The organism is Paenibacillus foliorum, from assembly GCF_013141765.1.
Lineage (GTDB): Bacteria > Bacillota > Bacilli > Paenibacillales > NBRC-103111 > Paenibacillus_S > Paenibacillus_S foliorum.
This window is the reverse complement of sequence record NZ_WHOD01000027.1, coordinates 115,343-170,398: the sequence shown is the minus strand read 5'-3', so window position 1 is coordinate 170,398 and position 55,056 is coordinate 115,343. Positions and strand designations below refer to the sequence as shown.

Below are 55,056 nucleotides of genomic sequence, written 5' to 3'. Positions count from 1 at the left end.
ATCCCTCTAGCTGCAGTATAGCAGACCAGAGGGATTTTTTAAAATATGATAAGGAATGTTTAAAATTCGGAATTCGGCTTATTGAGCAACTAAGTGCTTGTCGCCTTTTTTCCAGTTCATTGGGCACAATCCACCGGATTGCAAAGCTTCCAAAACGCGGAAAGTTTCTTCTACGCTGCGGCCTACATCGTTGTGGTTGACCACTTGATATTTTAATTCGCCTTCAGGGCTGATGATGAACAAGCCGCGAAGAGCGATACCGTCTTCTTCAATCAATACGCCGTAATCGCGTGCAACTTGTTTAGTCAAGTCAGCGCCCAATGGGAAGTTCAATTTACCAAGACCATTGCTGTCAACAGGAGTGTTGATCCACGCACGGTGAGTATGTACACTGTCAACTGATACGCCAAGTACTTCAGCGTCCAATTTCTTGAACTCATCATAGCTTTCGCTCAATGCTGTAATTTCTGTAGGGCAAACAAAGGTGAAGTCAAGCGGATAGAAGAACAATACCAACCATTTACCTTTATAATCGGATAAAGAAACTTTGCCGAAACCTACACCGTCTCCATTAGCTGTTTCCAATGTAAAATCCGGAGCTTGCTTAGCTACCAAACGTTCTGCCATCTGCTTATTTCCTCCTTTTAATACTATTGATTGTTCGACTAAAATCGTAACATTCGACCTCTCGAAAGTCAAGATTATAATGATTATTAATTTATAATGATTATAATCTAACTGACTTATGTTAGGACATGAATGATTTATATCCTACAAAGTAAAGACCCTTAAGCATTCTTGACTGAATGGACCTAAGAGTCTTCACTAAGCTGCAATTCTTATTTTCTAATAGCGTTCACGATCAGTTCACCCATAGCTACTGTTCCAATTGCTTTGCTCTTGTCTACAGCGATATCACCAGTACGATGACCAGCATCCAAAACTTCTTTTACTGCACGTTCAATAGCTTCGGCTGCATCGTGGTAACCGAATGTAAGACGGAACATCAAGGCTACGGAAAGAACGGTTGCGATAGGATTGGAGATACCTTGTCCCGCAATATCCGGCGCTGAACCGTGTACCGGCTCGTACAAACCAAATGCGCCTTCGCCCAAGGAAGCGGACGATAGCATCCCGATGGAACCTGTCAGCATAGCAGCTTCGTCACTTAGAATGTCACCGAACATGTTCTCAGTAACGATAACATCGAAGCTCGAAGGGCGGCGAAGCAATTGCATCGCGCAGTTATCAACCAAGATGTGCTCCAGCTCTACATCTGGGTAGTCAGCAGAGATACGAATTACTGTTTCTCTCCACAAGCGGGATGTTTCAAGAACATTAGCTTTATCAACGGAAGCCAATCTCTTGCTGCGCGTACGGGCAATCTCGAATGCTTGGCGAGCAATGCGTTCAATTTCTTGTACATTATATACGCAAGTGTCAACCGCTTCTTCCCCATGTGCACCCTCACGGCGGAACTTCTCACCGAAATAAATGCCTCCAGTCAATTCACGAACAACGATCAAGTCCGTACCTTCCAATACTTCAGGCTTTAATGTAGAAGCATCCTTCAAGCAGTCAAAAATAACGGCAGGACGAATGTTGGAGAACAGGCCCAGCTCTTTACGAATGCCCAGAAGCCCTGTTTCAGGACGAAGCTCCTTCGGATTGCTGTCCCATTTTGGACCGCCTACAGCGCCCAGAAGAACTGCATCCGCTTTTTTACAAAGCTCCAATGTTTCTTGTGGCAATGGTGTGCCTTTCTCGTCGATCGCGATTCCGCCAAACAAACCGTGCTCAGTTTCAAAACGGTAGCCAAATACCTCTTCCGTTTTTTTCAATACTTTTTCCGCTTCAGCGATAACTTCAGGACCGATACCGTCTCCTGCAATAACTGCGATTTTTTTTACCTCTGCCATTTATATCACTCCTATTTCATAAGTTGTAGATTATATCCTTTGTACCATAATTAGCAGTTCATTACAAAGATATAAAATCTATGATCTTAATAGGAAAAAGCAATAAGCATTCAGACACTCCTTTACAATACCTCTGTTTCTTAACACTCCACTTCCTTTATGGTAAAATTAGGTTATCAAATAAGGTGGTGACCCCGATGGATTTGCTTCGACTAAGAAAGCTTAGAATCAGACAATTAATTATAGTAAACTCATTTGTTTTGATCGCGACGATCTTATTTACTTTTATCATCCATGTTTATTCCCTGTCCATTTTTCAGCGTACCCTAGGCGTTATCATTCTTATCCTGGCCATAATGAATATGTTTTCAAAAACAATGTACTATAATTTGTTTGGATTATTCCCTGCGATGAGAGAACTCATAGCTTACGAGGCGCAAAAGCTAGGAAAGGAATTTACTAAGGTTAGATGGACACAAGCCTCCGCACAGCTCTTTGTGGCATTGATGCTGCTCGCTCAATCCTTTTATCTGAAGATTCCACCTACACTTATATCTCTTCAGGATACTATGCTCTTCACTATTCCTGTCCTTCTTCTCACCATCATTAGTATCAATATCGGTCTAGTCTATCATGTAAAAAAAATAGATAAAGGTACAACAGATTCGTTAAAGGGGTATAATGCCAAATCCATCCTAATAGGACTGTTAATAGGGATACCTACAGGGATTTTAGCAATCATTGTTAGTTTTCTAATTGTTACACTAAAGTAAGCCCTTTGGGCAACAATAGGTAAAGGAGAGATATAGAGCATGTTCAATAACCAATGGACTGCAAGTGCAATTATCGGCATTTCCCTCCTCTTTGTTATCTTAATTATCTTTATTTTTATGAAGATTCGTAAGCGAAATCAAGGCCACTCATTTGCGAAAAGACGTGCTTTGAAACTTAATCGACCGGCATCAGCTTCATCTGGCAAATTACCTCCTTCTAAACAGCAGCAAAGCTGTTCCTACTGCAAACGCAAGGTTAATCCGAAGGAATTGACTTTCTATTCCGGCGTCGAAAAGGTGGTCGGTGTCTGTCGGTCCTGCAGGCCGCAGGCGGAGCGGCAGTCCTTACACAGACTTTAATAGTAAGCACTTGCTAAGTACTTTCACTTTATCAACTATATTCCATGTTGTTTTATCGCTATTAAAGGATTAAAATGATAGTTATATTGTTTAATCAGGAATATTATTTTGTCTAAAGGAGCATCTATATGGATTACCGTTTCTCCGATACTATTGATAGCTTTAAATCTTCTGCTGTGCGAGAAATTTTAAAACTCACTCAAGGAAAGTCCATTATTTCATTAGCTGGCGGACTGCCGAATGAGCAGTATTTTCCAATTGAGGCTGTTCGTGACGCTTTTTTGCGCGTCTTCGAAGAAGGCAAGCAGGTGCTGCAGTATGGCTTAACAGAAGGCTACACCCCACTGCGTCAAAGCATCGCCAAGCACATGGAACGTAAGAACATCCATGTCGGCGTAGATGATATGCTGATAACGACCGGTTCCCAGCAAGCGATTGATTTGCTTACGCGCGTCTACATTGATCCCGGTGATGTCATTCTGGTGGAGCGCCCAACTTACTTAGCTGCCATTCAAATCTTCCAGTCCCACAAAGCGCGCATTGTCTCTGTAGACGGTGATGAGGACGGAATGAATTTAACGGATTTGGAACAGAAAATTAAAGAATATAACGCTAAAATGATCTATGTAGTTCCAACCTTTTCAAACCCTGCAGGCAAAGCCTGGAGCTTGGAGCGACGTCAAGGAACATTAGATATTTGCAAACGCAATAGCGTGCTCATTCTCGAAGATGATCCTTACGGAGAGCTCCGTTTTGGCGGCGGTGAAGCACTGCCGTCGATCTTTTCGTTAGATAAGCATCCACAAGGCAGCGCTGTTCTGTATACGAGTACTTTTTCCAAAATCGTAGCACCGGCTTTACGCACAGGCTGGGCAATAGGCGACCCTGACGTCATTCGTCAAATGACCCGCGCCAAGCAGGCTGCCGATCTGCATTCCAGTACGATGGATCAGCAAGCCTTACACCAATTATTTGAACATTTTGATCTATATTCGCATATCGACCTAGTGCGCAGCGAATACGAAACTCGGATGCACCAGATGGCGGATCTGCTGAATCAACAAAACTGGCCTGGTCTTCACTGGAATGAGCCAAAAGGCGGTATGTTTATCTGGCTGGAGCTTTCAGAGGAGATCGATACGGAGAAGCTAATGAAGCTAGCTGTAGAAGAAGGCGTTGCATTCGTACCAGGCGCGAGCTTCTTTGCAGATGAGCCCAAAAGAAATGCAATGAGACTCAACTTCACTCATACCGATTATGAGCAAATGAAAGAGGGCTTTGCCCGATTAGATCGCGCTATCCAAAAAATGCTGCAAACCGTGTAAGCAGCCTTATACTTTCAAAGACCCTGCTCGTCCGAAACAACGGATAAGCAGGGTTCTTTTGTCTTACATTTACAATTGATAACCCCCGGATGCCCGGGGGTTTATCTCATGCTCTATGGTTTATTCCTATTCCGGAAATGTACCGTTTCCTTAGATATCATAAGTTCATTCTTAGATCCAAGCACGCGAAACGATAACCAACAGAATGAATAAAACCAAGATCACACCCGTGCTTGTGTGCCAACCGCCTAATCCGCAACTTGCGCAACTTGCACCTACTCCAGCTGCCAAACCCATAGATCTCATCCTCCCTTCATAAGGAACTTCTTTATGGTATGTGTCCCTATTGGGTTAGGTTTGGGCTTTTAGCAGAATGGGTATTTGCACTATAAATACAGGCTCATGGTTAACAAAGTGTAAAAATGGCTGTTATTGTTGTATCTACGTTACCGATCCTTATCGTATATCCATTTCTGCAAAAATATTTCGCCAAAGGGGCTTTGGTCGGCTCAGTCAAAGGCTAAAACCAGTATTAAAGATGGCTCACTCCTTGGGGAGGAGCTCGTTTGCCAAGTTTAAGCTCAGCTTCAACAATAAAACTTGTACGAGCTTATTCACAGTATACAAAAACACCCCGGTACTTCGCCTGAGTTCAGGCTTAGTATCGGGGTGTTTCTGTTAACGCTGTTTTTAGATCAAGGTTACATTATCACGGCTATTGCGGGCAGGCGATTTGCGTTTCTCAATCAAACGATTGATCGCGTCAATATACGCCTTCGCGCTTGCTTCCAAAATATCCGTGCTTACGCCGCGGCCTTGAACGGAGTAATCGCCTTGGCGCAGTACAACGTGCACCTCGCCTAGCGCGTCCTTGCCTTGGGTAACGGATTTGATCGAGTAATCTTCCAGCTCGACATCTTCCTGCGTTACCTTATCGATTGCTTTATAGATTGCGTCCACGGAACCATTGCCGACAGCCGCTTCTTCTGCCGTACCGCCCTCAATCGTCGTAACGCGGATAGTCGCTGTAGGAACCGATTGATTGCCATAGGACAGCTGCATTGTATCCAACACAAACACTTCCGGCGTTTCGATCAATTTCTCTTCGATCAAGGCACGAATGTCCTCGTCGGTTACATTCTTCTTCTTATCCGCCAAGTCTTTAAACTTAGCGAATGTTGCATTCAACAGCTCATCGTTCATATCGTAGCCCATGTCAACCAGCTTCTCACGGAACGCGTGGCGTCCGGAATGCTTGCCCAGTACGAGCTTGCTATCCTTCAAGCCAATCGTTTCAGGCGACATGATTTCGTATGTCGTCTTCTCCTTGAGCATACCATCCTGGTGAATTCCGGACTCATGTGCGAACGCATTAGCGCCTACAATCGCTTTATTGCCAGGAACGACCATACCTGTCAGCTTGCTCACCAAACGGCTTGTACGGGCAATCTCACCCAATACGAGTGAGGATTTCGCTTGGAAGAAATCTTGACGCGTTTCCAACGCCATAACCACTTCTTCCAGTGAAGTATTCCCTGCACGTTCACCGATACCATTGATCGTACCCTCGATTTGATCAGCACCGTTTAACACAGCAGCCAACGCATTAGCCGTAGCCATTCCTAAGTCGTCATGACAGTGGGCGCTTAGCTGAATTTTTTCGATCCCAACTACATTTTCCTTCAACGTCTTGAAAATGTTACCGAATTCGCTCGGGTTCAAATAACCGACCGTATCCGGAATATTAACAACCGTCGCACCCGCACGAATAGCCATAGCCGTTACTTCACATAAAAAGTCCAGCTCGGTACGGCCGGCATCCTCAGGCGAAAATTCGATTTTGTCAAAATACTTCTTCGCATAACGAATCGCGGCTTCAGCCGTTGCCAGCACCTGCTCCTTCTCCATACGCAGCTTATGCTTGCGGTGAATAGGGGAGGTAGCCAGAAATAGGTGAATACAAGGGTCTTGAGCTCCCTTCAGCGCTTCGTGCACGGCATCAATATCCTGCTCGCGCGAACGCGCTAAGCCGATAATAGAAGCGTTCTTGACGGCACGAGCTACCGCATTCACACCTGCCAAATCACCAGGAGATGCAGCCGGGAACCCGGCTTCGATACGATCGACCCCCAGCTTTTCCAGCTGCAGCGCGATCTCCACCTTCTCTTGCATGTTTAGATTCACACCCGGCGATTGCTCCCCGTCTCTCAACGTGGTGTCGAATATGTAAATTTTTCTCATGGGTTGGGTCACCTCCTAAGAGTTTCGTAACATTAGCTACATTCTTCTAAAGTCCTTCGCAACGAGGGTATTTATTCACCGTACCTTTAAGCAGAAAAAGGTACGGCTCGAAGGTGAGAAAAAGAACATTCCCCATTATCTTCAAGCCGACCTCATTCAATACTATATTACCACAAACGGTCCAACCTTATTTTTTGATCCAGTGCATCATTTCACGAAGTTGGGAACCTACTTGCTCAAGCGGATGCTCGGATTCTAAACGGCGAGTAGCTGTAAGGAATGCACGGCCGGATTGATTTTCCAAGATGAAGTCGCGTGCAAATTTACCTTGTTGGATATCGGTAAGCACGTCTTTCATTGCTTTCTTCACTTCGTCAGTGATGATGCGAGGTCCAGTTACATAGTCACCGTACTCAGCTGTATTGGAGATGGAATGTCTCATTGTAGCAAGACCACCTTCATACATCAAGTCAACGATCAACTTCAATTCGTGCAAGCACTCAAAGTATGCCATTTCAGGAGCATAGCCTGCTTCCACCAATGTTTCGAAACCTGCTTTAACCAATGCAGAAGCACCGCCACAAAGAACTGCTTGCTCACCGAACAAATCAGTTTCTGTTTCTTCACGGAACGAAGTTTCGATAACGCCCGCGCGTGTGCAACCGATACCTTTAGCATAAGCAAGACCGATTTCTTTTGCTTTACCGCTTGCATCTTGCTCGATAGCGATAAGTCCAGGGACACCAAAGCCTTCTACGTATACACGACGAACCATGTGGCCCGGGGATTTAGGTGCTACCAAGAATACGTCTTTGTCTGCGGATGGAGCAATTTGGCCGAAGTGAACGTTAAAGCCATGGGAGAACATGATTGCTGCGCCATGCTTCAGGTTCGGCTCGATTTCATTCTTATATACGCTAGCTTGAGTTTCGTCAGGCATCAAAAGCTGTACGATATCAGCAACTTTAGTTGCTTCTGCTACGGAGTATACATCAAATCCGTCGTTTTTAGCTTGCTCGAAGGATTTACCTTGACGAAGACCGATGATCACTTTCAAGCCGCTGTCGCGAAGATTTTGTGCTTGAGCGTGGCCTTGGCTTCCGTAACCAATAATAGCGATTGTTTTACCTTGTAATACGTTAAGATCTGCATCTTTTTCATAATAAGTTGTAACTGCCATGGATAATAGTTCCTCCTTTAATTTAAAAACCCTGTGAGTGGGCGATATAACGGACAACCCTTATCGGGAAAGCTGAAGGATTGTGCTACGCTGCATAACCGTTAAATAATTTTACCGTGCAACCAGCAGCAGTCGATACTTTCGCTATCGTAATCATACACGAAGGTTACCCGCTGTATCCCCCACTCCAAGGTACATTTTACTCTAAAACTGCGTTCTAGAAAACCTTATGAGTACTTTTTTATTTAACCGCTCCACGAATCATCGCTGTAACGCCAGTTCTTGAAATCTCACGGATACCGTATGGCTTCAATAATTCGATCATCGCATCGATTTTTAGTGAATCTCCTACTACCTGTACAATTAATGAACTTGGACCGATATCAACAACAGACGCACGGAACGTTTCAACTACACCCAGTACTTCCGGACGAGCACTTGGCTCCGCATTGACCTTAATCAACGCTAGCTCGCGTGCTACCATTGGGTTAGAGCTCAGGTCTATAACCTTAATGACATCAATTAGTTTGTACAGCTGCTTGGAAACCTGCTCCAACGTTTTTTCATCGCCTGTAGTTACGATTACCATGCGGGACAAGCCCGATTCCTCGGACTCGCCTACGGTAATGCTCTCAATGTTAAAGCCTCTGCGGCCGAATAAACCGGAAACCCGCTGAAGCACGCCAGGCTGATTGTTTACTAATACGGAAATGGTATGTCTGTGGCTCATTCCGAATCCCCCATTATCATTTGATCTATCGTCGAGCCTTGTGTAACCATCGGATACACATTTTCGCCTTTACGGACGAAAAATTCGACGAGTACCGGACCTGGGGTGTCCAGCGCTTCCTGCCAAACACGGCGGGCTTCTTCTTTATTCGTTGCTCTCAAGCCCTTAACGCCGTAGGCTTCAGCCAGCTTAACAAAGTCCGGACTGCCGGCCAGGTCGATGTGGCTGTAGCGGTTGTCGTAAATGATCTCCTGCCACTGACGAACCATTCCCAGCACCTGATTGTTGATAACCACAATTTTCACGGGAATTTTGTTAATAGCACAAATCGCCAGCTCCTGAGAACACATCTGCATACCGCCGTCACCATTAATGGAAACAACCAATCTATCAGGATGCGCTACTTGAGCACCGATGGCTGAAGGGAAGCCGAAGCCCATTGTTCCCAAGCCTCCGGATGTAATCCAAGAACGAGGATGATTGAACTTGTAGTATTGTGCAGCCCACATCTGATGCTGCCCAACATCTGTCGTTACAATAGCATCACCTTTGGTTGTTTCGTGAATCATTTCAATTACATATTGAGGCTTCAGCTCCGTATCGGAATCAATATACCGCAGCGGACGGTTGCGCTTGTTCTCCGAAACTTCCTTAATCCACGCTTCCGATTTGGAAGGCTTCACTTTTGGCAGTGCCAATTGAAGCACAGCTTTTACATCACCCACAACCGGAATGGTTGCTTCTACAATTTTACCGATTTCGGCTGGATCTACATCGATATGAACGATCTTCTTCGCCTTCGGTGCAAAACCGTCCACCTTCATGGTCACACGGTCATCAAAGCGTGCGCCGATAGCAATCAACAGATCGCAATCCTGCAGAGCATGGTTCGCTGTATAGGTTCCATGCATTCCCGGCATTCCAAGCCAGAGCTCATGAGCGCTCGGGAAGCCTCCCAGACCCAACAGAGTAGTTGTTACAGGAATCCTTGTTTTATCTACGAACTCCAAAAGCTCCTTGGAAGCATCTGCATATACTACACCGCCACCGGCCAGAATGATCGGACGTTCTGCCTCTGCAATTGCCTCCAGCATTTTGTCCACTTGAAGCTTATTCGGCTGAACCGTCGGGTTGTAGCCGCGAATTTCAACCTTCTCCGGATAATAGTAAGGCGCCTGTGCATTGGATACGTCCTTAGGGATATCGATAAGAACCGGTCCTCTGCGACCTGTGGAAGCAATATGGAAGGCTTCTTTAATAACACGCGGCAAATCCTTAACATCACGTACCAAGTAGCTGTGTTTCGTAATCGGCATCGTAATTCCAGTAATATCCGCTTCCTGAAAAGCATCCGTTCCAATCACACTTGTTGCAACATTACCTGTGATGACAACAAGCGGCACCGAGTCCATGTAAGCTGTAGCAATACCAGTGACAAGGTTCGTAGCACCAGGACCAGAGGTCGCTATACATACGCCCACCTTACCTGTGGAGCGTGCATAACCGTCTGCGGCGTGAATAGCTCCCTGCTCGTGGCGGGTTAGCAAATGATTGAAATTCGGATTACCGTGCATAGCATCGTAAATATATAAAACGGCTCCACCTGGATAACCAAAGACGCAATCCACGTCCTCTAACAGCAAGCTGCGAAGCAGCATTTCCGACCCCGTAACGACATCCGGCTGAAGCAGTTCCTTGTGCAGCTGTTCTTTTGACTTTTGTGTGGTTTGAACGATCATTGATTTTGTCCTCCTCCCGTAAACTCAAAACGCGAAAAACCCCTCTCATCCCAAAACGCCATAAATAGCGTCTGAAGGGACGAAAGGGGTTCTAATCTTCCGTGGTACCACCCAGAGTTTGTTAAATGCCTCACAGCAAATAACCTTAGCAGGTACGCGACTTAATAAATAATAGTCGTTATACCTTCAGCACGGTAACGTGTGCTATTCCGATTTTCCCTAATAGCTATGCCAATAAGACATACTTTTCAGGAAAACAGCTCCGAGGTGAGCTCGTACATAAGGGATTAATGGCATAGGTTTCAGCAAATCCTCTGCTCTCTGAACATAAGTGCCCTTATAACTTCGTCCTCATCATAGCCGATTGAATCTGTGTGCTTTTTCAATATTATAGTCCGAATTGGATCAAGAGTCAAGCAGAATTCCAAATCTGTTACATGGTGTCTGCGAGCCTGTCAATTCCCTTTTCTCAAATGAGAATCCTTCCACAAGCTCTTCCCTTTATATTTACTTTTTAATTGTTAACTGCTCTCCGTCCTCTGCCTTTATGCGGTATAAACGCCATTCTCCCTGGAAATCTTTCACAAGCTCGGTCCATGCCGTCCCTTGTTTGAACAGATCGGGATACTTTTCATGAATAACTTGAAGTACGGATCCTTTTTGCTTGGACACGAGGATATAATCGACTTTAAAGCTTCGTGGATCATCCAATGCCTGAGTAAAGTTCCTGTCATTGGTTATGATCCATTGCCGGGGATAAGTGCTGTTGAGCAAAACCGAATATGCGCTGTATGAGTCCGTTAGTATTATTGGCTTCTTGTCTAATTCGCTCGAGCTTATAAGCTCATCTGTGTACCGGGAGACTTCCTTGGCGATACGCAAATCTTTCAACGTACCGCTCTCCTCGATGTGAAACGTTTCGTATTCGTCCGGAGATAGCTTCTGATTGTTCATATCGCGAATAACGAAAGACGACATTAACATCGAGATCAGCAGCAAGGCTCCCAGCGTATACACGAATCTTGCTCTGCGCAGCAGCGATAGCTCATAGGGCAACCATGCCGCAGCAATAACGAAGGGGTATACGAAGAAACGAAGCCAGCCAAAGGACGAGCCTTTCATAAGCATAACCGCTTGCATAGCCGGTATGCTGGCAACCAGCACAATCAGAACGAGAGTGTCCCATCGTCTCCAATACCCAGCCAATAAACGCGTAAACAAGATACACAAAAACGGGAGTGAAAACCAGGCCGACTTGCGCAGGACAAGCGAGACAACGCCCACTTTGCTGCTGATAAGTTCCTTGAACTCATTCGTAATATTACCCGAAAACGCCATATTCGAGTAACCCGAACGAAAAAAGAATAACGCGTCGCCCATCATCGAATAGTTGAGCTGCATCCAGACTAGCCCAGAAAAAACAGCTGGGCAAAGCGCCACCAGCAGCGTCGCTTCCACACGGGTCAAGCTCTTCATTCCGAACAACCTCGTTCGATTGGCGGCAATCCGATTGCGATAGTTATAGTCCATCACTAGGATGATCAGCGATACGGCCAAAGCAGCCCCTAGCGCAACAGATTCGTAGCGGATCCAGAAGCCGAAAGCGAGCATAAATCCCATGGTAATGACATGCGACGGGGTTCCCTCCTGCATCCACCTTGTCAACGAGATAACCATCCCTATGATGAAAAATGAAAACATCGCCTCACTCATTCCGTTAGCTCCATAAATAAACACGAACGGGTTAAATGCATAGCTGAGGGAAATAAAGAGCGATAACATAATAGAGTTAGTGCAGTGACGAGCGTACTTATACAACAGTACAGCGCACCCTGCGGAGAAAACCGCCGTTACGAAGTTGGAGGCCAGTCCCGAACTGGCAACTTCCGGCAAGACAGGCCAAAGTAACAGCGGGATTAGTTCCAAAATACTTGGAAGCGGATTCCACACAAATCCGATTGCGCCTAAATGAGGGTCGCGGCTATAGAGTACATAAAAGGCGTTAGCGACACGACTTATGGCATCATAATATACAAATTGTCGAATATGAGCGAAATAGACGCCCAGCCCCATTTCTAGACTGAACACGATCAAAAATAGGAGCCCCATTCCTAATACGTTGACTGACGTTTTTTTATGCAAGACCTGCTCACACTTCCTTTATAAGATAACCTTTATCGAAGCCACTCAAAGACGAGCGACCGCGATTGATCGAATTCTTTCGTTGAGATAACTTTCGTGTCTTAAATTTAATGGAGAGTTAGCCTATCCTTGTAGTAAATTTTTTCAGATGGCAGCTTGTCTAATGTAATGACATAGGGATGATTGTATGCATACTGAATATGATCAACACTATTCTCATTGCCGTCCATGATATGGTTTAAGTGCCATGTAGTAAAGTACGACCAGCCTACACGCAAATTTTGCAGCTGCTGTGGATCTGGAATCGGTCCATTCTCCGTGAGCGCCACAAGCTTGCTGCCATTCACCAGTTTGACCGAATTATCGTAATGGATCATAAGAGTTCCATAGTTACCTGCTTGAGCATATTTATCAATCCCTACAATATCGACATAATCATCGCCGGGATACCAGTCCCCAGAATTGGCGGCATCGATGGAGGTCCATACCCATATGAGATTGTCCAACCCATGGTAATTAACCAATCGGTCGAATAAAAGCCGGTACAATATTTTTGCCGGTCCCGGACCCTGCTCCCCCCACCAGAACCATTTACCCTCAGCCTCATGAAGCGGCCGCCACAATACCGGTATACCCGCATCCTTCAGCTTGCCGAGTGAAGCCGCGATTCGGTCAATATCCTCCAATACAAGCTCATGCTCCACAGTACCGGGAATTATCGCCTGAGCGATATCGAAGGTCGTAGAATCGGATAAATAATGATAGCCCCCCGCCGGTGCCATCCAATGCCATTCGGAAGTCAGTAAACCTCCCCTCTCTGCCCATTCGAGTGCCAGCTCATCAAGTCGGGTTACTTCTATGCCGATCATCGCAGGCAGCTTGCCTGAGGCAGACAAGATATAGTCCAGTTCTTCCCGCGAATTCGTCTGTTGGCCGGCTATAACTGCTTTGCCATATTGCTCGGTCAAGTAATTCATTAAACCTTGCGCTTCTTTCGATGGATACCGTGTTGCAAGCTGAGGCTTCACATGAGCAGCTTCCTGACGGATTTCCAGCTTGCCAACCTTTATGTAATCAACATCGATATAGCCCCAATCTTTGCGCAGCTCCACCCTGTTGAAACCCGTTTGCAGCACGAGACAGCCAAAATTAAGTTCAGTGAACCGGTCGGTTTGAGGAAATTCCTTCTCTCCTGCGAGTTGTTCATTGAGGAAAAGTTTGTTCGTTTTATTTCCGAATGGTGATGAATAAGAGATGGTTAACGGATAGCACCCTGTTTCATCTGCCCTAATGTTGAATACAACCGAATCACCAGCTTCGTCGAATCCTGACACATACCCGGTACCAGAGTATCCGTTTGTAACCTTGACATTGGTGAAATAGGTGCCACTGAGAAAGGCATCCTCAGCCTCATAAATAATAGCTTCGCCAACCTGCTTTCCCTTTGTAGGCGACGCTTCTGTAAACCCTAGCATCAGCACGCTTACTGCAAGTGCAGCGGCATGCAATAAGCGGCCTTTTCGACCACTCCAGCTTTTCTTGGCCACCAATCCTATCAACTCCTCTTACCAAAGCTGACTTTTTGAACTTACACAATTACTACTCCCCGCTCCAGCCATACACTTCAAATTCATAAATCCGCGCTGCTTTATCATCATTCTGGGTCGGATTCGTGATGACAAGTCTGACATATTTGGCTGAAACTTCGGCTATCGAACGGTCGGTAATCGCCTCCGTATTTCCCGTTACGTAGTCGGCATCCATCCATTGGATCCCGTCCATACTTACCTGAAGACCAAAATCTTTCGTATTATACATCGGCCATTCGGCGACTCCGGCATGCTTCACCACCCAGCGGCTTATTGTATGCGCGCCGCCCAAATCGACCTGCAGCGTCTTGTCTTCGTTAGAAGCATAACACCATTTCGTCCAATCGTTTCCATCCGCTGCCAACCCCGAAGTCTCCGTAGTTTGGCAGCTGCCCTCAGCCTTCATCAGTTTGCCGAATGCTAGATTGGTCGGCTCGTTTTTACCGATTGGACCGAAGGATGGTGAGATATTTTGAATACCAGTGCCCCACGTACCAGGGGAACTTCCCACTGAAAACTCCAGCTTGGAGCTTTGCTTCGACGTTAGTTCCTGCAGGGAAATCCAGGTGGAAGCATAGTCACTGCCATTTAGCCGTGTCTGATGAATGTATGAATCGGATACCTCTCCGCGCCGTGTTTCGATACGAATGCTTTTGTTATCCGCCAACTGAATATCGATCTTATCAAACAAAGGAGTAAACAAAGTAAAACCGCCAACCCCCGGTATAGCCGGGTACAAACCGAGCGCTGCCCACACGTACCAGGCTGATGCAGTTCCAGTATCATCGTTGCCAGGTATGCCGTCTTTCCTGGCGCTCCATTGCGTACTCAGGATATCGTGCAGCTTCTCCTGAGTTTTCCAAGGCTTGCCTGCCCAATTGTATAGAAATGGTGTTACCATACCCGGTTCATTTCCCGACCACCAGTAGGGAGAATCGATGGGCCAACCGTCTTTTTTGAATACGGACAAATGATGATCAAGCCTGGAAGAAAACGCCTCTTCTCCTCCCATTAGACGGATCAGCTCGGCAATGTTATGCGGTACTGACCAATTGTATTGGGCCGCGTTACCCTCCGTAAATCCATCCGAGCTTGTAGGTGAAAAAGGAACTATCCATTCGCCTTCCTGGTTTCGTCGCTGAAAATATCCTCCGTCAGCAGCTGCCGACGAATTAAACAAAGAAAAAGCATGCTGCGACCGGTTACGGAAGTAACGGAAACTTTCATCGTCCCCAAGGGAGCGACTGAACATCGCAATTGCAAAGTCCGTCATCGCATATTCCAACGTAGCCGAAACCGAATCCACGTATTCGCTCCTCATATAATGTTCAAGCCCCCACCACTGGGCTCCGTTGTTGTCCGCACTTGAAGCTCTCGGCATCGTGTCAAGGGAAGTGGCTGCTTCGATAAATTTTGTTTTTACTTCGACTGTATCAAACTGCCGCGCTCCGAAAGCAAAGGCATTTGCAATATAGAGCGGCGCCGGATAAGTAGCCATTATATTCGGATCGTCGTTATAATAGCTCCATCCCGGAAAACCTCCTGCTTCTGCAGTCGTTTGCCGAGAATTCACCAGAAGCGAATTTACCATATCCGAGGCAACATCAGGAGCGAGGAGAGCCAGAAGCTGCGGCTGTGTCCGGTAAGTATCCCACAACGAAAACGTCGCATACATGTTGCGTCCTTGTTCCATTGTATAAATTTGATCGTCAAACCCGGGATATTGCCCGTTCACGTCATTAAATATCCCCGGCTGCAAACATGCATGATACAAGGATGTGTAGAATAGCTTCCTGCTGTCTGCAGATCCTCCTTCAACCTGAATACGGCTCAACAGTTTATTCCAGGCCGCCGCCGTTTCGGTGCGTACCGCTTCCAAGTCCCGGCCCTGTATCTCAGTAACCATATTGAGCTTGGCATTGTCCACACTGACGAAGGATAGACCCATTCTCATAGTAACCGTAGTACTTTTTTTAGTATCGAATCGGACGTAAGTCGCCGCCTGATCTCCACTGATGAAGCCATTTCCTTCAACGCGCTTTCTCTCATCCCAAGTACCGTAATTAGCGAAAGGCGTATCAAATTGTGCATAAAAATATAGTTTGTATGTATTGGAACTGTTGCAGAAGCCACCGCTTGAAGAATGCCCGCTAATGGTCCGGGTAGCAGGATCTATGGTCAGAGCGGATGAAGCTGACTGCACAGTATTATTAGGAGGCACAATAAGTATGGACGCTTGTTCTTCCGCAGCAGGAAATACGAACCTTCCAAGACCGGAACGCGTGGCTGAGGCAAGTTCTACTTCCACGCCAGAAGAAGAAAGTTCCGCTTTATAATAGCCGGGAGAAGCTGTTTCCCTTCCTTTTATATGCTGATAAGCCTTTTGGTTATGTACGGGGGATTGCAGCAGCGGTTGGACGCTCGGGATGATCGGAATATCAGAAGCGGCATCACACCCTACTCCGCTCAAATGAGTCAGACTGAAGCTTTGAATATATGGATTATCTCCATTATAGCCCGCTCCTCCCGGACGGTCCCCCGTATCTGGACCAAGCTGTATCATACCGAACGGCGCCTGCGCCCCCGGGTAGGTATGACCAGCCCCTGTCGTGCCGATAAACGGATCGACGTAGGAGGTTAACGGTAATCTGCCATCCTCAAGCGGTTCTGCGTAGCTATATGAGGGAGCCCAGCTCGCTGTTACCGCCATCACCGCAATAAGCAGGATAAGGAGCAGTACCGATATTTGTTTGACAGTTCGGTTCATGCGGCACAGCACCTCCGGGAAGTCGAATTCTAGGTTGTTCATTAAGCGTGTACTTTGTATACTAGTACTAAACCCCAGATTAGGGATATTGAGGTAGTCTAATGCCACGTGTCAATTTAACGAAGAAGTATACCAAGATGTATCTTTTGTTGTTCATTCTTACGTTCGCTGCTGAATTTGCTTTCGGCTATTACTTGACCTGCATCAGAGGTTACGTCGCCGGGGATGCTATTAGCCGGGTAGCAAATGCGTTCTACATCTCGCACAGCCGACATCCACACCTCGCGGCGATTGGATTCGTATGGAACCCGCTTCCCAGTCTCATTGAATGGGTATGGCTATGGTTTTGGCCGATATTTCCTAAGCTTGCTTCCAATGCTTTAGCTGCAGTACTGACGACAAGCTTATTTGCTGCAGGAACAGTCGTGCTGCTGCTGCAAAATCTTATCCGATTCGGCTTGCCCACACCCCTCAGCGTCTTATTCTGTATACTCTATGCGCTGAATCCGTTTCTATTTTTATACGGAGCTAACGGTATGACCGAAGTGATGTTTACCTTCTTCCTCGTTGCAACAGTAACAAGCCTAAGCAGGTGGCTGGAAGACGAAGCTTCTCGACATATTATCATGCTGAGCATGGCATTGGCTCTTGCTTTCCTCGTGCGTTATGAAGCAATACCCTTAGCCGCAGCAGCGGGATGCAGTATGCTGATCGCCATCTTCTTCATTCCGTCGAAACATATAAGCCGGGCCGATAATAAGGCTTCCTTCAAATATTTGCGCAGCGAAGGCAGTATCATTGTCGCATTGACACCGTTTGTTTATACATGCTTAATCTGGATTTTTCTTAACTATATGATTATGGGAAATCCATTTTTCTTTTTTAATTCCAATTATTCCAATCTTTCCTTTAGCGAAGCGCTCTCTGGGAACGACCAGTTTAGCCGCATGATAGGCAACCCTGTTAACATAATCTCTTATGTTGCGTTCAAATCGTCTTTTTTTAGTGTACCGCTGCTAATTATTGTACTGTTCCGACTGGTAACCCGCAAGCTACTTCAATGGGATATGCTCATTTTCATCGGTATTTTGCTATCTATTCCGGCACTGCAGTCCGTGATGCTCTACAAAGGTACATCTTATGGCTGGCTGCGGTTCTTCTTCTATATTTTTCCTATCATGGCTGCATGGCTCCCTTATGAAATTGTTCGGCTGAAGCTAAATGCCAAATTCGTTTTATCCGTACATCTGATCGGACTTGTAGTAACCGGCGCTTTGGTCGCTTACGCGATGTCCGATCCATCCCGCGCTTCAGAAGAATACGATACATTCAACTACGGCAAAAACTATAATGAGCAGCAAATTGCAAAACAAATCGCCCAGTATATAAACGATGAGTTGCCCGATGACCTGATTTTGCTCGACTCGTTCACCGATTTCCAAGTTATTGTCAATACAAATAAGCCGTCAAATCTCGTGATAACAAGCGACCTTGATTTTTTGAAAATCCTGGCTAATCCAGCTGAGTTCCAGGTCAGCTATATCTTGGTTCCTCCTCCCATTGAAGGAGGGCTTATCAATGCTATTAATAAGCAGTATCCGTCTCTGTATGAACATGGAGGCCACTGGGTCACATTGGAAAAACAATTCGAAGATTACCGGAAACTGTATAAAGTGATTGGAGCAGTCGATTCCGGCATGCAGCAGCCCTAAGCAGGACAATCCCACTGAATAAAAAATAGGAAAAACCATGCCCGCTCAAATCAATGGCAGCACATGGCTTTTCTTTTTACAGTTTAAACTTGCCTGATGAATGATGCGGCTGCTCCTTATTCAAAGAATCTACGTCCAAAAAACCTTCTACATTTGCTTTCCTAGAAAAAGTCCAACTATCGTTAAGGCTATAATTCCACAGTATGCCACCTATAATGCCAATCCAACCGGAGAGTAGGTAGTTAACAAGTAGCCAATGATAAAGCGCATAGACAAGCCCGCTGGACAATAAAATCCCGCCAACGCTTACGACGGAAAACTTGATGAATCGAGCCCAATGCGAATCCACCTTGCTATAGCTCCATGTAAATCGATTATTCAATACAAAATTGCTTATCATTGAAACGATCGATGCCACCACAAATGCGGTAACTATGTTGAGACTCGCCTGAACAAGTGAAACATACACAGTGGTATTGACTAAAACGCCGCTTCCTCCTACAATGCAAAATTTCCAGAAACGAAAATCCTCCTCGCTTCCAATCACCAATTTTGCTATATGATGAAGATAACGGAACTGCTCCTGCAGACTCATCTTTGAATCTCCCAGATCACGAGCGACGAAAGTATACGGAATCTCCGCTACCTTGTCTACACGACCGCGTACCAATATTTCCAGCATAATTTTCCAGCCAATCGGATCGAAATGCAGGCCGTCCACCACTCCGCGCCTTACGGCAAATATGCCACCAGTAGGGTCCGTTACATGTCGGGCTCGCTTCAAGGCGAGTCGAGCTATGCTGCGCGCTGTCCAGGAAACGATTTTACGGCTCCAGCTCAAACCTCCGTCTTTGCCTCCTGGCACAAAACGAGACGGTATGACCATATCATTGCCCTGCAATATACTCTTCATCATTTCCGGGATCATCTCCGGCGGATGCTGCAGATCCGCATCCATAACAATAAAGACATCCCCGGTTGCCTGCCGAAAGCCTTCAAGCACCGCAGTCGCAAGCCCTCTGCTATTGGTCCTGTGCACATAGGTAAATCGGCTATCGCTTAGCCGGAGCTCTTCGAGCAGCTCGGGGGTGTTATCCGTACTGTCATCCACATAAATAACCTCGAACAAATAGGTCGAGCTTTCCAGAACAGCTTGTAGACGGTGAGCAAGCCTGATCACATTGTTACCTTCATTGTAAGACGGCACAATAACGCTAATTTTCATTTCCCATCCTCTGCCTCATCGCGAAATTTGTTACTCCTGCACCGCTTCTCCGGCGTTTGCGTCCGGGGTATGCTTGCCAAGTCCGTGCGTCGTCTTCTCCCAATAAAACGGCTTTGTGATCAACTGCCACGCTGCCTTAACAGCAGCCAAGCTCATTAACACCCAATAGATAGGTGTCAGTAATGCATATTTAACTAAACCATAGGAAAACACATACTGCTGCCGTTTCTCCAACTCGTAGATGACCCAGTATACCCCTGCCACATTACTAAAAACGAATAAAAAGTTACCTATCATAAATTCAGCCGAAGCCATATAATAAATCGGTCCCGGAAAAAACTGCGGAATCCAGTCCATTTTCCAGCCGTACCACAAAATGATCATTACCCAATAAATCGGATTTAACAACGGCAGCATCGGAGTTGCAAGCACCATAACCTGAAAGCCCCAAAAACCTTTCGTGCCAATCTCCCGCCATAAACGGATAGGATTTCTCATATGGACCAGCCATGTTTGCATATATCCTTTAATCCAGCGAGATCTTTGACGAATCCAGTTCCCCGTGCGGCTGTTTGCTTCTTCCCATGTCCGTGAATCGACAATCGCTGTCGTATAGCCTGATTTGTACAAACGAATTCCTAAGTCAGCATCCTCTGTTACGTTATAAGGATCCCATGCGTTAATTTCCTTGAGCACGGACATTTTAAAATGATTGGACGTTCCGCCGAGTGGTATCGGAATATTAAGCTGCATAACCCCAGGCAGCAGCAGCTCGAACCACATGCTGTATTCATGCGTAAACCAGCGTGTAAGCAAATTCTGATCACTGTTGAAATAGTTCAATTTCGCTTGAATGCAAGCCAGGCTGTCAGGACCTTGCACAAATGCGGCATGAACCTTCTTTAGCTGATCGGGATCCGGACGATCCTCAGCATCATAGATAACTACATATTCTCCACGAGCTCGGATCAACCCGTAGTTACAGGCTTTTGGCTTCGTCTTGGGCAAGCTGTGCGGCACAACTATCGTCGTATAATAAGCCGGGAGATTCATACTTTTCAGCAACTGCTGTGCTTCGACATCATCTTCCTCAATCAGTAATCTAACATCCAGCTTGGCCTTAGGATAATCCAACTGTTCTATGTTGTTTAGAAGATAAGGAATAACTGCACTTTCCTTGTACATCGGAACCAAGATTGTATAAATAGGGAGTGTTCGCTCATCGACCGCATCCACTTCTTCTTTCGTAAATCGGATTTGCGCGTTGTCTCGTGTGCCGTACATAACTATCAAAAATTTAAATAATGTCATCGAAAAATAAAAAGTTTGGATAAGGACATTGACGATAATAAGCGTATGAAACCAGTCCAGTGCAAGACAAACTAAAAGAAACAGCACGGAAGCAGCGGCGGTGGTCAATTGAGGAACCGTGAAGGTTATATGAGCAGAATTTTGTGGCTGCTCGTTCACTAGTTTCTGAGTGCTCTCCACCATCAGCTCTGATTGATATACTTGCGCCCAGAAATATTCCATCTCTTCGCGGGTTGCCAGCACTTGTTCAAGCGGCAGTCCCAATAGTGCTTCGATTGACCGCTGAGCCTCATCCGACAATGGACTTCCTACTGCCACCAAATAGCGGTTCAAGTCCTGACTGATCACAACAGCGTCGTATTGTCTGGCTAAATATTCCGGTAACTTGATCAAATCCACGAAGTCGAACTCCGAACCAATCCGACCGAGGTTATTTTGCGTTGCTATATAGCGGTACAAACTCTCCGGCTCAATAATCCGCATCGACATAAGAATATCGCCAAGCATTCCGCCGCTCTTCCGCTGAAACTCCAGTGCTTGATTTAACTCCTCTTGTTTGATAGCGCCAGTATTGACAAGCATGTCGCCGAGTCTGCCCTTTTGGGTTTTGCCATCCAGCAGGACTGATACTCTCCGTTTATCAACAAAGCCCATCTCAGATACAATATCACCAAGCCGTCCTCCGAATTTCTTTTGATGTGCCATGGCCTCTTCCAACTGTTTCTCGGTAACCAGCCCTTCGGCTACCATCAGGTCGCCCATCCTCAACTTCGGCTTCTTGGGACCATTGTCCATATCAGGCTTAAAGCCCTCTCGTTCAAGCAGTTCGAGCTTATGTGCTATCAATTCATTAACATAGTCTTCTTTACTTTCATATTCACGTTTCAAATACTCCAGTTGTTTTGCCAGTTCCTGCAGTTGCTTCTCTTGCTCCTGACTTTCAACCTCATTCAATTCCCATTTATAACGAACCCGCTCTTCCAATCCTCTGGCATGCTTGTCGGTCAAACTTCTGCGGAGCCCTAGCCAAGCGAAACCGAAAGATGGTTCTAATTCTCGTTTCTTTGAATCCATTGCTTCAAGCTCGTTTCCAGTTGATTCAACTCAACTATCTTTTGCTTCATATCATTGATTTCGTACAGCAGCTCCGCTTCCTTCAGCTTATACGATTGCTTATTCATTTCACGCTGCTGGTTCAGAGTCGCCTCTTCTGCTTCCAATGAGGCAAAATAACGTTCCGCCTTAATACGGTTATAACCGATCAGCGCTTTTTCTCTCACATTATTCACTCCTTATTTGGATTGGTTAACAGCAGTCATGATCTCTATGAAATCAACCACTCCTTCTATAGCTCGAAAAATCACTGTATCACCTTGACCTTGTTCTAATACATCCTATGAATTCTACGTAGTTTATTAGGAATTGGATCACATTCAATTCAGACATAAGCCAAAAGACCCATTACTGAAACAATAAGTCCTAAGACCCATTCGTTTTTATTAATTTCATGATAACATATTTAATTTATAAAAAAATTAAGTAAATATTAGATATTCATTAAGTTGTAGTCAATTCAAAATCATTTGTTAGAATTTTGTTAACTTAATTTTCGAATTCCAACTTCTCAGTTTATCATACAGCTAGTCATCTGAACAAAAACTAAACAGCATTAAAGATAATTAACCGCACTTCCGAGTTCCAAAACTTGAATTCTTTGTTATTTGCTCAGCATTAAAGATGTAGTGGGTAAACTCCTATTTAATTCTACCAATCAACCTTGATGCTAAAGTTTAAGGACTGATTTCAATATTAAGTCAAATAAAAAACCCTATTTCTCGGATTATTCATCCTAAGAAACAGGGCTATTGTATTTATATTTATTACGCGTTCACTTTTTGCTTAGCAGCAGTTGCCAGATCGTTAAACGCGCTTAGGTCGTTGACAGCAAGGTCAGCCAACATTTTGCGGTTTACTTCGATACCGGAAAGCTTCAAGCCGTGCATGAACTTGCTATAGGACAAGCCATTGATGCGAGCCGCAGCGTTGATACGTGTAATCCACAATTTGCGGAAATCACGTTTCTTTTGACGACGGTCACGGTATGCATACAGCAAGGATTTCATTACTTGTTGCTTAGCTGTTCTAAATAAGCGATGCTTGGAACCGAAATAACCTTTAGCTAGCTTCAAAATCTTTTTATGACGACGACGAGTTACGAACCCGCCTTTTACTCTTGCCATGATTGATTACCTCCAGAATTTAAGTAGAATAAAATACGAATTAACCTTTGATGTTGCCCAATTGTTGTTTCAAGCGTTTTACATCGCCTGGCGCCATAGTAGGGTTAGTACCCAATACACGCTTTTGACGAGCGGATTTACCCGACAACAAGTGATTCTTGTAAGCTTTGTATCTCATTACTTTGCCTGTACCTGTGATCTTGAAGCGGCCTTTTAAGCTGCTATGTGTTTTCATTTTTGGCATGATGTTTTTAGTCCTCCCTAATAATTATGCTTGCTGCTTCGGCGATAAAATCATGATCATACTGCGGCCTTCTAGTTTAGGTCTGCGTTCAACAACACACAGCTCCTCTACTTCAGTCGCCATACGCTCAAGCACTCTCTGCCCGATGCTCGCGTGAGCGATCTCACGACCGCGGAAACGCACGCTCAGTTTCACCTTGTCGCCTTCGCCTAAAAATTTAACAACGTTGCGCTGCTTCGTTTGGAAGTCATGCTCATCGATTGTAGCACTCAGACGAACTTCTTTAAGTTCAACGATTTTTTGGTTCTTACGGGCTTCCTTGTCTTTCTTCTGCATTTCATAACGGTATTTCCCGTAATCCATAATCCGGCAAACCGGCGGCTTAGCCGTCGGAGCAACGTTGACCAAATCCAAATTGGCGTCAATCGCGATCTGAAGCGCTTCGCGAATCGGCTTAATGCCGAGCTGATCACCGTCTGCACCGATCAGACGTACTTCCTTCACACGAATCTCATCGTTAATTAAATGCTCTGTACTAATAACCTTCCACCTCCAGAGATTATAAAATTAAAAAAGACGAGGGCGCAAGGCCCACGTCTTAAAAGGTTCAAGTGACTATCATCTTAAAAATTCACTTTAGCTTTGATTACCAGCCAACCAAGTCGGTCAGGTGAGAAGCGGGCGCTTCTTCTTTTTTAACACCCAGACATCATAACATAGCCGCATTAGCTAAGTCAACAAGTATGTTTCGGAAGCTTCTATTAGCTAACCTGCTTACTTTGCACTTCTTCCAAGCGAATGACTCGTGTATGCTCCGTATGGCTCCATTGCTTGTTGTTCTGAGTGAAAAACGCGTAAACGGTGATAGGCCACCAAGATAACATAAACACTGGGAAAGTGACCAGGTACGCATACGTTTTCCAAGTCGCTTTCTCGATAATAAGCGCAAGTGGGAATTGAATAAAGCTGAGAACCGCGATAGTCATGAACAGACTCGGCGCATAATCATACAGTGATTTCAGTGAATAAACTCCTGGCATCAGCAAATTGACCCACAATATAAGAGTAACCACAGAACCAATCAGAACGTTATATACATTCAAGGCATAAACAGCTGTATCAAGCTTAGCCCAGCTGCCCTCTTTAAGCCCTTTCCAAAACAACGGGAAGAAGTACCGTCTTGCTACATCAAAATGACCCTGCATCCATCTTAGACGTTGTCTCGCAGACGCTTTAAAGGTCAAAGGCTTCTCATCAAAAACTTTAGCATCATAATTGAAAGTTGGGTTTACTCCACGTTGCACACAACGCATCGTAAATTCTAAATCTTCTACCAGGCTCGTCGCACCCCAACCGATTTCTTTGATCAGGTTTGTTTCGAAGCACATACCGGTTCCGCCCAAGAAATTAGCCAAACCAAGGTTTTGACGCGGCAGTTGCCACAAACGGTTGCAATACCAATAAGTGATCGCATACGCTGCAGTAATCCAGGAGTCATTCGGATTCTTAGTATCCAAATAAGCTTGAATTACGCGTGAGCCATTGCACAAATCGTCGTTCATCAGACTCAAGTAATCCGGATTCACCAGATTATCAGCATCCAACATAACAATCGCATCGTAGCTGCGCGGCATTTTCCATAGTTCCTTCAGCATCCATTCGATCGCGTACCCTTTTCCTCTAAGCTTAGGGTTACTGCGCTCGCAAGCGTATACTCCCTTACTTCTGGAGATTTGAGCGGTGCTGTCCGTACAATTATCACAAATAACAAATACATCAAATAATTCTTTTGGATACTCAAGTTTTTTTAAGTTATCCAGAAGTGCCCCGACCACTTGCTCCTCATTATGAGCTGCAACAAGAATGGCGAACGACTTCTGCGGCGCATGTTTTGCTTTTGGCTCTCGACGATACCAACCAAAGAACGTCAAGAAAAGCTGATAGGCTCCGATCATTGACAAAATAACCTGGACACCTAACAAAAAATAATCCAGCATTAAAAGAATCCCCCTTTTTTTATGTACCCCAAAGTCTCTGTTCTCTCTCTATAGTTATATTTATGAACTTCGATGGCTTTGTCTGGATTTGAGTGGGTAACCGAATATGATTTTCCTCTCTTTATTCCATTTTGTCAAAAGCCTCTTGGGGCTACATTACGTCAGATCTCTGAAATATTACGAGAATTATGGACATTTAGAGTACGACTCTTTGACATCCATCTTATTACGTCTTATTATCACCGTATTTCATACTTTTAGAGTCATGAGTTTACTTCATTACCGCCCGATCTTCTACTGTAAGGCTGGCTGATTCACTTAGAACACTAAGATAGCTGTCATACAATCGCGAAAAAATCTGCTCCCATGATTGATGTAGGCTGTAGGCGCGGCCTGCTTCTGAAATCTCTATGCGCTGCCCTTCATTATGATACAACAATTCCACTGCATTCACAAATTCTGTGATGTTTCCGGGCGTGCACAAAAGTCCATTCTGATTATGATGAATAGTATCTTTTACCCCACCTGCGGCAGATCCAATCACTGCAGTGCCCGAGGCCATCGCTTCGAGAATAACATTGCCGAAAGTCTCAGTAGCCGACGGAAATAAAAACACATCTGCTGCTGCATATAGATCGCTTAATTCCCTGCCTTGCTTAAACCCAGTGAAGGTAATGTCCGGCCGTTCACCGTACTCTTCAAGCAATGGTTGATACAGAGGTCCATCTCCTGTGATCACAAGATGGGCTTCGGCACGAATCCTGTCCGTAAGGGAATGGAATGTTTGTAAAAGCACGTCCATACTTTTTTCAGGTGCCAATCTACCCACGAAAAGGATGATAAATCGGTCAGGATTAATCCCATACTGTTTCCATACTTGAGCGTGATCCACAATCGGACTGAAGAGATCTTCCTGAACGCCGCGGGACCAAATTTCCATTCGCTTTAAACCCTTATCCTGCAAATGGAGCAGGGTTGATTCTGAAGGAACATATATTTTTTGGCACTCCTGATGAAACCAAAGCATATATTTCCAGAGCATTGGTTCCATCCATTGCAGCTTATAATAAGATAAATATTGGTCAAAATGAGTATGGTACGATGCAACGATCGGCACGTTATGCTTTTTGGCATAATGCAGACCCGTTAGACCTAGATTGAACGGAGTTGCCACATGAATCAAGTTCGGGGCAAAGGCTTTTAGCGACTTGTTAAATTGAATTGGATTCGGAATGGCCATCCGGCATTCCGGGTACAAAAGAAAGGGAATACTATAGAATCGTTCTACTATACTTATACCTAACTCATCAGCAGAATCGCTAAGCGGTGCGAACACTTTGCACTTCACATCTCGTGATTGCAGAAATTGAACCCATCGCCCTAAAGTTTTCGCTACCCCATTGACATCTGGCAGATACGTATCTGTAAACAAAGCTACCCGCATGGTTAACCCCTCCCCATAATACAAGCCTGTACTTAGGAGTGCGACTGGAATGACAAATGAAGTCCCGGCATAAATGTTTGTTTCCGGTTCAAATCCATTATCATTCTTCATCATAGCATCGTAATGTTAGCAGAAGATCATCTGAAGATTAAATCGGCTTGAATGCGGATTTATTTCAGATTTAATACTCCACTAACAATAGAGAGTTATACTAACTATATGACGGGTAGGCACAGCTTATCCCATTGAAGTTTAAGGAGGTGAACTTGATGAGCCGTGTTGTAACTTGGCTGCAGCAGCGTGAAAATCGTATGTTTTGTTGGGTAAACCAACGGATTCAGCATACCTCTTTGGATTTTTTCTTTACTACAATTACACATCTAGGCGGTGCGTCCATAGCGATTACAACAGCACTCTGCTTAGCCTTATTTGGGCAAGGAGTCTGGAAAACTGCCGGCATCTATAGCTGTCTAGCGTTAGCATTGAGTCACATCCCAGTCGCCATTATTAAAAGAAAATATCCGCGTCTTCGTCCTTATCTTGTACTTCCCGACACAAATACCTACAAAAAGCCATTGAAGGACCATTCATTCCCCTCTGGACATACTACAGCTATCTTCTCCATTGTGCTGCCACTTGTATGTGTTAATTTTTGGATCGGAGCGATTCTCCTGCCGCTTGCCGTCCTTGTTGCTATATCTAGAATATATCTGGGCTTGCACTATCCATCTGATTGCTTGGCAGGAGCCTTTATCGGGACCCTTTCAGCGTTGTCAATTGTCGCATTTTTCGGATAAGTTGCATTTTGCCTATAAAATGTTTAATGTTAAAATTGTGTAAATCCATTGTCACAAGGTATGGTGAAACGCTAATGCGTAAAAAAAGGGTGTTGTTATTATCCGAAGGCTTTGGGGCCGGGCATACGCAAGCCGCTCATGCACTTTCCGTCGGTCTTCGCATGCTCTCGCCTGGCATCCAGACTCGTGTGCTGGAGCTTGGCTCCTTTCTCCATCCGACGTTGGCTCCATGGATCTTTACAGCTTATCGTAAAACCGTGACCACTCAGCCCAAGCTGTACGGATATATGTATCGTTCTCAGTACAAAAAATCTCTAAATCGGTTTACTCAGCTGGCACTGCACCGTATTTTTTATGCTCAAACAGCAGAGATCATCAATCAATTGCGCCCTGACACGATTGTGTGTACTCATCCATTCCCTAACGCCGTCATCTCCCGATTAAAGCGTGCTGGGCTCAACGTACCCTTGTGCACCGTAATAACCGATTATGACGCGCATGGCACTTGGTTAAGCTCAGAGGTGAATAAGTATCTGGTCTCCACCTCCGATGTGCGGGATAAGCTGCTGGGCCGCGGAATTAATTCCGATGCGATTGAAGTGACAGGTATACCGGTTCATCCAAATTTCTGGGGGCAGCATAACCGCGATGAGCTTCGCGCCCAGTATGGACTTAAGGCCATGCCAACCGTGTTAATTATGGGCGGAGGCTGGGGATTAATGAATAATGAAGAAATGCTGCGCTATTTTACCGATTGGCGTGAGAAAATACAGCTGATCATTTGTCTTGGCAGTAATGACAAGGCATTAACAGCATTATCTGAAGATAAACGCTTCCAGCATGAAAACATTCGGCTCATGGGCTTTACCAATGAAATTGACAAATGGATGGACGTATCCGACTTGTTGATTACCAAACCCGGGGGAATGACCTGTACGGAAGGCTTGGCCAAAGGAATTCCAATGCTCTTCTATAATCCGATTCCAGGTCAGGAAGAGGAGAACTTGCAGTATTTTACCCAGCATGGGTTCGGGGAGCATATTAAATCGGATGCAACTATGGATCACTGGCTTAAGCTGCTTGTAGACGGTTATCCGGAGGTGCTCAAGCGCCGCGCCCTCTTGTCCTTGTCTCAGCACACGAATCCATACAATCCCATGGACTGTTCACAGGCTATTATGGAGATTTTAAACCAATAACTACAAAATTAGCATGCGTCCTCTATAGAGGCTCGCATGCTTTTCTTTTGCCGTTCATCTGATTACAATCACATTTCATCCTGCTCTGTTAGATCCTTGTTGCTTTCTTCTTGTTTCTCGTTTAATTCTAATCCACTCAAATGAGTCTGCAGTGCATGAGACCCTATAACAACTTCAAGACGGTGAATATTCATTCCCTGCCCGAAGAACTTGGTTTCGTATTCGGTCATAACTAAATCAGTTCTTGGTCCTTCCGCGTGCAAATCCAACGAAATATTACGCATCCTCAGTCCCATATCAGAAAATGAATTTAAGGAAAATTCAAATAATGAGCGTGAATCGGTTTTAAAATGTATTTCGCCATTTTCGTTTAATACATCCATATATTTGCGAACAAAGCCGGAATGTGTCAGTCTGCGCCGTGCATGCCGTTTCTTTGGCCAAGGATCGCTAAAATTCAAATAAATGCGTTCAAGCTCGTCTGTATCAAAGATGTCTTCTATTTTTTCAATATTAAATAAAGCCAGTCGTAGGTTAGCCAAGGTACCGCCATTTTCCTCACGCGATAAAACAGCCTTTTCTCCTGCACGACGAAGAAGCTCGTCATACATATCTACACCTATGTAATTAATTTCTGGATTAAGCGAGCTTAACTGGCTAATAAATCGTCCTTTTCCCATACCTAGCTCTACATGGATCGGCCGATCGTTGCCAAAAACAGCATTCCACTTTCCTTTATATGCAGCCGGATTCAACTCAATAAGTTCTGCCTGAGCCTCCAATGCTTCTCTGATACCTTTTCTGCCGCGTAAACGCATAATTTTCCTCCACATCGGTACTTGTAACTTCATGTAATAATATATCAGAAAAAATTATACCCTTAATCGTGACTAAAGAAAAGGCGGGTAACGCAAGCTTTCTGCGCCTACCCCACCTTTTTTTGAAATAATATGAAAATTTGGTACTTTTGTAACAATGATTTATAAGTCAACTACCTCATAATATAATTGATCTGAAAAAAGAGTTATCCATGGAAGTTAAGAGGCCTCATTATTTATTGAAGGAATCATCGCGATTTCTACTGCGCATCCCCGCTAACCCTAACAAACCAAGCAAACCAAGCCAGCCCCAATTTGTACCTTTTGTAGTGGTATCTGCATTAGCGCGGTAGCTATAGGTTCCATAGTTTCCACCATAACCAGTACTAGTGCCCGTGGTATTGTTAGTTCCATAGGTGCTCATCCGATCTAGCAAATGATGACCTTTAATACCATCCGTTCCAGTCGTCGTTGTATTGGTAGTTGTGCCATACTTACCATCAGTCCTGGTTCCAGTTGTTGGAGTAGTCGTTGTACCATAGCCTGTGCCATAAGTTCCGGTTCCAGTTGTTGGAGTGGGCGTTGTACCATAGCCTGTGCCATAAGTTCCAGTTGTCGTATCTGTAGTTCCTGTTATTGGAGCTGTACCTGTTGGAGTGCCTGCGGCTCCGTATGCTCCTGCGGGACTGGTAGAGGTTCCTGTAGTTAATCCAGTAGTCCCTGTCCCCATCTCAGCATGAGCTTGTGCAGCGAAGCCTAAAGATGCGACCATTGCTAAAGATAAAACAACTTTACGAAACTTGTTCATTGTTGTATTCTCCCTTCAAAGCAAATAGGATTATTGGTGCACTAATAGCATGGTCGGTTGAAGATGCAAATATCCTTGTGCGGATTAGGAGGGTATTGTTAAGGAAAAAGTTCGCACCCCCCATCATTTTGCGGTAAAATAAGATCAGCTTGCAGGTGAAAATTTGCTAAACTTTCAAACACACAACCTGCATAAGAAAAAAGCTTCTACTCGAAGTAAGTCCGGGCAGAGCTGTTTTAACAAAAAGGAGCCTTATAATATGAAGCAAGCTGAGCCGCTTACCATACCTTCCGATTGGGGAGACAAACGGTTTCATACATGGAATACCGAGATGCGCAGACAATTCGGCACCAAGGTTTTTAAGGTTATGCTGGATGCAGGCTTTACCTGCCCGAATCGAGACGGTTCCATTGCGACCGGCGGATGTACATTTTGTAGTGCAAGAGGGTCAGGTGATTTCGCTGGCAGCCGCCGCGATGATCTGGTTACCCAATTTAATAAAATTCGGGATTTGCAGCATAAAAAATGGCCGGAAGCACAATATATCGGTTATTTCCAAGCCTATACGAACACTTATGCTCCTGTTGAGGAGCTGCGGGAATATTTCGAGGTTATTCTGCAACAGCCGGGAGTTGTTGGATTATCCATTGCTACACGTCCAGATTGCTTGCCTGATGATGTTGTGGAATATTTGGCTGAATTGAATGAACGTACTTATCTATGGGTTGAAATGGGCTTGCAGACCATTCACGAGTCAACCTCACAGCTGATTAACCGCGCTCACGATACTCAATGCTATGAGGATGCCGTAGCCAAGCTGAGAAAGCATAACATTCGGACATGCGCCCATATTATATATGGACTTCCCGGAGAAACCCATGAGATGATGCTTGACACGGGTCGGGCCGTAGCACAAATGGATGTTCAAGGTATCAAAATCCATTTGCTCCATCTTATGCGCAAAACACCAATGGTCAAGCAATATGAGGCCGGCCTTCTGCAATTTTTGGAGAAGGATGAATATGTAAAGCTGGTGGTCGACACGTTAGAGCTGCTGCCATCCGACATGATTGTACATCGACTGACAGGAGATGCACCCCGCGACCTGTTAATAGGACCCATGTGGAGCTTGAAAAAATGGGAAGTGCTTAATGCTTTCGATGACGAGCTTAAGATACGAGACACTTGGCAGGGGAAAAAATTTCAACGTAGATAACGCTGCTTATGGAAGCAAGATGTACGGAATTGGCTTCTATCAGCCTGTAAACAGCAACCAGCTGCGGACAGCCCATACTTCGGGCAGTCCTTACTATTAAATAATCACCTTCATGCATTTAACAAACCGAATGGGCGAACCTTACGTTTCTTATATTAAGGTCTACTATTCTACTTAAAGAGTGATGCAATTGCACCCTCTTGCATGAAGGAGCGATGTTTATGAATCGAAAATTACCCATTATTGCGGGAATGTTTGCACTTGCATTGCTTGCGGGCTGTAGCAGCGACAAGCCCGCAGCGCAGCCGGCCAGCCAGACGCCGGCTCCAACAGCACCGCCAGCAGCGGCAGCGGACGCGAAGCCGTCCGCCAGCGCCCCAGGCGGTGGAACTGCCGCCGCACCGGCGGCAAGCGGCGCAGCCGCGGCGCCACAGGCGCCTGAGGCGGCTAAGCCGGAGCCAGCACCAGCGGCGAAGAATGAGCCGCCTGTGAAGGCGGAGCCGCCGAAGCCGGCAACGGCGCAGGAGTCGCCGAAGGCGCCTGAGCCGGCGCCCGCGCCAGCAGCGAAGGAGCCGGCAGCACCGGCACCGAAGGTGGAGGCTCCAGCTGTAGCTGCAGCGAAGCCTGAAGCAAAGGCGCCTGCCGCGGCGGACTTAGCGGCAAAAGCGGAGCCGCTATTCAAGGATAATTGCATGGCTTGTCATGGAGATCAACTGCAAGGCGGAGGTGGCCCGAACATCTCTAAGGTAGGGGAACGAAGAACGAAGGAACAACTAATAGCAAAAATCCAAAGTGGCGGTAAAGTTATGCCTGCTTTCAAGGATGTAATAAAACAAGAAGAAATCGAAGCCTTAGCCGCTTGGCTTGCGACGAAAAAATAAAGGTTTGTAAGGATTGGAGGCTACAATGGGTTTTCTGTCCATACTCAGCTACGCTCATAAGCTGATCGAAGAACGAGTTACACCTGGAGAGACTGTAGTGGACGCTACAGCAGGCAATGGAGTGGATACATTGTTCCTTGCTAAGCTTGTCGGGGCCAAAGGCACTGTGTATGCTTTTGACATCCAAGAACAAGCGCTTGAAAAGACGCAGCAGCGCCTAGCCAAAGAACGGCCGGACTATTCCCATGTCCGGCTTCTTTTATGCAGCCACGACCAGCTCAAGAACAAGCTTCCCGTTACTGAGCACGGAGCCGTCGGCGCAGTTATGTTTAACTTAGGCTACCTGCCTGGGGATGATCATCATACCGTTACATCTGAGACATCTACAATCCCCGCTCTGCAGCAGGCTGCGGAATTGCTTCGCAAGAGCGGTATTCTTACCATTGCCTTGTATACGGGTCATGAGGGTGGAGAGAAAGAAGCACAGGCTGTTCGAGAGTGGGTCGAACGACTGCCCCAGCAGCAGTTTCAAGTGTTGGAATACCGCTTCATCAATCAGAAGAACCATCCTCCCTATTTGATCGCGGTAGAAAAACGGTCCTCCGATTGATATAATGACAGTTAGAGTAAATATTTAATAGAAGAGGGGGAAACCTATTGAAACCATACCCTTTATTATTTCAACCAGAAATGAAAGAACGCGTTTGGGGAGGTCGTGCACTGGAACAATTCGGACTTACGCTGCCTGAAGGCCACATTGGCGAAGGCTGGATGATTGGGGACCACCCAAATGGAACAACGAAAGTTGTGAACGGAGAACTCTCTGGTCTCGGCTTAGATCAAATACGCGAGCAATATGGACTAGACTTTTTTGGAAGCAAAGGCTTCTCTGAGAAGAACGGCCGCTTTCCGCTGCTAATCAAGCTGTTGGATTGCCAGGACGATCTGTCCGTTCAAGTCCATCCGAATGATCATTACGACAGATTGCCGCAAGGCGAGCTGGGCAAAACTGAAATGTGGTATATTCTAGACGCCAAACCGGGCGCCAAAATAATTTATGGGCTTAACGACGGTGTAACCCGCGAACAATTGGCTGAGGCTATTGCTGGTAACCGTATCTTGGATTGCCTACAAGAAATTACCGTAGAAGCCGGTGACTCCTTCTACATACCTGCAGGAACGGTGCACGCATTAGGCGCAGGTGTGTTAGTTGCTGAAATCCAACAAAATTCGGACAGCACCTACCGTTTGTATGACTACAACCGACTAGGCTTGGATGGCAAGCCACGGGAGCTCCACATTGAAGACTCCTTAAATGTTATTGCATACGAAGGCTCCGGCGCGTCTCACATGAAAACAGAGCTTGCTTCAGCGAATCAATGGCTAACCTTAGCTCATTCTCCATTCTTTGTAACGGAAAAAGGAAAGGTTGAGCAGGCTTGGCAGCTGCAAACAAGCAATGAGAGCTTCGTCATTCATATTATTTGTGACGGCTCTGGATCCATCCGATGGGCTGATGGCGAGTTGACGGTCAAACCAGGTGAATGCTACTTAATACCAGCCAACCTTGGAAATTATACACTTACGGGCTCAATGACTGTGCTTCGCAGCTATTTACCTTAATACAGATTCACATAAAATAAGGACTCATCCTCAAATTCAGAGCTTGACCCCTCCTCCGATCATCTGGCTGAACAATATCCTGCAATCATGCAGTTATTTTCTACTGGATTTGCTGGTTGAGAGGAAAAAACTACGAAAGTACAGCAATTTTCACTCATAGCGGTCCGGTTTCAGGCTAATAATGATAAAAAGATGCACATTTGCATGTATTCACAAAGACTGCGATAAATCGGTCCAAAACCTGTATAGATGCAGGTATTCGTGGTTGGCAATGGCTTCGAATAATGTCTTGTTCGCTGACATTGCCGTTTGTAAGGTTCTTTGCTTACGAGTATGATGAGGCAGCGATGAGCGGTTTTCGACTTTCGTCTCAGGCTGTTTGTATAGGAGGAAGCTGCAGTTGGGTACGGCGCCGAAATCGAATGACTTCGTCAAGTGCTGATTTCGGTTTTGAGCCAACATAAGATACAAATAAACAAGCCTCCACCTTCGGTGCGAGGCTTTTGTTTGGCATACGTAAGACGCTGCATGGCAGTCGGTCGAACCCAAATTTAAGACGAGCCCTATCCTTCCATTCCCATGCTCATTGTTCATGGGCTCACTTTTATTACTAAGCACTTTGGACTACTTTCTTACTCCCAATCAGGAGTCTTAATCTCAACGGGGTGCAGTATCAGTCCCGAACCAAAGAATATTTCTTTCTGAGCCGTATGTCTTTACAATATCAGATGATTTAGGCAAAAGATCGTTTGTATACGGTATAACCGTTTCTTTCTGGGGATCTACCGCATACCAATACTTATCCTTTGTTAGGAACACAATGCGTCCATTTTCCTCCAGATGGAAGCCTGTGAAGGGAGCTTGCTTCAGCATCTTCAAGTCGGTTTCCCACTCACTGCTTTTGCCTGCTTCTACATCGTATATTTTCCAAACTTCGTTTCCGTTTTCCTGCTGATCAATACGAAGATAAACACCGTTATCGCTGCCTGGAATCACTTGCCTCATTTCTGAATAACCACCTGTCCGTTCGACACCATCAATCTTAGCCTTCTTCCCCGTCCCCGTATCCATGAAGTATGCTTCTGGATAGGCTTGCGGCTGAAGCAAATTCATTGTAGTGAAATATAGCTTGCTCTTACCAATAAACTGGATCCAAGCTGAACAAGGGCCTTCATAACATGTATAATGGCTCAAGTCTTTGAAGGTTTGGCCGGGCTTTGTTTCTCTCGATGAGGCAAACCATTGTATGCCGACAGAAATTTGAGCTTCATCATTGAAAGCTCCCGCTCCTATTGCGATTTCCTCGCTGTAAGGATCTACCGTAATAGCTACAATTCGCTGCTGTTTAGGGTTATCCGCCGCGGCATCCGGCACCTTCCAAAACAGCCTTTCGTCACGAGTTGCCGTATTATACAACCATACTTCCTGACGTTTCATCGTGTGCTTCATATAAATCAAAGTATCGCCATCATTTAACCATTGAGGATAACCGACTTCCAAGTAATCAAAAGACCGGATGATTTGACCTTGATGGTCCACCATTGTATAAATTAACTCGGCAGACATCTGATTTTCAACATACTCCCCCATCAATCCCCACTGACCATTGGGGGAAACTGATAAGGTATCAAAGTTATTTAACCCGCTAAACAAGCTGGTGGTTGTGTGAGTTGAAAGATCCGCTGCTTTCACTTCAACCCTCGAGACAGGAATGAAAATCATATGCTCATTCTGTTTAAGCTCAAGCCCCTGCATGCTGCGTGAGCCTGAAAGACTAAATAAATAGGTTTGACCTATGTTACTCTCTACAAACTCAAGGGTCAGCTTAAGCGATCTGTCCCCCTTCCACTCCATGGTCCTTTTCACGTTAGCAAGCTGCTTACCCAGAACGTTTTCTACCGAGCTGTGATCCATGTCTGCCGAAAAGTCTATTTGCAGCTGATAAGGTACTGCCGCATCCATTCTTCTTGGCATGTTGACTCCCTCTGGGAAAGAAATCCGAAACGCTTTAGCCAACCCCGCATCCTGCTCAGAATTCACCGTATAGGATAGTCTTTCTATATAATGTAATTCAATCATGCGGCTTCTTTTACCGTCTTGTGATGTAAACTTTACTTGTAAAGGTTGCTTCGGAGCATCCTTAAGATGAATGACAACCTGCTGAGCCTCGTCTCCTCTTGAGTTCTGCCCTTCTACTGTAAAAGCAACCGATTCCCCTGATGCTGTCTGAACATGAACACCTCGGCGTAACGCCTCATAATCCTCCCGCCCCATCGAAGATCTATCGGGGATGGTCAACGATACAAATAAAGTCGAATCAGGATCGCTGTAGAAAATTTTGTCTTCGGGCTTGTAATCCCAATAGGAGTGACTATCTCCGATCCTTAAATAATTCAGCTTATCCCGCTCAATCAACGAAAAAAGCAAATCCGTTGTTAAATCTTCTCCGGCTAATTCCTGCGAGTTCTGTCCTGATTTATAAGCCGTATCTGCGGGCTTCCCAGCTGTTTCTGTAAGCGGAAGCGGTTCAGTTGTATCGGCCGATCGGCCTCCTGTACCTGCTGACTGTGGTGAATACCCAGCTGCTGATTGTCCTACTGTACCATCGCGAGGTTGTTCTGCTTCACCAGCTGCAGCCACTTTCTGCTGCTGAGCATCAATAATAACCGAGCCATTGTTTGATTGGATCGGCTGCGCTATCTCCCTAACTTCGGAATGACTCCCACTGCTTTTCAATGGAACCATGAGCCATATACCTAATACCACAAAAAGCACAGCAAGTCCTGCTGCCAGTGCTTGTGTGCCTTTATTTCTGTGCCTCAACCATCCCATAGCCGCGCACCGCCTCGTTTTTTTAGCTTACCATCATAGACGCTATTTACCCCCATTTTGTTCCTATCAACCGTCCCATTTTCCATTTATAACAAAAATAACCTCCAACTCCACTTTTACAGTGAAGTCGAAGGCTATAACATTCAATATCATATTAGGCAGCATACACAGGGGCTACTCTAGCGAGTAGCTGCTGCTGCCAAGTCAAGCGTAAAATGCTTCGCACGAGAGGCCGCATCCGGCGGGAAGTATACGATTAGCAGCTGCTCAGCGCCACTGATCATCTCTCCGCTTTCTAAATAGCGATCGAGCTCGAAGGGAAGCACCTCCAGCATGACATGCTTGTGCAGATCCTTCTCACTGATTTTCAATTCCGCGAATGCTTCTGACACCGCTCCTGGACTTTCGGTCAGCATCCGGAAATACTCAGACTGTCTGGCTTTGTCCAAAGTGAATTCCCACCATATTTTGCGAGGTTTGTATTTGTGATTCAAGAAGTAATCGAGCTTCATAAGACCTTCGATTATATCTAGGCGCTGTGTGCCACGATCAATCAAGAAGGAGCGCAGACGCGTAAACAAATCCTCAAGCTGGTGGCCGATCTTTTGCCAGCCTCTGGTTTCCCAGTAATCGCCAAACTGCTGAAAAAAGTCAAACGCCGACGGAAACTCCTCACGGATCAAATAACTTACGGTATGATCCAGTCGATGGGCATTCCAGTATTTTTCCAGCACGTCCTCAACACGTTTAATCCGAACCAGGTCGGAAAATGGCAAAATGTCATTACCGAGAATTTCATAGGGCGCATGATCCATATACTTGTATCCGTATTTCACAGCATCTTCACGCATACCAGTGCCTCGAAGCATTTTTAGAAAGCCCAGCTGCAGCTCCTCAGGTCCCAATTCGAACACATCGTTGAAGGTTTTGCGGAATGAGTTGTAATCTTCCTCGGGCAAGCCTGCGATCAAGTCCAGATGCTGGTCGATCTTGCCGCTTTCTTTAACCATGGTTACTGTACGCGTGAGCTTGGAGAAATTTTGCCTGCGCTTAACCAGGTTATTCGTCTCATCATTCGTTGACTGTACACCAATTTCGAATCGGAACACACCTGGCGGCGCTTCCGCAGCCAAATAATCCAATACCTCTGGCCGCATAATGTCTGCGGTAATTTCGAATTGAAATACGCAGCCCCGGTGATTTTGGATTAGAAATTCAAAGATTTCCATTGCATAATCACGTTTAATGTTAAAGGTCCGATCGACGAATTTAATGAGCTTGGCACCAGAGTCAATTAGATACAACAGGTCACTCTTGGTCCGCTCCATATCAAAATACCTTACACCCACTTCTATAGAAGAAAGGCAAAACTGGCAGCTGAACGGACAGCCCCGGCTCGTTTCAAAATATACAACACGGTTAGCCAAACTCGGGATATCCTCAGGGAAACGGTGCGGTGAGGGGATATCATCAAGCTTGAGCTTCGGACGAGGCGGGTTAATAATAACTCGGTCTTCCTTGCGGTATGCCGTGCCAAAAACGCTATACAATGCACGATCTCCGCTCAGCTCCTTCAACAAATGGTGAAAGGTTTCCTCACCTTCACCTACGACGATGTAGTCGACCTCTGGTATTCTCTTCATCCAATATTCCGTATCATAAGATACCTCAGGTCCGCCTAGAACGATAATGAGCTGTGGGTTGATTTTTTTGAGCATATTAATTACGGTTATTGTCTCTTCAATATTCCATATATAACAAGAAAACCCGATGACATCAGGCTGCTTCAAAAACAGATCCGATACAATGTTCATCGCCGGGTCCTTGATCGTATACTCCGTTATGTCTATGTCAAAATCGTCGCCGCAAAATGACTTCAAATAGCGGAGCGCGAGCGACGTATGGATAAACTTGGCATTCAATGTGGATAAAACAACCTTCATATACAGTACCTCTTTTGCTTACAGTCTCTTTAGTATCCTTATTTTACACGGAAAAGAGAACGAACACAAAATTACTTTTTCCCAAACCCCTGTACCATCTATTCAACAAAAAAAAGAAAATGGAACACCTTCTCAGGTTCATCCCATTTCCTCGCTACAACCATGTTAAATTTTCTTGTGGTACTACGGCTTCCGGTGTCATTGCGCCAAGTGTAAACTCATCATTGCCTTCTTCTGCCCATTGATTCGTTTGCAATAACAGCTGCTCTTCAACCAATTCCTTTTGTGTGACTAGGTCCTCCGTGTTGCCTCCGGTTTGTTCAATCGAATGCTTTAATTGCTTCCGCTGTTCCATACGTTTGGCCATTTGATATAAAATCATTATTTATTTCCTCTTTTCTGTTGTTGTTTAACATTCTAATCTTACCCTACGAATATGAAGCCAAGATTAACGGAGCATAAACCTTTTGTTAAAATTAAAGATCTTAACTGCTATTACTAGCAGCATTCCCTATAATGATGAAATATATGTAAAACGATGACACTTTATGCAAAAAAATTAAAAAGCATCCCGAGGATGCTTTCAAGCCAATCTCTATTTTTCTTGTACAACTGCATTTAGTGGGTCAAAATCAGCAACCACAAGCACATCCATATGCCGGGCACTCCGGAGAAGCTTTTTCACAATAGAGCCCTTCCATAGCTCCTTCCATATCGATAATTTGGATTGGCCCAGAATAATCTGTGTGGCTTTGAACTCATTCGCTCTTTTTACTAGAACATCGGAAGTGGAATGGCGGCGATCTGCCTTGATTATTTCAAAGGTTCCTCCGAGTCGCGAGGTCAGCTTATGGATCGCTTCCAGTCTCTGCGCCATTTCATCTGTCAAGGTAACATGCTCCAGCTGTACGTAGGTGACATGCCACGCGGCTTTAAGCCTGTAAGCAATCCTGAAGCCTCTGCGAATCAGCCGTTCTGCATGAGGCTCCGCATCCACGCATACGAAAATGACCTCCTGCCTTCTCCAGGGTCCCCGCAATGAGCCTCTGCGTTCCCATGACTCCAGGCGTTCATCCACATCATCGGCTATTTCCCTTAACGCCAGCTCGCGCAATGCGATGAGGTTACCCGTCTTGAAGAAATGGTTCAAAGCCTGATTCACTTTATCCATCGCGTAAATTTTGCCTTCCCTCATCCGCTGCTGCAATGACCCGGGAGCCACATCTATCAGCTGTACTTCATCAGCCAACCGTAATATATGGTCTGGCACGGTTTCTCTTACCCGCACTCCCGTGATTTGCTCAACGGAATCATTCAAGCTTTCCAGATGCTGTACATTCACAGTAGAAATAACCGAGATGCCGGCAGCCAGAATGTCCAGCACATCCTCGTACCTTTTTTTATTTTTGCTGCCAGGTATATTCGTATGCGCCAGTTCATCCACCAGCACTACATCCGGATTGCGGCGTATAATTTCTTCCGTATCCATCTCTTCCAACCGGGTGCCCCGATAGTCAACCACGCTGCGGGGAATCAGCTCAAGACCTCCCACCTGCAGCTGCGTTTCTATGCGGCCATGCGTCTCCAGCAGCCCAACAAGTACATTGAGCTTTTTAAGGAGCAGATCATTCCCTTCCCGCAGCATCTTATAGGTTTTTCCAACGCCTGGTGCGGCTCCAATGTATACTTTAAATTGTCCTCTCTTCATTCGTTGAATCTTCCGCTCCACCTCTTGAGAGCTTAACCGGCGGAACCATTCTGCTTCTTCCTGCGGCTTGGATAGCTTGGCTGGCAATATGCGTTCCCCTTCATGCTCAGCACGGTCAGCCACAACAAAAATATCAATGTTTCTCGTTTTTTTCAAAATATCATGGACAATCGAGCCCTGCCAAAATTCCTGCCACCCCGTCTGTTTGGAATGACCGAGAACAATTCGGGTTACATTATTAGTCAAAGCATAATTTACTAAAATACTCGGGAGCGCTCTGCGGGAGCAAAGAGGCAGCTCCTCGAACTGCGCCCCTACCTTCTCTACCAGCTTAATAATAGACCGTTTAAAGGTTGCCGCATCCTTCGAGAGATTATTTTTCAGGTTTACAAAAGTGACGACAAGCAAGTCACCGTTCAGTCTCTTGGCAATTTGTTGGCCTCTACGTACATAGATGGAACCGTTCCAATGATACTGGACCGAAACAAGAATCCGCTCTGTTGCACCTGACGGACCTATTAACCCAATCTCCTCCCTATGTTTCTCCAAAGACTCATTTACGCCTTCCGCCATTAAACGCAAAGATAGTTCCCGAAGAACCGCTAGATTGCCTTGTTTGAACAAACGACTGCCTTGACCCTGATCGATGCGCAAATGTCCTTCTGCCACTCGGTTCAACAACGCTTCTGGTGTGGCATCAATCAATACTACTTCATCGGCCAGCTCCAGCGTATCGGCAGGAACCGTCTCCTTCACCTCGATACCGGTCAGCTTCCTGGCTAATTCCTTAACTCCCTCCAGCTCATACACATTTACCGTTGTTATAACGCTGATTCCATGGCTAAGAAGAAAGCGAATATCCTCCAGCCGAGTAGGGAATCTAGCTTCTTTGCGGTTTTGATGCGCCAGCCCGTCGACCAGAACGACCTCAGGATTGCGAGCAATCAGAGCATCCAGGTTCAAATCCTTTTTTTCCTCTTGCTCCTTCATCCAATGGATACTCGGCACACGCTCCAAATCGCCTAGCTGTTCCATCGTTTCCGGGCGCTGCATCGTGGATACAGCACAGATCACGACATCAATCCCTTGCTGCTTTAAACTCTGCCCCTCACGTAGCATGTGATAAGTTTTACCTGAGCCGCTCACCGCACCGATATAAACCTTCAGCCGTCCTTTATGCAGCTTAGAGATAGACAGCAAGATTTCTTCCGGCGTCTTGCGTTTAAAATTGTCCATGCAGCCGCTCCTTCCTCAAGCTATATGAAAAAGCACACAGACCACCCAGTTAACGGGTGGTCATCCTGCAGCTTATTGAGTTTCTTTGACACCTAAGCCCTGCAAAGCTAGATTCATCTTCAGCACATTCACACGTGGCTCACCGAACAGACCGAGATCGCGCCCTTCGGTGTTTGCATCCACCAGCGTATTCAGCTGGGATGCGGGCAAGCCGGTCAGCTTGCTGATCCGCGGCACCTGCGCTTTGGCAGATTCGGGACTGATATGAGGATCCAGTCCCGATCCCGAGTTGGTAATCAAGCCAATAGGAAGCTTGCTTATGGGAACATCCGGATTGTTAGTCTTCCAATCCTCTATGGATTCCTGAGTACGCTTCAGCATATCCGGGTTGGAAGGAGCATAGTTATTTGTTCCGGAAGCCTCTGCTTTATAATCTATGCTCGATACTCTCCCTTGAAAAAACTTCGGATCCGTTACCTTTTGACCAATTAGCTCCGAACCAACGATTTCTCCCTTACTATTTTCAATCATGCTGCCGTTGGCCTTTCCCGGCATGAGAACCTGAGCGAAACCTGTGCAAACCAGTGGATATACGATGCCGCATAACACGATAAATACAAGACTCGCCCGAATAGCGATACCTAGAGACAATTTAGCCGAATCAAACCCTGCCTGTGCCGATTTATTCATCCTTTTTCAACCTCTTTTCTCTATACTTTAAAATGTCGCTATTAAATCCATACGTGAACGATAAGGTCGATCAGCTTGATACCTACAAAAGGAACGATTATTCCGCCAAGACCGTAGATGAACATATTTCGCTGCAAAAGCTTTGTAGAGCTCATCGGCTTATAAGCTACACCCCTCATAGCCAGTGGGATCAGCAAAGGAATAATGATAGCGTTAAATATTAACGCCGATAAAATCGCCGACAGAGGAGAGCCCAGTCTCATGAGGTTCAGCGCCTCCATCTGAGGAATCGCCAATGTGAACATGGCGGGAATGATTGCAAAATATTTCGCCACATCGTTGGCAATACTGAAGGTTGTCAATGCTCCGCGAGTCATAAGCAGCTGCTTGCCGATGGCCACGACCTCAATAATTTTTGATGGATCGGAATCCAGATCAACCATGTTCGCCGCTTCTTTAGCAGCTATGGTGCCGCTGTTCATGGCAAGACCTACATCGGCTTGCGCAAGCGCAGGAGCATCATTGGTTCCGTCCCCGGTCATCGCGACCAGCTTTCCTTCCGCCTGTTCTCTGCGGATAACCGCGATTTTATCCTCCGGCTTGCTCTCGGCAATAAAATCATCCACACCCGCTTCACGAGCTATTGTAGCAGCCGTTAGCGGATTGTCTCCTGTACACATAATCGTTTTGATACCCATTTTGCGAAGCTGCTCAAACCGCTCTTTCATACCTGGCTTCACGGTATCCTTCAAGTAGATTAATCCAAAAATTTGATTATCCACGGCTACTGCAAGAGGTGTCCCGCCTTCTGAGGCGATTGCATTGCTCTTAACATCCAAATCTCTTGGAATTGAGCCTCCTGCAGCTTCCACCCATTTCTTCACTGCATCGACGGCACCTTTACGAACCTTGCGTCCGTCTGTCAGATCAATTCCGCTCATCCGGGTTTCAGCCTTGAATTCAATAAATTCTCCACCCGCTGCAAGTGTATCATTATAAGTCAGTCCTTGTTTCTTCATCAACTCCAGTACAGAACGGCCTTCCGGTGTCTCATCCTTCATAGAGCTGATTGCCGCCCATTCGCCCAGCACTCTGATATTATCGGAGCCCACTGGAATGAACTCGCTAGCCATCCGGTTACCAAAGGTTATGGTTCCGGTTTTGTCGAGAATCATCGTATTGATATCTCCTGCAGCTTCCACTGCTTTACCCGACATGGCAAGAACATTAAATTGGGTTACCCGGTCCATACCAGCAATACCAATAGCAGACAGCAATCCACCAATGGTCGTTGGAATCAGGCAGACAAGCAGGGAAATCAATACCGGTATTTGCAATTCAATTTCCAGAAACTTAGCAATTGGAGCCAACGTAATAACCACGATCAAGAAAATCAGCGTCAAGCTGGAAAGCAGCGTGTTCAAGGCAATTTCGTTCGGCGTCTTCTGCCTCTTAGCCCCTTCAACCAGAGCGATCATCCGATCGATAAATGATTCACCAGGATCACTTGTAATTCGAACCTTGATCTTGTCGCTGACCACTCTCGTACCGCCGGTTACAGAGCTGAAGTCGCCGCCTGCCTCTTTAATAACCGGTGCAGACTCACCTGTGATGGCCGACTCGTCGACAGATGCAAGTCCCTCTATGACTTCACCATCACCCGGAATCATCTCGCCTTGAGCGACTACAACGATATCGCCTTTGCGAAGCTCTGTTGACGGTATTTGCTTCAAGCCCCCGTTGACTACTTTGATAGCGGTAATCTCTTGTTTGGATTTTTTCAACGAGTCCGCTTGCGCTTTCCCCCGTCCTTCTGCCAGTGCTTCCGCAAAGTTAGCGAACAGCACCGTGAACAGCAGGATCAAAAATACGGTAAGATTAAAGCCTACGCTTTCCTCTGTACCAAAGTAACCAGGCAAGATTGTCATCAATAAAACAATCAATGTGCCTACCTCTACAACAAACATAACCGGATTTTTCATCATCATGACTGGGTTCAGCTTCACAAAGCTATCTTTAACGGCATTTGCAACGATATCACCGGATAATAATTTTCGTCTATTCGTATTCATTGCTGATATCCACCTCTTCCATTTCCATTAACGGATCGTCAAATACTCTGCGATCGGCCCGAGCACAATACCAGGCAAGAACGTCAAAGCCCCAATAATCAATACAGTTCCTACGAGAATACCGGCAAATAAACGGTTATCGGTACGGAAAGTCCCGATCGTCTCAGGAACCCATTGCTTGCGCAGCAGGGAACCGGCCACGGCCAGCATGGCTACCATGGAAACGTAGCGGCCAAACAACATAACAAGTCCTGTTGTGATATTCCAAAACGGTGTATTATCTCCGAGTCCTTCAAAGCCCGAACCGTTATTGGCAGCAGAAGATGTATACTCGTACAGCACTTGCGAAATGCCGTGGAAAGATGGATTCGTGATCCCCGTTTTCCCCAATTCGGTGGCCAGCGCAATTGCCGTCGGAGCCAGAATGATAAGCGGATGCGCTAAAATCGCAATGGCAATCAGCTTCATCTCTCGCGCTTCTATTTTCCGGCCCAGAAACTCCGGTGTACGACCAACCATCAGCCCTGCTAAGAAGACGGCTAGAATTGCATACATCAGCATATTGACCAAGCCGACACCTTTGCCCCCGAAAACGCAGTTCAGCATCATTAAAGCTAATGGCGTGATGCCTCCAAGCGGTGTGAGCGTATCGTGCATATTATTAACACTTCCTGTGGTGGCCGCTGTCGTTACCGTTGTAAACAACGCCGACTGAGCGATTCCGAAGCGTGTTTCTTTCCCTTCCATGCTTCCCTGAGAAGCGTCGATACCCAGGTTATTGAGTACCGGATTTCCGCTTGACTCCGCTGCATACGCAAGAGACAGGAACATGACAAACAAAATCATCATAGCTGAGAAAATAACCCAACCCTGCTTGCGGTTTTTGGCAAACAAGCCAAATGTGTAAGGAAGTGCCGCCGATAATACCCACATCGATAATATTTCAATGACGTTAGTCAGCGGATTCGGATTTTCAAAGGGATGAGCCGAGTTGACTCCGAAAAATCCGCCCCCGTTCGTGCCTAAATGCTTGATCGATTCAAGTGAAGCAACCGGCCCTATCGCGATTTGCTGCCCGGAACCATCCAACCCCGTTGCGGATATTGTTGGCTGCAGCGTCTGCGGAACCTGCAAAGCGACTAGAAGCAAAGTAACCACAAAGGCAAGCGGGAAAAATACCCGTACATGGGCCTTCACAAAATCCTCGAAGAAGTTACCAATGGTTTCTCCTTTGCTGGTAATGCCTCTTATAAAAGCTATCGCAACTGAAAAGCCTGTCGCTGCCGAGGTGAACATCATCATCATGATGACCGCCATCTGCGAGAAATAGGACAACCCTGACTCTCCGCTATAATGCTGCAGGTTCGTGTTGGTCATGAAGCTGATGACCGTATTAAAGGTCAGTGTCTCTTCCATATTGTCGATTCCATTCGGATTGAAAGGCAGATACTTTTGCATTCTCAGAATCAAGTAGCTGACAGCCACAAGTACAATATTGGTAATGATAAAACTGAGCGCATACGTTTTCCAAGTCATGCCTTTCCGTTCTTTTAAGCCAATAAGCGAGAATATAGGTTTTTCAATAAAGGAGAACCATTTATCCGTCCGGTTAGCTTCATTCGAAAATACGTGATATAGATAGGTTCCCACTGGTTTAACCAGCAGTGCCAGAATTACGATGACAACGGCAATTTGCAAAATGCCCATAGTTTATTACTTCCCTTCCTAAACCTATCTATTATTTCTCAAAATTTTTCCGGATTTATAAGCGCGTAGGCCAAGTAAATAAATATAAATACGGTAAATATCACGACGATTATCATTTACTTTTCGCCTCCCGATTCCTGAATAACTCTTCCGCACCAGGATAGAAATCCTGTAAACAGCGCGTAGGTCGCTACCAGCATCAATACCATGTAGAGATCCATCATGTATATCCCTCCACCCTAATTTCAATAAGCTTAAGCTTGCACTCTATTATCCAACATGCGATTGTACCAAGAAAGAAACATCCTCACTGGTTGTGTGGATCACGTAAGTGGCTCCGAGCCCTTTATAAACTAGACGCGGGTTACTCGTATGCGTAATCACATAAATAGGCTTTATCGTCCAACTGCGGCATATTTGGATATAACGGCAACATAGGTTCATGCTCTGTTCAAATAGAAACACTTTGCCAACAACAAACTCTGGAATTTTCCATTTAGCTTGTTCTGTAGTATCTATCAAAATGATATTTTTTACCCCAAGACTATCCAGCCGTTGCTTTTCTCCTTTATTGTTAGCCATAGCTGCAAAAGGCAAGCCCTGTCGGATCAGCTGGCGTATGAATCCTTCACCTGTTTTGTTTGGTGCCGATACTAGAATAAATTCTTGCTGATCCATTTCGATTCTCCTCCTTTTTTCCCGAAAAGAAGGCAATAAAACGTCCCCCAAAAGTGACACGAACCTCTGTAGCGAATTCCGATTACTTGTGGGGGAGCCCCCGATTATCTGCAGAAATTTGCTTCGCATCATTTAATATGCGCAACAAAAAGAAGCCTGCGAAAAGAGGTAAACTCTTCTCGCGGCTTCCTAAGGCACAGAAAATTAAACCGTGTCTTACCCACGACAATCGTTGCCTCTCTCGATACGCTTACGAGGTTAGCTGTCGGATTCGGGCGTGAGAGTCGCCCTACCAGCAAGTATACTTATAAAGCATACCTGCAAGATTCACCCCATGGAGCTTGATACTGTGTCCAGCTTACGGACAAATGAAGTATCCTCTTGCGCTCCTTTGGTTCCCCCGTTCCTTTTCCCTTCAAGGACTCAGCGATAAAGATGCATGTTTATTTTACTTATAAAAAAATAGTAGAAACAAAGCTAGATGCTTTCAACTTTCTATACGAACCGGTTCGCGAAGAAAAGTTCGTACTGCCCAACGTTTACGAGGTTAGCTGACGGATTCGGATGGTGAGAGTCACCCTACCCGGGCGCGGTCTGGCATGCACCTCGGGATTCACCCCAAACGACTTATCATACGGCTCTCACACCGTATTTCAAATCGTTTTGTTGGTTCCCCCGTTTTCCTGTAATTAGGAAATTAAGCGGTTAGAATTGGAAACTTTCATGTAAATCATGAGACGTATCATACTCCTGTCGCTTAACACTGTAAACAATAGCTACCATGCATATGCGTCAATAACGGATTGCTAGAACCCCTAAACTGGGTTGATCCTCCATTTTACTGCATCTACCTCATTCTATCTCCATTTTTCAAGCTATTATCAAAAAACATAGCATACCCTAGCATTATGGCAGATAATAAACGTTAACCTTATTTGGATTCGCTTACATCTGCTTATACAGCAAAAATAACTAAAATAGCATCCGGATTCGGGTTTTACAATATGCTCCAGTCATCGTATGATACGTTTCAATAACTTCATATTTTAATTTTACGCTTAGTTCCCGCATGGGAAACGGGGGACCCACTTGAAGCTATCTTTATATAGATAGTTCACGGGGTGAATCCTTACAGGAATGCCAACGCATACCTGCTGGTAGGGCGCTCTCAAGCCCGAATCCGTCAGCTAACCTCGTAAGCGAATTGAGAGAGAACCGCAATCGTGTTTTCCTAGCCTGCTTGTTTCATTATGCTATAGGAAGCCCGTGAGTAGAGTTTCTCTGCTCTCCGGGCTTCTTTTTGTTGTCCATTCAAAAAATGACAAGGAGTGTTTCATTATGTTAAAGCTTGCTGACCCCCTGGAGATTCCATCTGATCGAACTCTGGAAGGCTTTAAAATTGGTTCCATGGAAATTTATCAATTTGATTGTCTTCTATTAAAAAAACGAATTCCGCAGGTCACAAACGAATGCGCATGCGGCTTGCTAAAAATATCGAGCAACGGAATTAACGGCTGGGAGGAATGCATCCTGCCTTCCTGCGGGAAAAAATTCGATCTTATCCAGTGGGCTTCCGGTTTTAATAAATTAAAGGGACTTTCGGTATACGAAGCTATGGCTTTAATCCACAACAAACAAGAAGTATGGGGACAAGACCGGTGCGAGTTAGCTGAGTCTGCTCTGCAGAATCTTATTAAACAGCTTCAAAATACGGATACAGCTAACCCGCAAAAGGAAAACGGCATTGTCTTGGAGCGTTCCTTCTTGATCGATCAATCGCGATCTTATTTTTCCTTCTAACCTAAGTTCTATTCCCATTTGAATGTGAAGCTGGCTACAATAAAAGCCAATACCAACCATATTCCAAGAAATACGGCTTCTACCCACATACTCCCAAAAGTTGCCCCCACATTCATCACCTGTCTCAGAGCTGTTGTTAAATGGGATATAGGAATTATTTTAACAATCCCCTGAACCATTTCCGGCATATCCTTGATAGGAAAAAATACGCCTCCAACAAACAGCATCGGGAAGGAAATGAACCCGGCAATAGGCCCCGCGCTCTCCGGAGTTTTGGCAATTCCCGCTACAATGAAGCCTGTTGCCATGAACGCAAGTGTACCCAGAATAACGAAAAACAGTAAAGTCAGCCAAGATCCGTTCACCTGGGTTCCGAAGAACAAGTAGGCCACTAGCAGCACAATAACCGATTGAATGCCGTTTAGAACAAGCCTGGCTGTAATTTGCGCCGCGATGAACGTAGATGCTCGTAAGGTTGTGCTTTGCATACGGCGCAGCACCCCTCTCTCCCGCCAGGATGCGATTTGTCCGGCAACCCCGTTGAGGTTATTGGACATAATCATCATAGCCAGAATGCCCGGCACCAAGAAATCGATATACCGCAATTTCAAGGATTGCACGCCCTCCGATTTCAAGCTAAGAACAGGAACATAATTCACGCTCTGCTTGGATACGGAATCTATGATCTGGTTTAGAGCTACTTTAGCCAGCTCCGATACAGATAAGTTGGTTTCATCATAATACATTTTCAGCTCGGCTGGTGCCCCGGACTTATTACCATTCTGAATAGTTTGACCCGTACCCTTCGGAATGATCAGAACAAATTGAGTGTCTCCTTGCTTTAACAAAGCTAGCGCCTGCTCCACATCCTGCGATTCAGTCGCTTTTACAATCGAGCTGCTTCTCATTAAGCCGCTAATATTCTGCGATTGGACCGATTGGTCTTGATCAATAACAACTCCGTCCAAAGAAACAGAACTCCCATTTCCAAGAAACGAGCCTAGCATAACCATAAAAAAGACAGGAAACAGCAGTGTCCAAAATAAAACTTGTCGGTTCCTTGTAAAAATTCTAAGTTGGGCCAACGTTAATTGTATATAGGCATTCATTCGGCTCGACCGCCTCCTAAAATGTAAATCTTCATTCCTCTCTCAAGCTCTTCCCTGTCATATGGATGAAGACATCCTCCAAGGTAGCCGTCCGTGTCTGCAAATCGATAATTTTCCACTGCTCTGCTTCGGCACGCTGGATCAAGTCAATAAGCGAGGTCTGCAAATGATCGGTGTACAATACAAAGACATCCTTACGCAAATCAGCCTGCTTCACTTTTTGCACGGTCTGGAGTTGGCCAAGCATTATAGAGGCTTGCGTCTCTGGCAGCTTGCCGCCCTCTTCCGTCAAGCGAAACTCGATGGCACTATCCGACTGCAGACTGCTCACGAGGCTACGCGGCGTATCGAGAGCGATGACCTGACCGCTATCCATCAAGCAGATCCGATCACAGAGGATATGCGCTTCTTCCATATAATGCGTCGATAGCACAACCGTCTTTCCCTGCTCCTTTAATCGCAAAATTATATCCCACAGCGTACGGCGTGCCTGAGGATCAAGCCCTGTCGTTGGTTCGTCCAGAAATACCACCTGGGGATCGTTAACCAACGCCAGCCCAATAGCTAAGCGCTGCTTCTGCCCACCGGACAAGTTTTTGACGCGGTCATTTACTTTTTCACGCAAAATCATATCGTCCATCAAAGGCTCAAGAGGGACCGATTCCGGATAAAAGCTGGCATACATGCGCATGATCTCATGCACCTTCAGCAGCTCGAACAGTGAGGTTGATTGAAGCTGAACACCGATAACCTGCTTGACCTTGTTCAAATCGGTCTGTGTATCAAAGCCCGCTACCCGCGCACTGCCTCCATCAGGCCTTCGAAGTCCCTCGATCATTTCCATCGTCGTTGTTTTGCCTGCCCCATTGGGACCGAGCAATCCAAACACTTCACCCTTATACACTTCAAAATCGACGCCCTTGACGGCAGTAAAGTCGCCATATCGCTTAATTAAGCCCTTCACTTCAATTATTGCTTGTGGTGCAGTCAACGTTCTCAGCCTCCTTCACTCACCTATTTCCCTTATCTTCCACAGTATACCATTCTCTAAATATATAAAGCACATTCATGCTTTCATTGGATGTCTGGCCTTCGAACATGATATAGTAAGGTCTATAAATCAATGCACCTGAATGGACCCGGACTGGAAACGCCATCGTGGAAACAGCTGTGCAAAAGGAGAACAAAATCATGAATAGAAGCAAGAAGCCTATGAATAAGAAACCTATGAACCCGAAATCTAATCCATCTCCAATCAAACTATACACAGTAAAAGAACCTTCCGAGCTATTGAACTTTCTAATAACAACCTTATCAAATCAAGGCCGAAACTCCATTAAATCCATCCTGAGCCGCGGACAAGTATCAGTGAACAATAAAGTCGTAACTGTATACAACCACCCGCTACAGCCCGGACAAACGGTATCCATCCGCAAGGATAGAGCACCTGAAGCTCCGCCTATGATAGGGCTTACGATTTTGCATGAGGACGAGGATGTCGTAGTCATTCAAAAGGATTCCGGCCTGCTATCGGTAGCTTCCGATCAAGCTCATGAGGATGAACTGACAGCCTATCGGCAGCTTACAGCCCATGTCCGCATAGGCAATCCCAAAAATCGTATTTTTGTTGTGCATCGCTTGGACCGTGACACCTCGGGAGTTATGCTGTTCGCCAAAAGCGAGCATGTCCAACAAACGCTGCAAAACGCATGGCAGGATACGGTCAAGGAACGTACTTACGTTGCCCTTGTTGAAGGTATGGTAAAGAAACAAGAAGGCACCATATCATCGTGGTTGAAAGAAAGTGCTACGCTAAAAATGTACTCCAGCCCTTACCCTAATGATGGACAGCATGCCGTAACTCATTACAAAGTCATTCAATCCAACCGAAACTTTTCGTTACTGGAGGTCCATCTCGAAACAGGACGAAAAAATCAAATCCGAGTTCACATGCAGGATATAGGCCACCCTATTGCTGGCGATAAGAAATACGGCTCAACCACCAAGCCCATTAACCGGCTCGGCCTGCACGCGCGTGTCTTATCCTTTATACATCCACGATCAGGTGAGCTGCTGCGTTTTGAAACGGAAATTCCCAAATCGTTTATTAATCCTTCTCGTGTTGCGCCTCCACAATAACTGAGTTGTCTAAGAGAACCTTTCCTCTTCATCATGTATTGAGTATTCGATGACTGTAAATGATATAGGTGAATGTTTTTCTTCATAACACAAGTTCGAGAAATCGCAGTATTTATAAGTTGAGGATGTGGATAATAGATGGCGAAGTTGACTCCGTATTTTTATTCCGATAATGCTAAAGCGCAGGCGCAATTCTATGTGCAAGCACTTGGAGGAGAAATTGGCGATCAGATGACTTATGGACAAGCCCCCGGTACTGATGAAGCCATTAAGGATAAAATCATACACATGGCATTCACAGCCGCAGGAGAGAACTTCTATATTGCCGACACCATGCACGAGCCCCCGGGACGCAGCAGCGGGTTTGATCTGAACCTCGAGTTCCAAACAGAGGAGGAAGCCCAGCAAGCATTCACCAATCTGTCCGAAGGCGGAAAAGTGATTATGGCGCTGGAGAAGCAATTTTGGGGAAGCCTGTTTGGTCGTCTGGAGGACAAGTTCGGCATCAAATGGCAGATCAGTACAAAAGCACAAGGAAAACAGGGATAAGCTTGAGCTGAGATGGCCTATATTGAATACTTGGTATCATAAAAACAGGGTTATCCCCCAGCCGTTTTATATAACGACTTGTGGGATAACCCTTATCATATATAACGTATGTGAATGAGATCAGTCCTATACTAGAGTATTTTCTACTGTAGCTATATAGCTTAGCCGCTTTTTTGCGCCAGCATTTTCAGCAACACAGTTACAGCCGCTGCCTTCGTTGTCTTAGCATTCGGATCGAATTGGTTATCCCCCTTACCTTCTACAAGGCTAAGCTTCTTCACAACTGCCACCGCGCCATTTGCCACGCCGGTACATCCTTGTCGTCCGCGAAGCCCGTTGTTGCAGTTGCTTCCATGCATTGGTCATCATTATGGCCATCTTATTGAAGCTGAAGCTGCTTCACCTACAACAAACCGCAAATTTGGTAAAGTTATTCACCTCAACTATAATGTAAGAACTGTTAACCTATACGCCCCCCCCATACACCATCAGCCAATCCGATATCCCAAATATAGTTTGCAGGAACCGCCTTGAAGGCAGCTTCATCTGCATACGACAGGTGCAGGTTCGAGCTCATCATATATGTAAACAACAGCATAGTAATGGGTAAAAGGATACATATAAAAGGCTCAATACCGAAATCAGCGCTTGACGAAGTCATTCGATTTAGATTCCATACCCACCTCATCGCTTGACAAGACTTCACTACAGACCATATTAATCTAAGCCATATTTACTCCCAAAACCTGCATCTATACATCCTTTTGGAAGTTTTATCAGCAGTCTTCGTGAATTCCTGCAAATGTGCATCTCTTTTCATTCTTTGTTGAAATCGGACCATTTCACATGAAAATTGCTGTACTTTTGCAGTTTTTTCATCTCACCAGCGTATTCAATAGAAAATAACTGCATGTTTGCAGGATTTTGTGCACGCTGATTAATTAGGGAGAGGGTCAGCACTGATTTTGAGGTTGATTCATGTTTTATTAACTATGAGCAGGGGTATGATGGAATTATTAGGAGGGATTTCAATGAAAAAGAACTGGAAGGTTTGGATCGCAATATGTGCCGGATTTGTGTTTTTTTCGGGATCTGTTCTAGCAGCAGCAACGGGTCCACGGATTTTTATCAATAACATAGAATTCGCCGGAAGCGCCTTTAAGCTGAAAATGGACGAAGGAACAGCGATGGTATCCTTGAGGTCTCTAGTAGAACAGCTCCGTGGTAAAGTGACATACAAGGACAACAGTATCTATGTGACTATGCCTGAATCGTCCAATTTGTCTATGCAAGTGAGAAGTCTGGAGAATGCACTGGAAGCTGAATCTCCGGAGGAAGCCGTTCGGACATGGATCCGTGGTGTGCAAAAGAGAAGCGGTGCCATCCAGTACGCTGTCTTGTCGCCTGATCTCCGCCAAAAGACCAAGCAGGAATTCGAAGACCACTTCTGGGTAACTGGCGTCTCCAGCCCTCATATGGGAAAAGTCGAGCACCTGCATACCAAGGAAGTGTCACCGGATAAGGTTCAAGTTTCATTTGATTATCCACTGGTGGTGATGAATGGAACCATTGGAAAAGGCAGTGCCTGCATCCTAGTGGAAAAGATAAACCGGGAATCATCTGATTACTGGGCCATTTCGGATATTGCTTTGAAGGACCCTGGAGATACAGGGATCATGATCGGAGCGAGAAAGCTTGAACAATAATCACATCTTACCCGTAAAAAAAGTTACATAAGTCATCTTAGCAACAACAGTTCGGCACATTTCCGCAGCTAAAAAGACCTCATCTTTGCATTTGATTATCGAATGCAAAGATGAGGTCTTTTGTTTCGTTGCAGTTTTGTTCGTTGCAGTGGTGTGATGGTCAGGTCATTGGAAGAATCACTATATATTATTACATAGAGTTCAGATATAATTTAATCAAAGCTGCATAATATTCAAAATATTGGGAGGTCATGATAGTGAATGAGATCCATAACAAAAGATTAATATTTGTATTTACCGGCCCCGATGGCTCCGGGAGAAAAACCGTAGCCCAGAAAGTAGGAGCCTTGTGTGAACTGCAAAGAGTCTTATCCTATACTACCCGACCCAGCAGATTATATGAGAAAGATGGAGTAGACTATCATTTTATCACTCCTGAGCAATTCATTGAAGCAGAGCAAAACAACGAATTCATCGAAACGCTTGAAATGGAAGGTGTCTTTTACGGAATCAAATCGATAGAAGTCGAGGCTATGTTTCAAAAGCACCCTTATGTATACCTCATCCTAAACCGTCAGGGTTCTAAGCTTGTAAAGGACGCATATGG

General features: G+C 45.5%; 49 protein-coding genes, 1 pseudogene, 3 riboswitches and 1 other annotated feature (1 of these 54 running past the window's edge). Of the genes and pseudogenes, 16 read left to right on the top strand and 34 right to left on the bottom strand.

Going from position 1 to position 55,056, the window contains the following annotated elements:
* Positions 1–78 precede the first annotated feature (78 nt).
* Both GC093_RS07655 and leuB read right to left on the bottom strand, forming a co-directional pair.
* Positions 79–627 carry a peroxiredoxin gene (locus GC093_RS07655; RefSeq protein ID WP_171651278.1) on the bottom strand — a complete coding sequence of 183 codons (549 nt, stop codon included), beginning with the start codon at positions 625–627 and terminating at the stop codon, positions 79–81.
* Between the two features lie 212 nt (positions 628–839).
* On the bottom strand, positions 840–1,919 hold the full coding sequence (leuB, locus tag GC093_RS07650) for a 3-isopropylmalate dehydrogenase (protein ID WP_171651277.1): 1,080 nt from the start codon (positions 1,917–1,919) through the stop codon (positions 840–842).
* Between the two features lie 197 nt (positions 1,920–2,116).
* On the opposite strand from leuB, the gene GC093_RS07645 reads away from it, so the two are divergent.
* The 3 genes from GC093_RS07645 (at position 2,117) to GC093_RS07635 (ending at position 4,377) form a co-directional block, all read left to right on the top strand.
* Positions 2,117–2,692: a hypothetical protein gene (locus GC093_RS07645; protein ID WP_171651276.1), complete on the top strand. Its 576-nt coding sequence runs from the start codon at positions 2,117–2,119 to the stop codon at positions 2,690–2,692.
* 39 nt (positions 2,693–2,731) lie between these two features.
* A complete protein-coding gene (locus GC093_RS07640) occupies positions 2,732–3,052 on the top strand; it encodes a hypothetical protein (RefSeq protein WP_171651275.1) in 321 nt (106 codons plus the stop codon).
* 128 nt (positions 3,053–3,180) lie between these two features.
* Positions 3,181–4,377, top strand: a complete 1,197-nt coding sequence (locus GC093_RS07635) for an aminotransferase-like domain-containing protein (RefSeq protein WP_171651274.1) — start codon at positions 3,181–3,183, stop codon at positions 4,375–4,377.
* 171 nt (positions 4,378–4,548) lie between these two features.
* Here GC093_RS07635 and GC093_RS07630 read toward each other — a convergent pair whose 3' ends face one another.
* Positions 4,549–4,674, bottom strand: coding sequence for a YjcZ family sporulation protein (locus GC093_RS07630; protein ID WP_171651273.1), 126 nt, complete (start codon positions 4,672–4,674; stop codon positions 4,549–4,551).
* 113 nt (positions 4,675–4,787) lie between these two features.
* Here GC093_RS07630 and GC093_RS35760 point away from each other — a divergent pair.
* Positions 4,788–4,901, top strand: a pseudogene (locus tag GC093_RS35760) (ABC transporter permease); the annotation flags it as partial.
* Between the two features lie 166 nt (positions 4,902–5,067).
* Here the strand turns inward: GC093_RS35760 and GC093_RS07625 are convergent.
* The 7 genes from GC093_RS07625 to GC093_RS07595 form a co-directional block, all read right to left on the bottom strand.
* Entirely contained in the window at positions 5,068–6,618 is a 1,551-nt protein-coding gene (locus GC093_RS07625) for a 2-isopropylmalate synthase (RefSeq protein ID WP_171651272.1), read from the bottom strand.
* A gap of 187 nt (positions 6,619–6,805) precedes the next feature.
* Complete coding sequence (ilvC, locus tag GC093_RS07620) at positions 6,806–7,798, bottom strand: ketol-acid reductoisomerase (protein WP_171651271.1); 993 nt, start codon at positions 7,796–7,798, stop codon at positions 6,806–6,808.
* Positions 7,799–8,039: 241 nt separating this feature from the next.
* Complete coding sequence (gene ilvN / locus GC093_RS07615; RefSeq protein WP_171651270.1) at positions 8,040–8,528, bottom strand: acetolactate synthase small subunit; 489 nt, start codon at positions 8,526–8,528, stop codon at positions 8,040–8,042.
* On the bottom strand, positions 8,525–10,267 hold the full coding sequence (ilvB, locus tag GC093_RS07610) for a biosynthetic-type acetolactate synthase large subunit (RefSeq protein ID WP_171651269.1): 1,743 nt from the start codon (positions 10,265–10,267) through the stop codon (positions 8,525–8,527). The genes ilvN and ilvB overlap by 4 nt, the downstream gene beginning before the upstream one ends.
* Before the next feature lie 507 nt (positions 10,268–10,774).
* Positions 10,775–12,409: an ArnT family glycosyltransferase gene (locus GC093_RS07605; RefSeq protein ID WP_171651268.1), complete on the bottom strand. Its 1,635-nt coding sequence runs from the start codon at positions 12,407–12,409 to the stop codon at positions 10,775–10,777.
* Positions 12,410–12,516: 107 nt separating this feature from the next.
* Positions 12,517–13,956, bottom strand: coding sequence for a glycosyl hydrolase (locus GC093_RS07600; protein WP_312886471.1), 1,440 nt, complete (start codon positions 13,954–13,956; stop codon positions 12,517–12,519).
* 52 nt (positions 13,957–14,008) lie between these two features.
* Positions 14,009–16,765, bottom strand: coding sequence for a GH92 family glycosyl hydrolase (locus tag GC093_RS07595; RefSeq protein WP_171651266.1), 2,757 nt, complete (start codon positions 16,763–16,765; stop codon positions 14,009–14,011).
* A gap of 101 nt (positions 16,766–16,866) precedes the next feature.
* Here GC093_RS07595 and GC093_RS07590 point away from each other — a divergent pair, with 101 nt between their 5' ends.
* Positions 16,867–18,477: an ArnT family glycosyltransferase gene (locus GC093_RS07590; protein WP_171651265.1), complete on the top strand. Its 1,611-nt coding sequence runs from the start codon at positions 16,867–16,869 to the stop codon at positions 18,475–18,477.
* Positions 18,478–18,553: 76 nt separating this feature from the next.
* Here GC093_RS07590 and GC093_RS07585 read toward each other — a convergent pair whose 3' ends face one another.
* The 8 genes from GC093_RS07585 to GC093_RS07550 form a co-directional block, all read right to left on the bottom strand.
* The gene (locus GC093_RS07585) at positions 18,554–19,702 is read right to left on the bottom strand and encodes a glycosyltransferase (protein ID WP_171651264.1); all 1,149 of its coding nucleotides are present in this window, start codon (positions 19,700–19,702) and stop codon (positions 18,554–18,556) included.
* A gap of 30 nt (positions 19,703–19,732) precedes the next feature.
* Positions 19,733–22,087 (bottom strand): cyclic di-GMP-binding domain-containing protein, MshE-related, encoded by a 2,355-nt coding sequence (locus GC093_RS07580; protein WP_171651263.1) that lies wholly within the window; start codon positions 22,085–22,087, stop codon positions 19,733–19,735.
* Positions 22,063–22,293, bottom strand: coding sequence for a hypothetical protein (locus tag GC093_RS07575; protein WP_171651262.1), 231 nt, complete (start codon positions 22,291–22,293; stop codon positions 22,063–22,065). Before GC093_RS07575 ends, GC093_RS07580 begins: the two co-directional genes overlap by 25 nt.
* 600 nt (positions 22,294–22,893) lie before the next feature.
* Positions 22,894–23,253, bottom strand: a complete 360-nt coding sequence (rplT, locus tag GC093_RS07570; RefSeq protein WP_171651261.1) for a 50S ribosomal protein L20 — start codon at positions 23,251–23,253, stop codon at positions 22,894–22,896.
* A gap of 40 nt (positions 23,254–23,293) precedes the next feature.
* Positions 23,294–23,497: a 50S ribosomal protein L35 gene (rpmI, locus tag GC093_RS07565; protein ID WP_171651260.1), complete on the bottom strand. Its 204-nt coding sequence runs from the start codon at positions 23,495–23,497 to the stop codon at positions 23,294–23,296.
* Positions 23,498–23,521: 24 nt separating this feature from the next.
* On the bottom strand, positions 23,522–24,037 hold the full coding sequence (infC, locus tag GC093_RS07560) for a translation initiation factor IF-3 (protein ID WP_171651288.1): 516 nt from the start codon (positions 24,035–24,037) through the stop codon (positions 23,522–23,524).
* Positions 24,038–24,059: 22 nt separating this feature from the next.
* Positions 24,060–24,196 (bottom strand) — a sequence feature (ribosomal protein L20 leader region).
* Positions 24,197–24,258: 62 nt separating this feature from the next.
* Entirely contained in the window at positions 24,259–25,494 is a 1,236-nt protein-coding gene (locus GC093_RS07555) for a glycosyltransferase family 2 protein (protein ID WP_171651259.1), read from the bottom strand.
* A 271-nt stretch (positions 25,495–25,765) separates the two neighbouring features.
* Positions 25,766–26,938 (bottom strand): glycosyltransferase family 4 protein, encoded by a 1,173-nt coding sequence (locus GC093_RS07550; RefSeq protein ID WP_171651287.1) that lies wholly within the window; start codon positions 26,936–26,938, stop codon positions 25,766–25,768.
* Positions 26,939–27,207: 269 nt separating this feature from the next.
* On the opposite strand from GC093_RS07550, the gene GC093_RS07545 reads away from it, so the two are divergent.
* Together GC093_RS07545 and GC093_RS07540 are read left to right on the top strand one after the other, a co-directional pair.
* The gene (locus GC093_RS07545) at positions 27,208–27,735 is read left to right on the top strand and encodes a phosphatase PAP2 family protein (RefSeq protein WP_171651258.1); all 528 of its coding nucleotides are present in this window, start codon (positions 27,208–27,210) and stop codon (positions 27,733–27,735) included.
* 74 nt (positions 27,736–27,809) lie between these two features.
* Positions 27,810–28,934 carry an MGDG synthase family glycosyltransferase gene (locus tag GC093_RS07540; RefSeq protein ID WP_171651257.1) on the top strand — a complete coding sequence of 375 codons (1,125 nt, stop codon included), beginning with the start codon at positions 27,810–27,812 and terminating at the stop codon, positions 28,932–28,934.
* 68 nt (positions 28,935–29,002) lie between these two features.
* Here GC093_RS07540 and trmB read toward each other — a convergent pair whose 3' ends face one another.
* Both trmB and GC093_RS07530 read right to left on the bottom strand, forming a co-directional pair.
* Positions 29,003–29,752, bottom strand: coding sequence for a tRNA (guanosine(46)-N7)-methyltransferase TrmB (gene trmB / locus GC093_RS07535; protein WP_171651256.1), 750 nt, complete (start codon positions 29,750–29,752; stop codon positions 29,003–29,005).
* A gap of 232 nt (positions 29,753–29,984) precedes the next feature.
* Positions 29,985–30,560, bottom strand: a complete 576-nt coding sequence (locus GC093_RS07530; RefSeq protein WP_171651255.1) for a WGxxGxxG-CTERM domain-containing protein — start codon at positions 30,558–30,560, stop codon at positions 29,985–29,987.
* A gap of 259 nt (positions 30,561–30,819) precedes the next feature.
* Here GC093_RS07530 and mnmL point away from each other — a divergent pair, with 259 nt between their 5' ends.
* From mnmL to GC093_RS07510, 4 genes are all read left to right on the top strand, one after another.
* Positions 30,820–31,776, top strand: coding sequence for a tRNA modification radical SAM protein MnmL/YtqA (gene mnmL, locus GC093_RS07525; RefSeq protein WP_171651254.1), 957 nt, complete (start codon positions 30,820–30,822; stop codon positions 31,774–31,776).
* A 221-nt stretch (positions 31,777–31,997) separates the two neighbouring features.
* A complete protein-coding gene (locus tag GC093_RS07520) occupies positions 31,998–32,657 on the top strand; it encodes a c-type cytochrome (RefSeq protein ID WP_171651253.1) in 660 nt (219 codons plus the stop codon).
* A gap of 25 nt (positions 32,658–32,682) precedes the next feature.
* Positions 32,683–33,267 carry a tRNA 5-(aminomethyl)-2-thiouridylate-methyltransferase MnmM gene (gene mnmM / locus GC093_RS07515; protein WP_171651252.1) on the top strand — a complete coding sequence of 195 codons (585 nt, stop codon included), beginning with the start codon at positions 32,683–32,685 and terminating at the stop codon, positions 33,265–33,267.
* A 47-nt stretch (positions 33,268–33,314) separates the two neighbouring features.
* On the top strand, positions 33,315–34,280 hold the full coding sequence (locus GC093_RS07510; protein WP_171651251.1) for a type I phosphomannose isomerase catalytic subunit: 966 nt from the start codon (positions 33,315–33,317) through the stop codon (positions 34,278–34,280).
* A gap of 210 nt (positions 34,281–34,490) precedes the next feature.
* Here GC093_RS07510 and GC093_RS07505 read toward each other — a convergent pair whose 3' ends face one another.
* The 10 genes from GC093_RS07505 to GC093_RS07460 all read right to left on the bottom strand — a co-directional run bounded on the left by GC093_RS07505 (position 34,491) and on the right by GC093_RS07460 (position 47,146).
* Positions 34,491–34,742, bottom strand: a complete 252-nt coding sequence (locus GC093_RS07505) for a hypothetical protein (RefSeq protein WP_171651250.1) — start codon at positions 34,740–34,742, stop codon at positions 34,491–34,493.
* Positions 34,743–34,937: 195 nt separating this feature from the next.
* Entirely contained in the window at positions 34,938–37,112 is a 2,175-nt protein-coding gene (locus tag GC093_RS07500) for a TolB-like translocation protein (protein ID WP_171651249.1), read from the bottom strand.
* A 179-nt stretch (positions 37,113–37,291) separates the two neighbouring features.
* Positions 37,292–39,055 carry a B12-binding domain-containing radical SAM protein gene (locus tag GC093_RS07495; RefSeq protein WP_171651248.1) on the bottom strand — a complete coding sequence of 588 codons (1,764 nt, stop codon included), beginning with the start codon at positions 39,053–39,055 and terminating at the stop codon, positions 37,292–37,294.
* A 154-nt stretch (positions 39,056–39,209) separates the two neighbouring features.
* Positions 39,210–39,437, bottom strand: a complete 228-nt coding sequence (locus GC093_RS07490) for a hypothetical protein (RefSeq protein ID WP_171651247.1) — start codon at positions 39,435–39,437, stop codon at positions 39,210–39,212.
* 213 nt (positions 39,438–39,650) lie between these two features.
* The gene (locus GC093_RS07485; RefSeq protein WP_171651246.1) at positions 39,651–41,999 is read right to left on the bottom strand and encodes a universal stress protein; all 2,349 of its coding nucleotides are present in this window, start codon (positions 41,997–41,999) and stop codon (positions 39,651–39,653) included.
* Between the two features lie 72 nt (positions 42,000–42,071).
* Positions 42,072–42,689, bottom strand: a complete 618-nt coding sequence (gene kdpC, locus GC093_RS07480; RefSeq protein ID WP_171651245.1) for a potassium-transporting ATPase subunit KdpC — start codon at positions 42,687–42,689, stop codon at positions 42,072–42,074.
* A gap of 41 nt (positions 42,690–42,730) precedes the next feature.
* Positions 42,731–44,761: a potassium-transporting ATPase subunit KdpB gene (gene kdpB / locus GC093_RS07475; RefSeq protein WP_171651244.1), complete on the bottom strand. Its 2,031-nt coding sequence runs from the start codon at positions 44,759–44,761 to the stop codon at positions 42,731–42,733.
* A 27-nt stretch (positions 44,762–44,788) separates the two neighbouring features.
* Positions 44,789–46,468 carry a potassium-transporting ATPase subunit KdpA gene (kdpA, locus tag GC093_RS07470; protein WP_171651243.1) on the bottom strand — a complete coding sequence of 560 codons (1,680 nt, stop codon included), beginning with the start codon at positions 46,466–46,468 and terminating at the stop codon, positions 44,789–44,791.
* 38 nt (positions 46,469–46,506) lie between these two features.
* Positions 46,507–46,584: a K(+)-transporting ATPase subunit F gene (gene kdpF / locus GC093_RS36850; RefSeq protein ID WP_171651286.1), complete on the bottom strand. Its 78-nt coding sequence runs from the start codon at positions 46,582–46,584 to the stop codon at positions 46,507–46,509.
* A 154-nt stretch (positions 46,585–46,738) separates the two neighbouring features.
* The gene (locus tag GC093_RS07460; protein ID WP_171651242.1) at positions 46,739–47,146 is read right to left on the bottom strand and encodes a hypothetical protein; all 408 of its coding nucleotides are present in this window, start codon (positions 47,144–47,146) and stop codon (positions 46,739–46,741) included.
* 231 nt (positions 47,147–47,377) lie between these two features.
* Positions 47,378–47,585: riboswitch (cyclic di-AMP (ydaO/yuaA leader) on the bottom strand.
* A gap of 82 nt (positions 47,586–47,667) precedes the next feature.
* A riboswitch (cyclic di-AMP (ydaO/yuaA leader) is annotated at positions 47,668–47,860 on the bottom strand.
* Between the two features lie 331 nt (positions 47,861–48,191).
* A riboswitch (cyclic di-AMP (ydaO/yuaA leader) is annotated at positions 48,192–48,364 on the top strand.
* A gap of 120 nt (positions 48,365–48,484) precedes the next feature.
* Between GC093_RS07460 and GC093_RS07455 the strand changes: the two genes are divergently transcribed.
* A complete protein-coding gene (locus tag GC093_RS07455; protein WP_171651241.1) occupies positions 48,485–48,946 on the top strand; it encodes a hypothetical protein in 462 nt (153 codons plus the stop codon).
* Positions 48,947–48,954: 8 nt separating this feature from the next.
* Here GC093_RS07455 and GC093_RS07450 read toward each other — a convergent pair whose 3' ends face one another.
* Together GC093_RS07450 and GC093_RS07445 are read right to left on the bottom strand one after the other, a co-directional pair.
* Positions 48,955–50,055, bottom strand: coding sequence for an ABC transporter permease (locus GC093_RS07450; RefSeq protein ID WP_171651240.1), 1,101 nt, complete (start codon positions 50,053–50,055; stop codon positions 48,955–48,957).
* 31 nt (positions 50,056–50,086) lie between these two features.
* The gene (locus GC093_RS07445; protein ID WP_171651239.1) at positions 50,087–51,046 is read right to left on the bottom strand and encodes an ABC transporter ATP-binding protein; all 960 of its coding nucleotides are present in this window, start codon (positions 51,044–51,046) and stop codon (positions 50,087–50,089) included.
* Between the two features lie 236 nt (positions 51,047–51,282).
* On the opposite strand from GC093_RS07445, the gene GC093_RS07440 reads away from it, so the two are divergent.
* Both GC093_RS07440 and GC093_RS07435 read left to right on the top strand, forming a co-directional pair.
* Positions 51,283–52,194 carry an RluA family pseudouridine synthase gene (locus GC093_RS07440; RefSeq protein ID WP_376768637.1) on the top strand — a complete coding sequence of 304 codons (912 nt, stop codon included), beginning with the start codon at positions 51,283–51,285 and terminating at the stop codon, positions 52,192–52,194.
* A 138-nt stretch (positions 52,195–52,332) separates the two neighbouring features.
* Entirely contained in the window at positions 52,333–52,743 is a 411-nt protein-coding gene (locus GC093_RS07435; protein WP_171651237.1) for a VOC family protein, read from the top strand.
* 161 nt (positions 52,744–52,904) lie between these two features.
* Here GC093_RS07435 and GC093_RS07430 read toward each other — a convergent pair whose 3' ends face one another.
* Together GC093_RS07430 and GC093_RS07425 are read right to left on the bottom strand one after the other, a co-directional pair.
* Positions 52,905–53,102, bottom strand: coding sequence for an S-layer homology domain-containing protein (locus GC093_RS07430; protein ID WP_216624540.1), 198 nt, complete (start codon positions 53,100–53,102; stop codon positions 52,905–52,907).
* A 101-nt stretch (positions 53,103–53,203) separates the two neighbouring features.
* Complete coding sequence (locus GC093_RS07425; protein WP_171651235.1) at positions 53,204–53,404, bottom strand: hypothetical protein; 201 nt, start codon at positions 53,402–53,404, stop codon at positions 53,204–53,206.
* A gap of 370 nt (positions 53,405–53,774) precedes the next feature.
* Here GC093_RS07425 and GC093_RS07420 point away from each other — a divergent pair, with 370 nt between their 5' ends.
* Together GC093_RS07420 and GC093_RS07415 are read left to right on the top strand one after the other, a co-directional pair.
* Entirely contained in the window at positions 53,775–54,449 is a 675-nt protein-coding gene (locus GC093_RS07420) for a hypothetical protein (protein WP_171651234.1), read from the top strand.
* Between the two features lie 257 nt (positions 54,450–54,706).
* Positions 54,707–55,056, top strand: the 5' portion of a protein-coding gene (locus tag GC093_RS07415; RefSeq protein ID WP_171651233.1) for a guanylate kinase. The gene runs 220 nt beyond the window's last position; 350 of the gene's 570 nt are visible here — the first part of the coding sequence; the start codon lies at positions 54,707–54,709; the stop codon falls past the right edge of the window.

What these genes read in the sequence shown, in the direction of transcription:
- GC093_RS07655 (WP_171651278.1), bottom strand. Translation starts at nt 627, where the DNA reads ATGGCAGAACGTTTGGTAGCTAAGCAAGCTCCGGATTTTACATTGGAA.
- leuB (WP_171651277.1), bottom strand. Translation starts at nt 1,919, where the DNA reads ATGGCAGAGGTAAAAAAAATCGCAGTTATTGCAGGAGACGGTATCGGT.
- GC093_RS07645 (WP_171651276.1), top strand. Translation starts at nt 2,117, where the DNA reads ATGGATTTGCTTCGACTAAGAAAGCTTAGAATCAGACAATTAATTATA.
- GC093_RS07640 (WP_171651275.1), top strand. Translation starts at nt 2,732, where the DNA reads ATGTTCAATAACCAATGGACTGCAAGTGCAATTATCGGCATTTCCCTC.
- GC093_RS07635 (WP_171651274.1), top strand. Translation starts at nt 3,181, where the DNA reads ATGGATTACCGTTTCTCCGATACTATTGATAGCTTTAAATCTTCTGCT.
- GC093_RS07630 (WP_171651273.1), bottom strand. Translation starts at nt 4,674, where the DNA reads ATGGGTTTGGCAGCTGGAGTAGGTGCAAGTTGCGCAAGTTGCGGATTA.
- GC093_RS07625 (WP_171651272.1), bottom strand. Translation starts at nt 6,618, where the DNA reads ATGAGAAAAATTTACATATTCGACACCACGTTGAGAGACGGGGAGCAA.
- ilvC (WP_171651271.1), bottom strand. Translation starts at nt 7,798, where the DNA reads ATGGCAGTTACAACTTATTATGAAAAAGATGCAGATCTTAACGTATTA.
- ilvN (WP_171651270.1), bottom strand. Translation starts at nt 8,528, where the DNA reads ATGAGCCACAGACATACCATTTCCGTATTAGTAAACAATCAGCCTGGC.
- ilvB (WP_171651269.1), bottom strand. Translation starts at nt 10,267, where the DNA reads ATGATCGTTCAAACCACACAAAAGTCAAAAGAACAGCTGCACAAGGAA.
- GC093_RS07595 (WP_171651266.1), bottom strand. Translation starts at nt 16,765, where the DNA reads ATGAACCGAACTGTCAAACAAATATCGGTACTGCTCCTTATCCTGCTT.
- GC093_RS07590 (WP_171651265.1), top strand. Translation starts at nt 16,867, where the DNA reads ATGCCACGTGTCAATTTAACGAAGAAGTATACCAAGATGTATCTTTTG.
- GC093_RS07585 (WP_171651264.1), bottom strand. Translation starts at nt 19,702, where the DNA reads ATGAAAATTAGCGTTATTGTGCCGTCTTACAATGAAGGTAACAATGTG.
- GC093_RS07580 (WP_171651263.1), bottom strand. Translation starts at nt 22,087, where the DNA reads ATGGATTCAAAGAAACGAGAATTAGAACCATCTTTCGGTTTCGCTTGG.
- rplT (WP_171651261.1), bottom strand. Translation starts at nt 23,253, where the DNA reads ATGGCAAGAGTAAAAGGCGGGTTCGTAACTCGTCGTCGTCATAAAAAG.
- rpmI (WP_171651260.1), bottom strand. Translation starts at nt 23,497, where the DNA reads ATGCCAAAAATGAAAACACATAGCAGCTTAAAAGGCCGCTTCAAGATC.
- GC093_RS07555 (WP_171651259.1), bottom strand. Translation starts at nt 25,494, where the DNA reads ATGCTGGATTATTTTTTGTTAGGTGTCCAGGTTATTTTGTCAATGATC.
- GC093_RS07550 (WP_171651287.1), bottom strand. Translation starts at nt 26,938, where the DNA reads ATGCGGGTAGCTTTGTTTACAGATACGTATCTGCCAGATGTCAATGGG.
- GC093_RS07545 (WP_171651258.1), top strand. Translation starts at nt 27,208, where the DNA reads ATGAGCCGTGTTGTAACTTGGCTGCAGCAGCGTGAAAATCGTATGTTT.
- GC093_RS07540 (WP_171651257.1), top strand. Translation starts at nt 27,810, where the DNA reads ATGCGTAAAAAAAGGGTGTTGTTATTATCCGAAGGCTTTGGGGCCGGG.
- trmB (WP_171651256.1), bottom strand. Translation starts at nt 29,752, where the DNA reads ATGCGTTTACGCGGCAGAAAAGGTATCAGAGAAGCATTGGAGGCTCAG.
- GC093_RS07530 (WP_171651255.1), bottom strand. Translation starts at nt 30,560, where the DNA reads ATGAACAAGTTTCGTAAAGTTGTTTTATCTTTAGCAATGGTCGCATCT.
- mnmL (WP_171651254.1), top strand. Translation starts at nt 30,820, where the DNA reads ATGAAGCAAGCTGAGCCGCTTACCATACCTTCCGATTGGGGAGACAAA.
- GC093_RS07520 (WP_171651253.1), top strand. Translation starts at nt 31,998, where the DNA reads ATGAATCGAAAATTACCCATTATTGCGGGAATGTTTGCACTTGCATTG.
- mnmM (WP_171651252.1), top strand. Translation starts at nt 32,683, where the DNA reads ATGGGTTTTCTGTCCATACTCAGCTACGCTCATAAGCTGATCGAAGAA.
- GC093_RS07505 (WP_171651250.1), bottom strand. Translation starts at nt 34,742, where the DNA reads ATGTTGGCTCAAAACCGAAATCAGCACTTGACGAAGTCATTCGATTTC.
- GC093_RS07500 (WP_171651249.1), bottom strand. Translation starts at nt 37,112, where the DNA reads ATGGGATGGTTGAGGCACAGAAATAAAGGCACACAAGCACTGGCAGCA.
- GC093_RS07495 (WP_171651248.1), bottom strand. Translation starts at nt 39,055, where the DNA reads ATGAAGGTTGTTTTATCCACATTGAATGCCAAGTTTATCCATACGTCG.
- GC093_RS07490 (WP_171651247.1), bottom strand. Translation starts at nt 39,437, where the DNA reads ATGATTTTATATCAAATGGCCAAACGTATGGAACAGCGGAAGCAATTA.
- GC093_RS07485 (WP_171651246.1), bottom strand. Translation starts at nt 41,999, where the DNA reads ATGGACAATTTTAAACGCAAGACGCCGGAAGAAATCTTGCTGTCTATC.
- kdpC (WP_171651245.1), bottom strand. Translation starts at nt 42,689, where the DNA reads ATGAATAAATCGGCACAGGCAGGGTTTGATTCGGCTAAATTGTCTCTA.
- kdpB (WP_171651244.1), bottom strand. Translation starts at nt 44,761, where the DNA reads ATGAATACGAATAGACGAAAATTATTATCCGGTGATATCGTTGCAAAT.
- kdpA (WP_171651243.1), bottom strand. Translation starts at nt 46,468, where the DNA reads ATGGGCATTTTGCAAATTGCCGTTGTCATCGTAATTCTGGCACTGCTG.
- kdpF (WP_171651286.1), bottom strand. Translation starts at nt 46,584, where the DNA reads ATGATAATCGTCGTGATATTTACCGTATTTATATTTATTTACTTGGCC.
- GC093_RS07460 (WP_171651242.1), bottom strand. Translation starts at nt 47,146, where the DNA reads ATGGATCAGCAAGAATTTATTCTAGTATCGGCACCAAACAAAACAGGT.
- GC093_RS07455 (WP_171651241.1), top strand. Translation starts at nt 48,485, where the DNA reads ATGTTAAAGCTTGCTGACCCCCTGGAGATTCCATCTGATCGAACTCTG.
- GC093_RS07450 (WP_171651240.1), bottom strand. Translation starts at nt 50,055, where the DNA reads ATGAATGCCTATATACAATTAACGTTGGCCCAACTTAGAATTTTTACA.
- GC093_RS07440 (WP_376768637.1), top strand. Translation starts at nt 51,283, where the DNA reads ATGAACCCGAAATCTAATCCATCTCCAATCAAACTATACACAGTAAAA.
- GC093_RS07435 (WP_171651237.1), top strand. Translation starts at nt 52,333, where the DNA reads ATGGCGAAGTTGACTCCGTATTTTTATTCCGATAATGCTAAAGCGCAG.
- GC093_RS07430 (WP_216624540.1), bottom strand. Translation starts at nt 53,102, where the DNA reads ATGCATGGAAGCAACTGCAACAACGGGCTTCGCGGACGACAAGGATGT.
- GC093_RS07425 (WP_171651235.1), bottom strand. Translation starts at nt 53,404, where the DNA reads ATGACTTCGTCAAGCGCTGATTTCGGTATTGAGCCTTTTATATGTATC.
- GC093_RS07420 (WP_171651234.1), top strand. Translation starts at nt 53,775, where the DNA reads ATGAAAAAGAACTGGAAGGTTTGGATCGCAATATGTGCCGGATTTGTG.